Annotated in this window: 61 protein-coding genes, 2 tRNA genes and 1 riboswitch (1 of these 64 running past the window's edge); of the genes, 26 read left to right on the top strand and 37 right to left on the bottom strand. The window is 71.1% G+C overall.

Annotated elements, in window-relative coordinates; all coding sequences use genetic code 11:
• Positions 1-516: type II toxin-antitoxin system HicB family antitoxin (locus Acy02nite_RS39865; RefSeq protein WP_239175669.1), on the top strand; the 516-nt coding region annotated here is incomplete at its 5' end.
• A 384-nt stretch (positions 517-900) separates the two neighbouring features.
• Here the strand turns inward: Acy02nite_RS39865 and Acy02nite_RS39870 are convergent.
• The 4 genes from Acy02nite_RS39870 to Acy02nite_RS39885 form a co-directional block, all read right to left on the bottom strand.
• A tRNA-Ile gene (locus Acy02nite_RS39870) sits at positions 901-974 on the bottom strand.
• 47 nt (positions 975-1,021) lie between these two features.
• Positions 1,022-1,195 carry a hypothetical protein gene (locus Acy02nite_RS39875; protein ID WP_203753609.1) on the bottom strand — a complete coding sequence of 58 codons (174 nt, stop codon included), beginning with the start codon at positions 1,193-1,195 and terminating at the stop codon, positions 1,022-1,024.
• A gap of 14 nt (positions 1,196-1,209) precedes the next feature.
• Positions 1,210-2,472, bottom strand: coding sequence for an NAD(P)/FAD-dependent oxidoreductase (locus Acy02nite_RS39880; protein ID WP_203753612.1), 1,263 nt, complete (start codon positions 2,470-2,472; stop codon positions 1,210-1,212).
• A gap of 267 nt (positions 2,473-2,739) precedes the next feature.
• Positions 2,740-2,812 (bottom strand) — tRNA-Asn (locus Acy02nite_RS39885).
• Positions 2,813-3,020: 208 nt separating this feature from the next.
• Between Acy02nite_RS39885 and Acy02nite_RS39890 the strand changes: the two genes are divergently transcribed.
• Positions 3,021-3,338 (top strand): hypothetical protein, encoded by a 318-nt coding sequence (locus tag Acy02nite_RS39890; protein WP_203753614.1) that lies wholly within the window; start codon positions 3,021-3,023, stop codon positions 3,336-3,338.
• Positions 3,339-3,396: 58 nt separating this feature from the next.
• Here Acy02nite_RS39890 and Acy02nite_RS39895 read toward each other — a convergent pair whose 3' ends face one another.
• Positions 3,397-4,422 carry an apurinic/apyrimidinic endonuclease family protein gene (locus Acy02nite_RS39895; protein WP_203753616.1) on the bottom strand — a complete coding sequence of 342 codons (1,026 nt, stop codon included), beginning with the start codon at positions 4,420-4,422 and terminating at the stop codon, positions 3,397-3,399.
• A 606-nt stretch (positions 4,423-5,028) separates the two neighbouring features.
• Here Acy02nite_RS39895 and Acy02nite_RS39900 point away from each other — a divergent pair.
• Positions 5,029-6,258, top strand: a complete 1,230-nt coding sequence (locus Acy02nite_RS39900; protein WP_239175670.1) for a YhjD/YihY/BrkB family envelope integrity protein — start codon at positions 5,029-5,031, stop codon at positions 6,256-6,258.
• Between the two features lie 88 nt (positions 6,259-6,346).
• Here the strand turns inward: Acy02nite_RS39900 and Acy02nite_RS39905 are convergent, their stop codons facing one another.
• From Acy02nite_RS39905 to Acy02nite_RS39930, 6 genes are read right to left on the bottom strand one after another with little or no spacing between them, the layout of a single operon-like run.
• Positions 6,347-7,156: an ABC transporter permease gene (locus Acy02nite_RS39905; RefSeq protein WP_203753618.1), complete on the bottom strand. Its 810-nt coding sequence runs from the start codon at positions 7,154-7,156 to the stop codon at positions 6,347-6,349.
• A gap of 55 nt (positions 7,157-7,211) precedes the next feature.
• Positions 7,212-7,970 carry an ABC transporter permease gene (locus Acy02nite_RS39910; RefSeq protein ID WP_203753620.1) on the bottom strand — a complete coding sequence of 253 codons (759 nt, stop codon included), beginning with the start codon at positions 7,968-7,970 and terminating at the stop codon, positions 7,212-7,214.
• Positions 7,970-8,893, bottom strand: coding sequence for an ABC transporter ATP-binding protein (locus Acy02nite_RS39915; protein ID WP_203753623.1), 924 nt, complete (start codon positions 8,891-8,893; stop codon positions 7,970-7,972). The genes Acy02nite_RS39910 and Acy02nite_RS39915 overlap by 1 nt, the downstream gene beginning before the upstream one ends.
• Positions 8,894-8,903: 10 nt before the next feature.
• Entirely contained in the window at positions 8,904-9,425 is a 522-nt protein-coding gene (locus Acy02nite_RS39920; protein ID WP_203753626.1) for a hypothetical protein, read from the bottom strand.
• On the bottom strand, positions 9,422-11,284 hold the full coding sequence (gene dnaG, locus Acy02nite_RS39925) for a DNA primase (protein WP_203753629.1): 1,863 nt from the start codon (positions 11,282-11,284) through the stop codon (positions 9,422-9,424). The genes Acy02nite_RS39920 and dnaG overlap by 4 nt, the downstream gene beginning before the upstream one ends.
• 38 nt (positions 11,285-11,322) lie before the next feature.
• Positions 11,323-12,534, bottom strand: a complete 1,212-nt coding sequence (locus Acy02nite_RS39930) for a deoxyguanosinetriphosphate triphosphohydrolase (RefSeq protein ID WP_203753631.1) — start codon at positions 12,532-12,534, stop codon at positions 11,323-11,325.
• Positions 12,535-12,575: 41 nt separating this feature from the next.
• Between Acy02nite_RS39930 and Acy02nite_RS39935 the strand changes: the two genes are divergently transcribed.
• The gene (locus Acy02nite_RS39935; RefSeq protein WP_239175672.1) at positions 12,576-14,174 is read left to right on the top strand and encodes a methyl-accepting chemotaxis protein; all 1,599 of its coding nucleotides are present in this window, start codon (positions 12,576-12,578) and stop codon (positions 14,172-14,174) included.
• Here Acy02nite_RS39935 and Acy02nite_RS39940 read toward each other — a convergent pair.
• Complete coding sequence (locus Acy02nite_RS39940) at positions 14,171-14,536, bottom strand: VOC family protein (protein ID WP_203753633.1); 366 nt, start codon at positions 14,534-14,536, stop codon at positions 14,171-14,173. The two genes, Acy02nite_RS39935 and Acy02nite_RS39940, sit on opposite strands and share 4 nt — an antisense overlap.
• A 275-nt stretch (positions 14,537-14,811) precedes the next feature.
• Between Acy02nite_RS39940 and Acy02nite_RS39945 the strand changes: the two genes are divergently transcribed.
• The 5 genes from Acy02nite_RS39945 (at position 14,812) to Acy02nite_RS39965 (ending at position 18,459) form a co-directional block, all read left to right on the top strand.
• A complete protein-coding gene (locus Acy02nite_RS39945) occupies positions 14,812-15,159 on the top strand; it encodes a hypothetical protein (RefSeq protein WP_239175674.1) in 348 nt (115 codons plus the stop codon).
• Between the two features lie 40 nt (positions 15,160-15,199).
• Positions 15,200-16,210: a DUF4388 domain-containing protein gene (locus tag Acy02nite_RS39950; protein WP_203753637.1), complete on the top strand. Its 1,011-nt coding sequence runs from the start codon at positions 15,200-15,202 to the stop codon at positions 16,208-16,210.
• A gap of 39 nt (positions 16,211-16,249) precedes the next feature.
• On the top strand, positions 16,250-16,750 hold the full coding sequence (locus tag Acy02nite_RS39955) for a roadblock/LC7 domain-containing protein (RefSeq protein ID WP_203753639.1): 501 nt from the start codon (positions 16,250-16,252) through the stop codon (positions 16,748-16,750).
• A gap of 95 nt (positions 16,751-16,845) precedes the next feature.
• Positions 16,846-17,217 (top strand): hypothetical protein, encoded by a 372-nt coding sequence (locus Acy02nite_RS39960; protein ID WP_203753641.1) that lies wholly within the window; start codon positions 16,846-16,848, stop codon positions 17,215-17,217.
• A gap of 162 nt (positions 17,218-17,379) precedes the next feature.
• Positions 17,380-18,459, top strand: a complete 1,080-nt coding sequence (locus Acy02nite_RS39965) for a DUF2786 domain-containing protein (RefSeq protein WP_203753644.1) — start codon at positions 17,380-17,382, stop codon at positions 18,457-18,459.
• 62 nt (positions 18,460-18,521) lie between these two features.
• Here Acy02nite_RS39965 and dusB read toward each other — a convergent pair whose 3' ends face one another.
• Both dusB and Acy02nite_RS39975 read right to left on the bottom strand, forming a co-directional pair.
• Positions 18,522-19,640: a tRNA dihydrouridine synthase DusB gene (gene dusB, locus Acy02nite_RS39970; protein WP_203753854.1), complete on the bottom strand. Its 1,119-nt coding sequence runs from the start codon at positions 19,638-19,640 to the stop codon at positions 18,522-18,524.
• Positions 19,641-19,705: 65 nt separating this feature from the next.
• Complete coding sequence (locus Acy02nite_RS39975) at positions 19,706-20,059, bottom strand: hypothetical protein (RefSeq protein ID WP_203753646.1); 354 nt, start codon at positions 20,057-20,059, stop codon at positions 19,706-19,708.
• A 139-nt stretch (positions 20,060-20,198) separates the two neighbouring features.
• Between Acy02nite_RS39975 and Acy02nite_RS39980 the strand changes: the two genes are divergently transcribed.
• Positions 20,199-20,681 carry an XdhC family protein gene (locus Acy02nite_RS39980; protein ID WP_239175676.1) on the top strand — a complete coding sequence of 161 codons (483 nt, stop codon included), beginning with the start codon at positions 20,199-20,201 and terminating at the stop codon, positions 20,679-20,681.
• On the opposite strand, the gene Acy02nite_RS39985 is transcribed toward Acy02nite_RS39980, so the two are convergent.
• The 5 genes from Acy02nite_RS39985 to Acy02nite_RS40005 form a co-directional block, all read right to left on the bottom strand.
• Positions 20,678-21,937: a hypothetical protein gene (locus Acy02nite_RS39985; RefSeq protein WP_203753647.1), complete on the bottom strand. Its 1,260-nt coding sequence runs from the start codon at positions 21,935-21,937 to the stop codon at positions 20,678-20,680. The genes Acy02nite_RS39980 and Acy02nite_RS39985 overlap by 4 nt on opposite strands.
• Positions 21,938-21,954: 17 nt before the next feature.
• Positions 21,955-22,950: an endonuclease/exonuclease/phosphatase family protein gene (locus tag Acy02nite_RS39990; protein ID WP_203753649.1), complete on the bottom strand. Its 996-nt coding sequence runs from the start codon at positions 22,948-22,950 to the stop codon at positions 21,955-21,957.
• A 63-nt stretch (positions 22,951-23,013) separates the two neighbouring features.
• Positions 23,014-24,393 carry a glycine--tRNA ligase gene (locus tag Acy02nite_RS39995; RefSeq protein WP_203753651.1) on the bottom strand — a complete coding sequence of 460 codons (1,380 nt, stop codon included), beginning with the start codon at positions 24,391-24,393 and terminating at the stop codon, positions 23,014-23,016.
• Positions 24,394-24,456: 63 nt separating this feature from the next.
• Complete coding sequence (locus Acy02nite_RS40000; RefSeq protein WP_203753653.1) at positions 24,457-25,002, bottom strand: Rv0361 family membrane protein; 546 nt, start codon at positions 25,000-25,002, stop codon at positions 24,457-24,459.
• A 16-nt stretch (positions 25,003-25,018) separates the two neighbouring features.
• On the bottom strand, positions 25,019-25,360 hold the full coding sequence (locus tag Acy02nite_RS40005) for an antibiotic biosynthesis monooxygenase family protein (protein WP_203753655.1): 342 nt from the start codon (positions 25,358-25,360) through the stop codon (positions 25,019-25,021).
• A 34-nt stretch (positions 25,361-25,394) separates the two neighbouring features.
• Between Acy02nite_RS40005 and Acy02nite_RS40010 the strand changes: the two genes are divergently transcribed.
• The 7 genes from Acy02nite_RS40010 (at position 25,395) to Acy02nite_RS40040 (ending at position 29,604) form a co-directional block, all read left to right on the top strand.
• The gene (locus Acy02nite_RS40010; RefSeq protein WP_203753658.1) at positions 25,395-25,649 is read left to right on the top strand and encodes a DUF6703 family protein; all 255 of its coding nucleotides are present in this window, start codon (positions 25,395-25,397) and stop codon (positions 25,647-25,649) included.
• 72 nt (positions 25,650-25,721) lie between these two features.
• The gene (locus tag Acy02nite_RS40015; protein ID WP_203753661.1) at positions 25,722-26,627 is read left to right on the top strand and encodes a metal ABC transporter substrate-binding protein; all 906 of its coding nucleotides are present in this window, start codon (positions 25,722-25,724) and stop codon (positions 26,625-26,627) included.
• Complete coding sequence (locus Acy02nite_RS40020) at positions 26,624-27,406, top strand: metal ABC transporter ATP-binding protein (protein WP_203753663.1); 783 nt, start codon at positions 26,624-26,626, stop codon at positions 27,404-27,406. Before Acy02nite_RS40015 ends, Acy02nite_RS40020 begins: the two co-directional genes overlap by 4 nt.
• A 1-nt stretch (position 27,407) precedes the next feature.
• Entirely contained in the window at positions 27,408-28,268 is an 861-nt protein-coding gene (locus Acy02nite_RS40025) for a metal ABC transporter permease (protein ID WP_203753666.1), read from the top strand.
• Positions 28,261-28,566 carry an ArsR/SmtB family transcription factor gene (locus tag Acy02nite_RS40030; protein WP_203753669.1) on the top strand — a complete coding sequence of 102 codons (306 nt, stop codon included), beginning with the start codon at positions 28,261-28,263 and terminating at the stop codon, positions 28,564-28,566. The genes Acy02nite_RS40025 and Acy02nite_RS40030 overlap by 8 nt, the downstream gene beginning before the upstream one ends.
• The gene (locus tag Acy02nite_RS40035) at positions 28,563-28,967 is read left to right on the top strand and encodes a Fur family transcriptional regulator (protein ID WP_203753672.1); all 405 of its coding nucleotides are present in this window, start codon (positions 28,563-28,565) and stop codon (positions 28,965-28,967) included. The genes Acy02nite_RS40030 and Acy02nite_RS40035 overlap by 4 nt, the downstream gene beginning before the upstream one ends.
• A 16-nt stretch (positions 28,968-28,983) precedes the next feature.
• Complete coding sequence (locus tag Acy02nite_RS40040; protein ID WP_203753675.1) at positions 28,984-29,604, top strand: hypothetical protein; 621 nt, start codon at positions 28,984-28,986, stop codon at positions 29,602-29,604.
• Here the strand turns inward: Acy02nite_RS40040 and Acy02nite_RS40045 are convergent.
• Together Acy02nite_RS40045 and Acy02nite_RS40050 are read right to left on the bottom strand one after the other, a co-directional pair.
• Entirely contained in the window at positions 29,594-30,130 is a 537-nt protein-coding gene (locus tag Acy02nite_RS40045; RefSeq protein WP_203753678.1) for a DUF6328 family protein, read from the bottom strand. The genes Acy02nite_RS40040 and Acy02nite_RS40045 overlap by 11 nt on opposite strands.
• A gap of 31 nt (positions 30,131-30,161) precedes the next feature.
• Entirely contained in the window at positions 30,162-30,977 is an 816-nt protein-coding gene (locus tag Acy02nite_RS40050; protein WP_203753681.1) for an alpha/beta fold hydrolase, read from the bottom strand.
• A gap of 106 nt (positions 30,978-31,083) precedes the next feature.
• Positions 31,084-31,188, top strand: a riboswitch (TPP riboswitch).
• 36 nt (positions 31,189-31,224) lie between these two features.
• Here Acy02nite_RS40050 and Acy02nite_RS40055 point away from each other — a divergent pair.
• From Acy02nite_RS40055 to Acy02nite_RS40075, 5 genes are all read left to right on the top strand, one after another.
• Positions 31,225-31,806 carry an ECF transporter S component gene (locus Acy02nite_RS40055; RefSeq protein WP_203753684.1) on the top strand — a complete coding sequence of 194 codons (582 nt, stop codon included), beginning with the start codon at positions 31,225-31,227 and terminating at the stop codon, positions 31,804-31,806.
• A gap of 4 nt (positions 31,807-31,810) precedes the next feature.
• On the top strand, positions 31,811-33,211 hold the full coding sequence (locus tag Acy02nite_RS40060) for an ABC transporter ATP-binding protein (protein ID WP_203753687.1): 1,401 nt from the start codon (positions 31,811-31,813) through the stop codon (positions 33,209-33,211).
• Positions 33,208-34,002, top strand: coding sequence for an energy-coupling factor transporter transmembrane component T family protein (locus tag Acy02nite_RS40065; RefSeq protein WP_203753690.1), 795 nt, complete (start codon positions 33,208-33,210; stop codon positions 34,000-34,002). The genes Acy02nite_RS40060 and Acy02nite_RS40065 overlap by 4 nt, the downstream gene beginning before the upstream one ends.
• Positions 34,003-34,070: 68 nt before the next feature.
• Positions 34,071-35,783, top strand: coding sequence for a CehA/McbA family metallohydrolase domain-containing protein (locus Acy02nite_RS40070; protein WP_203753693.1), 1,713 nt, complete (start codon positions 34,071-34,073; stop codon positions 35,781-35,783).
• Positions 35,780-36,319 carry a hypothetical protein gene (locus Acy02nite_RS40075; protein ID WP_239175677.1) on the top strand — a complete coding sequence of 180 codons (540 nt, stop codon included), beginning with the start codon at positions 35,780-35,782 and terminating at the stop codon, positions 36,317-36,319. The genes Acy02nite_RS40070 and Acy02nite_RS40075 overlap by 4 nt, the downstream gene beginning before the upstream one ends.
• 67 nt (positions 36,320-36,386) lie before the next feature.
• Here Acy02nite_RS40075 and Acy02nite_RS40080 read toward each other — a convergent pair whose 3' ends face one another.
• The 5 genes from Acy02nite_RS40080 to Acy02nite_RS40100 all read right to left on the bottom strand — a co-directional run bounded on the left by Acy02nite_RS40080 (position 36,387) and on the right by Acy02nite_RS40100 (position 39,520).
• Positions 36,387-37,304 (bottom strand): 5,10-methylenetetrahydrofolate reductase, encoded by a 918-nt coding sequence (locus Acy02nite_RS40080; RefSeq protein ID WP_203753696.1) that lies wholly within the window; start codon positions 37,302-37,304, stop codon positions 36,387-36,389.
• A 119-nt stretch (positions 37,305-37,423) separates the two neighbouring features.
• On the bottom strand, positions 37,424-37,840 hold the full coding sequence (locus tag Acy02nite_RS40085; RefSeq protein ID WP_203753697.1) for a DUF6086 family protein: 417 nt from the start codon (positions 37,838-37,840) through the stop codon (positions 37,424-37,426).
• Between the two features lie 60 nt (positions 37,841-37,900).
• Complete coding sequence (locus Acy02nite_RS40090; protein ID WP_203753699.1) at positions 37,901-38,323, bottom strand: PIN domain nuclease; 423 nt, start codon at positions 38,321-38,323, stop codon at positions 37,901-37,903.
• Positions 38,320-38,553 (bottom strand): type II toxin-antitoxin system VapB family antitoxin, encoded by a 234-nt coding sequence (locus tag Acy02nite_RS40095; RefSeq protein WP_239175678.1) that lies wholly within the window; start codon positions 38,551-38,553, stop codon positions 38,320-38,322. The genes Acy02nite_RS40090 and Acy02nite_RS40095 overlap by 4 nt, the downstream gene beginning before the upstream one ends.
• A gap of 91 nt (positions 38,554-38,644) precedes the next feature.
• The gene (locus Acy02nite_RS40100) at positions 38,645-39,520 is read right to left on the bottom strand and encodes an aldo/keto reductase (protein WP_239175679.1); all 876 of its coding nucleotides are present in this window, start codon (positions 39,518-39,520) and stop codon (positions 38,645-38,647) included.
• Positions 39,521-39,665: 145 nt separating this feature from the next.
• Here Acy02nite_RS40100 and Acy02nite_RS40105 point away from each other — a divergent pair, with 145 nt between their 5' ends.
• Both Acy02nite_RS40105 and Acy02nite_RS40110 read left to right on the top strand, forming a co-directional pair.
• Entirely contained in the window at positions 39,666-39,962 is a 297-nt protein-coding gene (locus Acy02nite_RS40105; protein WP_203753701.1) for an MTH1187 family thiamine-binding protein, read from the top strand.
• Complete coding sequence (locus Acy02nite_RS40110; RefSeq protein WP_239175680.1) at positions 39,959-40,639, top strand: HAD family hydrolase; 681 nt, start codon at positions 39,959-39,961, stop codon at positions 40,637-40,639. Before Acy02nite_RS40105 ends, Acy02nite_RS40110 begins: the two co-directional genes overlap by 4 nt.
• On the opposite strand, the gene Acy02nite_RS40115 is transcribed toward Acy02nite_RS40110, so the two are convergent.
• The 3 genes from Acy02nite_RS40115 to recO are packed head-to-tail and all read right to left on the bottom strand — an operon-like array spanning position 40,629 to position 42,735.
• Positions 40,629-41,180 carry a histidine phosphatase family protein gene (locus Acy02nite_RS40115; RefSeq protein ID WP_239175681.1) on the bottom strand — a complete coding sequence of 184 codons (552 nt, stop codon included), beginning with the start codon at positions 41,178-41,180 and terminating at the stop codon, positions 40,629-40,631. The genes Acy02nite_RS40110 and Acy02nite_RS40115 overlap by 11 nt on opposite strands.
• Positions 41,180-41,962, bottom strand: a complete 783-nt coding sequence (locus Acy02nite_RS40120; RefSeq protein WP_203753703.1) for an isoprenyl transferase — start codon at positions 41,960-41,962, stop codon at positions 41,180-41,182. The genes Acy02nite_RS40115 and Acy02nite_RS40120 overlap by 1 nt, the downstream gene beginning before the upstream one ends.
• A complete protein-coding gene (gene recO, locus Acy02nite_RS40125; RefSeq protein ID WP_203753705.1) occupies positions 41,959-42,735 on the bottom strand; it encodes a DNA repair protein RecO in 777 nt (258 codons plus the stop codon). The genes Acy02nite_RS40120 and recO overlap by 4 nt, the downstream gene beginning before the upstream one ends.
• A gap of 107 nt (positions 42,736-42,842) precedes the next feature.
• Between recO and Acy02nite_RS40130 the strand changes: the two genes are divergently transcribed.
• Positions 42,843-43,610, top strand: coding sequence for a DUF4097 family beta strand repeat-containing protein (locus Acy02nite_RS40130; protein ID WP_203753707.1), 768 nt, complete (start codon positions 42,843-42,845; stop codon positions 43,608-43,610).
• On the opposite strand, the gene Acy02nite_RS40135 is transcribed toward Acy02nite_RS40130, so the two are convergent.
• From Acy02nite_RS40135 to Acy02nite_RS40170, 8 genes are all read right to left on the bottom strand, one after another.
• Positions 43,569-44,639, bottom strand: coding sequence for an acyltransferase family protein (locus Acy02nite_RS40135; RefSeq protein ID WP_203753709.1), 1,071 nt, complete (start codon positions 44,637-44,639; stop codon positions 43,569-43,571). The two genes, Acy02nite_RS40130 and Acy02nite_RS40135, sit on opposite strands and share 42 nt — an antisense overlap.
• 82 nt (positions 44,640-44,721) lie before the next feature.
• A complete protein-coding gene (gene era, locus Acy02nite_RS40140; RefSeq protein ID WP_203753871.1) occupies positions 44,722-45,618 on the bottom strand; it encodes a GTPase Era in 897 nt (298 codons plus the stop codon).
• Between the two features lie 815 nt (positions 45,619-46,433).
• Positions 46,434-46,817, bottom strand: coding sequence for a cytidine deaminase-like protein (locus tag Acy02nite_RS40145; RefSeq protein WP_203753712.1), 384 nt, complete (start codon positions 46,815-46,817; stop codon positions 46,434-46,436).
• Positions 46,810-48,126 (bottom strand): hemolysin family protein, encoded by a 1,317-nt coding sequence (locus Acy02nite_RS40150; RefSeq protein ID WP_425548236.1) that lies wholly within the window; start codon positions 48,124-48,126, stop codon positions 46,810-46,812. The genes Acy02nite_RS40145 and Acy02nite_RS40150 overlap by 8 nt, the downstream gene beginning before the upstream one ends.
• A gap of 32 nt (positions 48,127-48,158) precedes the next feature.
• Positions 48,159-48,629 (bottom strand): rRNA maturation RNase YbeY, encoded by a 471-nt coding sequence (gene ybeY / locus Acy02nite_RS40155; protein ID WP_203753716.1) that lies wholly within the window; start codon positions 48,627-48,629, stop codon positions 48,159-48,161.
• Positions 48,630-48,653: 24 nt separating this feature from the next.
• Positions 48,654-49,724: a PhoH family protein gene (locus Acy02nite_RS40160; protein ID WP_203753718.1), complete on the bottom strand. Its 1,071-nt coding sequence runs from the start codon at positions 49,722-49,724 to the stop codon at positions 48,654-48,656.
• Positions 49,725-49,957: 233 nt separating this feature from the next.
• Positions 49,958-51,331, bottom strand: a complete 1,374-nt coding sequence (locus Acy02nite_RS40165; protein WP_203753720.1) for a serine hydrolase domain-containing protein — start codon at positions 51,329-51,331, stop codon at positions 49,958-49,960.
• Positions 51,328-51,681: an HIT domain-containing protein gene (locus Acy02nite_RS40170; RefSeq protein ID WP_203753725.1), complete on the bottom strand. Its 354-nt coding sequence runs from the start codon at positions 51,679-51,681 to the stop codon at positions 51,328-51,330. The genes Acy02nite_RS40165 and Acy02nite_RS40170 overlap by 4 nt, the downstream gene beginning before the upstream one ends.
• Before the next feature lie 78 nt (positions 51,682-51,759).
• Between Acy02nite_RS40170 and Acy02nite_RS40175 the strand changes: the two genes are divergently transcribed.
• On the top strand, positions 51,760-53,837 hold the 5' portion of the coding sequence (locus Acy02nite_RS40175; protein WP_203753728.1) for a beta-glucosidase family protein. The gene runs 277 nt beyond the window's last position; 2,078 of the gene's 2,355 nt are visible here — the first part of the coding sequence; the start codon lies at positions 51,760-51,762; its stop codon lies off the right edge, out of view.

Here is a 53,837-nt window from a genome sequence, read left to right on the forward strand (position 1 = left end):
TCGCGGGCCTTCACCCCCGGCCTGAAGGCCGGAGCACTGGCCCGCATTCCGGTAGCTGCCCTGGACGGGACTGGTCCGGACGAGGCGCTGACCCTACTGTTCGACCACCTCCCTGGCGAGAGCCTGAAAGCTCGCGCGAAGATGGCGGCGGGTGCTGACCGCGATCGAGAAGTTGGAGGAACGATCGTGAGCGTGGCGGACCACTACACCTACCGAGTTCGCTGGTCAGCGGAAGACGGCGAGTACGTCGGCACCGTCGCCGAACTGCCCTCCGTCTCCTGGCTCGCCGAAGACCGGCTGGAGGCCTTCATCGGCATCCAGCGCGTCGCCGAGGAGATCGTCGCCGATATGGAGGCCTCGGGCGAGACGCCGCCCGTGGCCATCGCCGATCGTTCCTATTCCGGCAAGTTCCAGGTCCGCGTGCCCGAAGAGGTCCACCGTCGTCTTGCCATCCGGGCGGCCGAGCAGGGCGTCTCCCTGAACGCGCTGGCCTCTTCACGCCTGGCCGGCGCCTGACGGTCCCGCGCAGCGGCCCGCAGCTCAGTCAGCATCGGAGCGTCGAGCTGGGATGACAGCCGCCATGCGGTCGGTCGGACGCGACCGGCCCGAACAGTCCGGCCTGATCACGCAGCACGGCAAGGTCAGCGATGGCCTCACCGCCGTCGGCCGGCATGACAGCGAGATCGACGGCGATCCGGCCCGGGTCATGGCCGCGCCGACGCTGCCGCAAACCGGCAAGGGCGTGGTTGGCGATCTCGCCGAGGGGTACAGGAACCGGCAGGTCACCGACAATGCCGCGGCAGCCGCAGCAGCGAGCCTCAGGGAGCGGACCGCGACCGGACCGCCCACCGCGCCCCACGTGACGTGGGGTCTGGGGGTCGCCCCCAGGCTGGCAAAGGGTGGGGCGGGCGGGACTCGAACCCGCGACCGAGGGATTATGAGTCCCCTGCTCTAACCCACTGAGCTACCGCCCCGTACCGGCGGCGATACTATCCCGCGGCCTGCTATCGGAGCTAGCGATCTATCGCTCCACCAGCGTCTGTGGCAACAAAACGATTTGGTATCGCGGGTCGGAGACCATGTCGGGCGGTTGCAGGTCGACGATCGCGGGGGCGTCGGCGTGGACGACGCCCGGTGAGTCGGGGCCGTCCGAGGTGGTGAATTCGGCGAAATTCTCCGGGTTCAGGTCGCTCAACACGTCTCCTTGGCTCATACCCCGACCCGGGCGCCGAGTGACGCCAGGACTTGGCCGGCTGTGCGCCAGCCGCCGGCCATCGCACCTTGGATGGACGGACTGTCGCGATGATCACCCGCGACGAAGAGGCCGTCGCCGAGCGCGACCGGCTTGCGCAGCGCCCATTGGGGTACGCGGGCGGCCGGCAACGCGTGCGGGATGGTGACAACGTTGAGCAGTTGCCAGTCGTCGGTGGGTGTCCCGTACATGCGGGAGAGTTCGACGCGGATGACCGCTTCGGAGGCGCTGGACGGGGCGGAGACGCCGACGACGGTGGCGGCGATCAGGCTCTGGCCGCTGGGGGCGTACTCGGGCGCCGCGTTGCTGACCACCACCGTGTTCGCGATGATCTCCCGGCGGTCGCCGTCGAGCAGCAGGATCGGCTCGTCGATCGGGGCGTGCGGGGCGCCGAAGTAGAACGTGGTGAGCCCGTGCATGTCCGGTTTCGGCAGCTGCGGGAGCAGTTCGGAGGCGTGTACCGGGTCGGTGGCGACGATCACGGCGCGGCAGCGGATCTCGCCGCCCTCGGTGACGACCATGCCGGGGCCGATGCTGAGGGTGCGGGCGCCGATGAGCAGTTGCGGGAACGGCAGCGGGCCGGCGATCGCGGCGGGCAGCGCGGCCATGCCGGCGGCGGGCACCCCGATCCGGCCGCGGGTGAAGGAGCGCAGCACCATCGCGGTGACGTGGCTGGACGTCTCGAGCGACCGGTCGGCGAAGACGCCGGAGAAGAACGGCCGCAGCACCTCTTCGATGATCCGGTGCGACAGTCCGGCTTTGCGGAGCATCTCCTGGGTGGTCGTCTCGGGCATGTCGAGCAGCCGGGCGACGGGCGTGGTGGCGCATCGGGTGGCGAGCGCCGCGAACTTGAGCCGGTCGGTGAGGGTGCCGACGCCGGAGAGCAGGGTCTGTGGGGTGGCAAGCGGTTCGCGCAGCGGGTTTTCCAGCCGGTGCAGGGCGCCGCCGCGGCGGACGAGGACGCCGGCGGTGAAGTAGCGCATCTGCAGCGCGTCCACGTCGACCAGCGCGGACAGCCGTGGGTAGGCGGTGTTCAGCACCTGGAAGCCACGGTCCATGTGCCAGCCGTCGACGACGTCGGTGGCGATGCGCCCGCCGACGCGGTCGGAGCCTTCGACGAGCAGCCATTCCACGCCGGCGCGGTCCAGTCGGCGGGCAGCGGACAGCCCGGCGAGCCCGCCGCCGACGATCACGACGTCAACCTCGACCGGCTGCGACATAACCACCTCACTGAGAGCGAACAACGCAGGCCTCAGCGTAACCGTGCACTTCGGGCCAAGGGAGCGAAAGCACAACAGGCCCGAAAACCCCCAGGACCAAGGCAGAGCTGCCGGGTACGCGACGAGCGAGGACCTTCCGGCGTGCCGCGAACAGCACGTTGCCCCGTACGGGGAAATCGATCTGCCCGGCGAGGCCGGCGCTCCAAGGAGAAAAGGAAGAGGGCCCCAGTCTGCTTTTCTGCAGACGTGGAGCCCTCGACCGGATCGCTCCCCCGATTGGACTCGAACCAATAACCTGCCGGTTAACAGCCGGCTGCTCTGCCAATTGAGCTACAGGGGATCGTGCTTGCCTCCGGGTTTCCCTGGCGACGGAGAAGAGATTACACGACCCCCGGGGCTTCGCGCGAAGGGGTATACCCCGTGACTCATCCTCCAGGTGTGACGCCGGGCAACACGAGTGAAACCAGGATGTAGGGAGTACCGGCACGGCAGGATGGGTATGCACGCGGCAGACACAGTTGCTTCACCACACGGAAGGAGCCGCCATCATGCGCGGAAAGCTCTTGTTCCTCGGCGGTCTCGCGGCGGGCTTCGTCCTGGGCAGCCGGGCCGGCCGCGAGAAGTACGAGGAGATTCGGGCGAACGCCGAGAAGTTCTGGCAGCACCCGACGGTCCAGGAAGCTGCCGGCGTGGCCCAGGCCCAGGCGAACAAGCTCTACACCGAGGGCAAGGACAAGATCCAGTCGTCCAAGCTCGGTGAGAAGCTGGGCACCACGCACACCGACAGCACCAGCAGCAGCACGGACGAGCTGCTCGCTCCGACGGATTCGCTCTCCGGCACCAAGGGGCCCGGCGGCACGCTCTGATCGTTCGCTTCACGGTGAGAGCCGCTCCCATGTGGGAGCGGCTCTCACCGTTTCCGGGTCAGGGCGCGGTGCAGGGTTCGCTCTCCGGCACCAGGCCGAGGGCGGTCAACTGCCCGATGACGTACGCCAGGTCAGGCGCTTCCGTGCCGTCGCCGCCCACCTCGATGTACTCGGTACGGGCGGTGTCCGCCGCGAGCAGGTGCCGCAGAATCGGCTGCCAGGCCACGGCCGGGTCGGTGATCCGGACCGTGATGACCGACAGGCCGGCGTCGGTGAGCCGGTCGATGCCGTCCTGCGGGGCGGGCCAGTCACGGGCGACCCGGGCCAGGTCGAGGCAGACGCCGAGCCGGTCCTTGTCGACCCGGGCCAGGGCCGCGACCGTCTCCTCGGGGCTGTCCAGCACGTACGCCGGCTGAGGTTCGAAACCGACCCGGACCGCGCGACCGACCCGCCAGGCCAGGTCGGCCAGACCGCCGGACAACCGGCGGAGGTGACGTGCGGTGGCCTTCTCGTGCGCCTCGTCCCAGACGTCGCGCCGGCCGAGCCCGCAGGTGCCGACCGCGCCGCGCACCTCGTCCTCGGGCAGCAGGTCGACGAGGATCCGGGCGAGCTCGAGGGTGTGCTGGAGGCGGGCGGGCTCACTCCAGTCGGGCAGGCCCCCGCCGGTGGGCGCCTGCGCAGTGCCGGCCCCGGCGTCCGGCGAAGCCTCCGGCGAGCCATCGGGAGCTGCGCCGCCTGCCTCTGCGTCCGGCGCGGTTTCCGGTGTGCCACCGGGGGGTGTGCCGCCGCCCTCGGCGTCGGGCCCGCCGCTCAGCGTGACCACCTCGAGGTTCCGGGTGTCGAGTTCGGCACGCAGCCGGGTGCGGGCGCGCCCGTCGTCGACGAGGGCGGCGGCAAGGGGATGGGACAGGCGCAGGGCGATCGTGAGCGGCCGGGATCGTCCGGGGCCTTCGGCCAGACCGGCTCGCAGCTCGGTGGCGGCCCTGTCGAGCATCGCGAACGCCTCGGCGGGGGTCGCCGCGTCCGTTAGGCTCAGGCCGCAGGTGAGGTGCACCGTGCGGCCGGAGGGATGTCGGAGCCGCATCAATGTCCTCCCCGGACGAGACCACCCGTGCAGGTGCACGTGCATTCGCTCGTGCTAACGGTTCCAGTATGGACCATCCTCGGCACGGCCCTCGATCGACCAGTGCCCAGCCGCCGGGCTGCCATGAGCGCCTCCAACCTGGAATGTCCTGCCCTCGGATACGAGCGTGCGACGCCGGACGGATCATCGGCACACTTGCCGTGCGACACCGTGACCGGCGCTTTCATGATCAAAACCCGTCGGACGGATAGGTGATCGACGATCTCCACCCCCGGAGTGACCAGCGAGTAGCAATGGTGGGCGACATCCGGGAGAGCGTTTTCGGACCCCCACATGTGTGCACCATATGAACAAATGGACATGCAATGCGCGACTGCTCGTGCGTACGCCCCGTGCCCCCGCACGGGGCAAATGCCCACCTTGCCCCTACCCCTTTCCCCCTTCCTCACTCCTTGACCGCCCCGCGGCGGGGCGGATCCGGCAGTGGCCACCGGAGGGTTAGTGACGCTCCGCGGTGGGGAACTACCAGGAAGGACGTATTCGCACGTCGCGGCGGGGAGGGGCGGCGCGCGGCGGCCGACCGCTTCGCCGAAGGGAAAGCCCGCAATGAGACTGCGCCACAGCCCGGAAGGGCACCACGACTCCGACGACAACGACACCCCGGCGACCGGTTCGGCCTCGGTTTCCGGCACACCCTCTTCGCAATCCGGCGACGACGCCCAGCCCCGGACGGGCGACGAGGCAGCGGACCCGGAACGGCGCCACGGCGACGCTGCGGACGCCAGACGGCGGGGCGGGGAGGACTTCGACCTGGCCGCCGCCGGGACGACCGACGTGGGCCGCTCCCCCGACCCGCGGGAACTGACCGCGCCGGGCCCCGACGACGGGCCGGACCGTCCATCACAGCTGCGCGCCAAAGGGATCTTCGCGGCGGTGAAGCGGACGTTCAAGCAGTTCTCCGAGGACAACGTCTCGGACTGGGCGGCCGCCCTCACCTACTACGGCGTCCTGTCGATCTTCCCGGGCACGCTGGTGATCGTGTCGCTGCTCGGCCTGCTCGGCGAGACCGGGCAGCGAACCGTCACCGACGCGGTCACCCAGATCACCCCGAACTCGGAGCTGCGCGACCTGGTCAACACCGTGCTGGACCAAGTGCAGGGCACCGGCAACGCGGGGCTGGCGGCGATCGTCGGTCTGCTCGTCGCGTTCTGGTCGGCGTCCGGGTACATCGCCGCGTTCATGCGCGCGTCGAACGCGATCTACGACGTGCCGGAGGGCCGGCCGATCTGGAAGACCCTGCCGATCCGGGTCGGGGTGACCGCGATCGTCGGCGTGATGCTGATCGCCTCCGCGGCCATCGTCGTGTTCACCGGTGACCTGGCCCGGATCGTCGGTGACCGGATCGGGCTCGGCGAGGTCGCCGTGAGCACCTGGAACATCGCCAAGTGGCCGGTCCTGCTGGTCCTGGTCAGCCTGATGTTCGCGATCCTCTACTGGGCGTCGCCGAACGCCAAGACCGGCGGGTTCCGCTGGATCAGCCCCGGTGGCATCTTCGCGGTGCTGCTCTGGGTGGCGGCGTCCGCCGGGTTCGCGATCTACCTGGCGAACTTCGCGAACTACAACAAGACGTACGGCACGCTGGGCGGCGTCGTCGCGTTCCTGGTCTGGCTGTGGATCTCCAACATGGCGATCATGCTCGGCGCCGAGCTGGACGCGGAGCTGGAACGGGGCCGCGCCATCGCCGCCGGGCACCCGGCCGACGAGGAGCCGTTCCTGGAGCTGCGCGACACCCGCGCGCTCAAGAAGGGCTCCGAACACGGCCTGAGCCAGGGTTGAGCCGGCCGCGCGGGCGGTGGAACAGCACCGTCCGCGCGGTCATGACCGGCGGTGGCCGGGAGATCGGCCGGGACGCCGGTCGCGCGCGTCACTTGCAGAGCAGCTTGCCCATCCGGGTGCCGGCGACGGTCAGCCCCACCGCCAGCAGCACCAGCAGGTAGACCACGTCGACGACCTGCGCCCACCCGGCCGTGCCCAGGCTGATGCCCCGGATCAGGTCCACCGACCGGTACAGCGGGGAGAGCTCGACCAGCCAGCGCAGCACCGCCGGATAGGCCTCGGCGGGCACGAACGTCCCGGAGAACAGGAACAGCGCGAACTGCCCCGCCCCGATCAGGTCGAAATCCTGCCAGCTGCGGATCAGCGTGGCCACCGTCATCCCGAGCGCCCCGAACGCGAAGCCGACCAGCACCGCCGCCGGGAACGCGGCCAGCGCCCGCAGCGGTGTCGTCAGATCCATCACCACCATGATCGCCAGGAACGCGATCGAGTAGAGACTGCCGCGGACCATCGCCCAGATCAGCTCACCCACGGCGATCTCGAACGGCCGGATCGGGGTGGCCAGCATCCCGTCGTACAGCCGCATGAACTTCATCTTGCCGAAGAAGTTGAAGGTGGTCTCGGCGAGCGCCCCGCTCATCGCGGACGCGGCGAGCATCGCCGGGGCGACGAACTCCGTGTAGCTCACCGTCCGCCCGCCGGGCAGCCCGATGTCGCCGATCAGGGCGCCGACCCCGACCCCGATCGAGAACAGGTACAGCACCGGCTCCAGCAGGCCGCCGGCCATCACCACCCAGTACGCCGATTTCAGCGCGTTGACATTCCGCTCGGTGACGCGCACGGCCCGGCCGCCGCTGCCCTCGAACGACACCAGTTTCGGAAGGACCAGCGTCAGCACGACCTCACCCCGCTCATCATCCTCACCGCGTTCGTCATCCTCACCACGCTCATCGTCAGAACACCAACCGGCGTTGGAACCGCCAGCGGGCCAGGAACCAGCCCGCCACGCACCAGAGCAGCAGGTAGAGCGCGTGCCAGAGCCCGGCCGCCCCGATGCCGAGACCGAGCGTGGCGGCCCGGGTGAGGTCCACCCCGTGCCAGAGCGGCAACGCATACGCCAGCCAGCGCAGCGGCCCGGGCAGCGACTCGATCGGGAAGAACACCCCGGAGAAGAGCGACATCGGCAGCACCGCGAAACGGAACAGGATCGCCAGATAGCTGTCGCTGCGGATGCTCGCCGTGTACGCCACCACGGGCGCGGCCACCGCAAGCCCGATCAGCACCGAGAGCGGCAGCACGGCCAGGGTCCACAGCGAGTGCAACGCCCCGAACGGCGCCGCGACCAGCAGGAAGGCGACGACACTGAGCAGCACCCGGAACATCATGAAGGCCAGGTGCCCGCCGAGGATGTCGCCGACCCGCAGCGGCGCGGCCGCCTGCGCGAAGTACACCTTCAGCCACTCGAAGCTGCTCAGCACCGGCCAGGTGGCCTCGCCGAGCGCGGTCTGCGCCGCCGTCGAGGCGATCAGCCCGGGCACGATCCAGTCCAGATAGGACGCGCCGTCGATGTCGGTCTGCACGTAACCGCCGACGCCCAGGCCGAAGCCGAGCATGGTCAGCAGCGGCAGCACCATCGTCGACAGCGCGCTCGACCGCCAGGTGCGGCGGTAGTTGACCAGGTGGTACTCCAACACGTACGCCGAGGAGGTCATCAGTCCACCAGCGTCCGGCCGGTGAGGTGCAGGAACACGTCCTCCAGGCCGGCCCGGCGGACCAGGGCCGAGGCCGGGCTCAGCGAACGCCGCTGCACCTGCGCCAGGGCGTCGTCCCCGTCGGCGACGTAGAGCAGCACCCGGTCGGGCAGCACCTCGACGCGCTCGGCGACACCGGCCAGCTTCTCCGCATACGCCCCCTGGTCCTCGGTAGCGAACCGCAGCTCGACCACCTCACGGGTGGAGTGCTGCTCGATCAGGGAGCGGGGCGAGCCCTCCGCGACGATCCGGCCCCCGTCCATCACCACCAGGCGGTCGCAGAGCTGTTCCGCCTCGTCCATGTAATGCGTGGTCAGCACCAGTGTCACGCCTTGCTGCTTGAGCCGGAACAGCCGCTCCCACACCAGGTGCCGGGCCTGCGGGTCGAGGCCGGTGGTGGGCTCGTCGAGCAGCACGAGGTCGGGCTCGTTCACCAGCGCGCGGGCGATCGTGAGCCGCCGTTTCATGCCGCCGGAGAGCGGCTCGACCTTGCTGCCGGCCCGCTCGGTGAGCTGGACGAACTCGAGCAGCTCGTCGGCCCGGCGGCGAGCGGTGGCGCGGGAGATGCCGAAGAACCGCGCATACGTCGTCAGGTTCTCCCGGACGGTCAGCTCGACGTCCAGGTTGTCGAGCTGCGGGCAGACGCCGAGCCGGGCCCGGATGGCCGGCCCGTCCCGCAGCGGATCCATGCCCAAGATCCGCAGCACCCCGTCGGTGGGTGGCGAGACGCAGCCGATCATCCGCATGGTGGAGCTCTTGCCGGCGCCGTTGGGCCCCAGGAAACCGAACGCCTCACCGGCCTGCACGTCGACGTCGATGCCGTCGACGGCGGTGAAGTCGCCGAACCTCTTGATCAATCCGCGGGCGTGGATAAGGGCTGTCACACCCGAGACCCTACGGAGGGGGTGCGACAGAATTCTGCGCCGCGGCCACCAACTCACCGGTCGCCTCGATGACGGCGGGCCAATCCGTCCAGGAGCCCGCGTCGTAGCGGACCGCCCAGCTGAGCCCGTCCTGCCCGCTGACCCGGCGCCCGACCACCCGCAGAGCGCCGTGCTCGATCTCGTGGTGGGTCGTGAACGCCACCGAGCGGGTCACCCGGGCGCGCACCTGGTTGGGCAACTCCCCCGGCTCCAGCAGCAGGAACGTCATCACCGGCCCGTCCACCAGGACGGTGTAGCCGTCGCGTTCCCCGGCGACCTCGGCCGGGGTGATCCGCAGCTCCCGCCCGGACCAGGCGACCTTGTGGATCTCGTGCCAGCCGAGACGTTCCCCGGCACCGGGCAGCCAGATGCCCCGGTTCGTCGCGACGAGGACGCCCTCCTCGGAACGGGCCCAGGTGAGCACCCGCTCCTCGGCGTCGAGCGGGGGACGGTGCTCGGCCGGCAGCGGGGGCCGGCGTCGGAAGAGCTTCACATGCCACCTGCCGCCTGTTCACGCAGGGCCCGGGCCTGCTGTTCCAGCGAGAAGAGCTCCCCGGCGAGCGCCAGATACTGATCCTTGTGGGTGACCGGGTTGAGCCGCTGCACCTTCGATTTCAGGTCGCGGATCCGGGTCGTCACCGCGGCGCCCTGCAGCCGGGCCAGGGTGATCTGCACGTAGCGCGGGTCGGCGGCGCCGTCGACCCGCAGGGGCTCCACCGCCAGCTCACTGACCAGGCCCTGCGCACCCAGGTCGGTGCAGGAGTCACGGACCTTCTCGATCCAGACCACGCCGGCGGTGGCCGAGCACGCGCCGCCGGCCTGGGCGATCGCCTCGCGCAGCGCCGCCAGCACCGGGTCGGCGTAGTTCTCCGGGCCCAGGGCGTCGAACATCGGGCCGGCCAGCGCCGGCTCCTGCAACGCCAGTTTCAGCGCCTCCCGCTCGACCAGCCGCTGCGGCGAGTCGGCGGGGACGCGACGGCCCGGCGACCGCTGCTCGGCGGCCTCGCCACGCAGCGCGTTGTTCACCGCACGCTGCACCGGCTCCAGGTCCATGCCGAGGTCGCCGGCCAGCTTCCGCGCGTACTCCGGCCTCTTCTCCCTGTCCTTGATCTTGGCGACCAGGGGGGCGGCCTTGCGCATCGCCTCGACCCGGCCCTCGACCGTGTCCAGGTCGAAGCGGGAGATGGTGTGCCGGAGCGCGAAGTCGACGAGCGGCTCACGACCGGCGATCATGTCGCGCACCGCCAGGTCGCCCCGGGTCAGGCGCAGGTCGCACGGGTCCATGTTGTCCGGGCTGACCGCGATGAACGTGCGCCCGACGAAGCGCTGATCCTCCTCGAACGCCCGCAGCGCCGCCTTCTGCCCGGCAGCGTCCCCGTCGAAGGTGTAGATGATCTCGCCGGTGAAGCTGTCGCTGTCCATCAGCAGCCGCCGCAGCACCCCGATGTGGTCGATGCCGAACGCCGTGCCGCACGTCGCCACCGCAGTCGGCTCGCCGGCCTCGTGGCAGGCCATCACATCGGTGTAGCCCTCCACGATCACCGCCCGGCCGCGCTTGGCGATCTCCCGTTTCGCGTGGTCGATGCCGTAGAGCACGTGCGACTTCTTGTAGATCGGCGTCTCGGGCGTGTTCAGGTACTTCGGGCCGTCGTCGTCGTCGAACAGCTTGCGCGCGCCGAACCCGATCACGTCACCGCTCAGGTCCCGGATCGGCCAGAGCAGCCGGCGGCGGAACCGGTCGATCAGCGAACCCGACCGGGCCGTCTTGGACAGGCCCGCGGTGATCAGCTCGTCCTGGGTGAAGCCCTGCAACCGCAGGTGCTTGCTCAGCGCGTCCCACGAGTCGGGGGCGAAACCGCACCCGTACTTCTCGGCGGCGTCCCGGCCGAAGCCGCGCCCGGCCAGGAACTCGCGGGCCTTGCGCGCGCCGGGCGAGCCGAGCTGGTCACGGTAGAACTCGACGGCGGACGCGTGCGCGGCGATCAGCCGCTGCCGCTGCCCCGCCTGCGGCCGCGGACCGGACGGCTGGGGGCCGTCGTTGTCATACCTCAACTGGATGCCGGCCTTGCCGGCCAGCCGCTCCAGCGCCTCGACGAACGACAGGTGCTCCGCGTCCATCAGGAACTTGATGGCGTCGCCGCCCTGGCCGCAGCCGAAGCAGAAATACACCCCGCGGGCCGGGGAGACGTTGAATGACGGGGACTTCTCGTCATGGAAGGGACACAGGCCCTTCAAGTTGCCGCCCCCGGCCGAGCGCAGCGTCACGGTCTCGCTGATCACATCGGCGATCGAGGTGCGGTCGCGGACCAGTGCGATGTCCTCGTCCTTCACCCTGGCGGCCACGGCATACATCCTGCCTCGCGCCGCCCGGCGATTGCCAGCAGGGTCCTTCAGGAAACGACGACCAGGTCGCGGTGCCAGGCGACGGCGGCGGGGTCGGTGAGCGACGCCACCTGATCGACGATCACCCGCAGCGCCGCGGCGTCACTCCCGGCCGCCGCGTGCAACGGCCGGAAGAGAGGATCCAGCCTTTCCGGCGTACGGGCCAGCGCCGCCACCAGCTCCACGATGATCGTGCGCTGCTGCTCGTACCAGTGCTCGGCCGCCCGGGTCCGCATCACGTACCGGAAGGCCATGCCCTTGAGCAGCGCGCACTGGTTCCGCACGGTCCGCGGGACGATCAGGTCGGCGTCGTACCGGCGCATCGGCTCGGTCCCGTACCGGCTGTGGGTCGCGCCGACCGCCGACGACACGAATCGGCCGGTCAGCACACTTGTCATCCGTTTGAGGGCGATCTGCGCGGCGTACGACCCGTCGTAGTCCTCCACCGCGGCCACCGCCGGATCGGCGAGCAGGTGCTCGAGCGCCTCCCCGAGCTGGTCCGGTGTCTCGTCGGAGTAGGTGGCGGCCACGTCCGCGCACAGCTCGGCGCGTTCGGCCGGGTCGCGCAGCAGCGGGCGCAGGTGCAGGTAACCGCCATGCACGCCGTCCTCGACGTCGTGCACCGAGTACGCCACGTCGTCCGCCCAGTCCATCACCTGCGCCTCCAGGCAGCGGCGGTCGTCGTCGCGGCCGTCGCGCAGCCAGGTGAAGACCGGCTCGTCGTCGGCGTAGACCCCGAACTTGCGGGTGCCGGGGCGGCGGAACCACGGGTACTTGGAGCAGGCGTCGAGCGCGGCGCGGGTCAGGTTGAGGCCGGCACCGGGAACCTTGGCCTCCAGCCGGGTGAGCACCCGCAGCGTCTGCGCGTTGCCCTCGAAGCCACCGCAGGGCTGGGCGGCGACGTCGAGCGCGGCCTCCCCGTTGTGGCCGAACGGCGGGTGCCCGAGGTCGTGGGCCAGCCCCGCGACGTCGACCACGTCCGGGTCGCAGCCGAGCCGGGCCCCCATCTCCCGGGAGATCTGGGCGACCTCCAGGGAGTGGGTCAGACGCGTACGCAGGAAATCGTCGGACCCGGCGGTGTGCACCTGGGTCTTGGCGGCCAGCCGGCGAAAACCGGCGGAGTGCAGCACGCGGGCGCGGTCCCGCTGGTACGGGGTCCGTCCGTAGCCGCTGTCCTTGGCGGGCTCGGATGCCCAGCGCTGGGCGTCTGCGGCCGACATGTGATCACCTTATGCCGCTCAGCCGGTTTCCGATGGTGCCGATGGGTACAGGCGTGGAGTCCCTTTCCCGGCGCGGAGGCGTCACGATCGTGGGTCGCCTCGTCGTGATGGGCGCCGCCGGGCTGCTGTCGGTCGGCCTGGTGACCGGTTTCGCGGTCCGCAACGCGTCGGGCCAGTCCGCCGCGAACGAGGAGATCGCCAAGGTCAGTGAGGCGATGAGCGACCAGTGGAACGCCGACATGATGCACGACGCGCTGCGGGCGGACGTGATGGCGGCGATGTACGCGACGACCGCCGCCATGCGGGAGTCGTTCGCGGTGGACGAGGTCGCCGGCCACGGGCAGACGATGCTCACGATGTACGACGACGCGGCCGCCAACGCGCCGCCGGAACTCGCCGCGGACTACGCCGCGATCCGCCCGTCGGTGCAGAAGTACACCGAGGTGGCGAACGACATGGTGACGAGCGCGGCCGAGGATCACGCCGCCACGGCCGGGCGCCTCCCGGACTTCCTCACGGTCTACTCGGACCTGGAGGAGAAGCTGGGCGGTCTTGACGAGCGGATGTACGCCGCGGTCGAGGCCGCCGCCGCGGAGGGCACCGAGACGTCACGGTCGAGCAACCGATTGATCGTGCTCGCCGCGATCCTGGCCGCCCTGATCACGGCGACCGCCTGCGCCCTGACGGTCCGGGCGATCCGCCGGCCGCTGCGCGGGATGCTGGACGCGCTGCGGGCCCTGGCGAAGCGGGACCTCACCGTCCGCGCCCCGGTGATCAACCGGGACGAGCTGGGCGAGATGGCCACCGCGCTGAACGAGGCGACGACCGTGCTTCAGGGCACCGTCTCGGCGACCGCGGACCGCGTCACCGTCCTGACCGGCGCCAGCACCGAGCTGCAGAGGCTGGCCGGCACGCTGGACCAGTCGGCCGAGGCGACGTCGGCGCAGGCGCGCAGCGCGGACGCGTCGGCCGGCAACGTCTCCGGCTCGGTGAACGACATGATGGCCGCGACCGAGCAGCTGTCCGCGTCGATCCGGGAGATCGCCAAGCAGGCGCTCGCCGCGGCGACGACCACGAACGAGGCCACCACCGGCGCGAACCGGACCGCCGACGCGGTGGCGAAACTCAGCGACGCGAGCCGTGAGGTCGGCGACATCGTGCAGATGATCACCAACATCGCGGAGCAGACGAACCTGCTGGCGCTGAACGCGAGCATCGAGGCGGCCCGGGCCGGGCAGGCCGGCAAGGGCTTCGCCGTGGTCGCGAGCGAGGTGAAGGACCTGGCCCAGGAGACCGCGCAGGCGACCGCGGACATCACCGCGAAGATCCTGACGATCCAGGAGATGACGGCCGGCACAGCGGCGGCGATCGCGGCCATCTCCGCGGTGATCGACCGGATCGACGACGGGCAGCGGACCATCGCCGCAGCGGTCGAGGAGCAGTCGGCCACCACCGATCAGCTGGCCCGCGACGTGGGGGCGGTGTCCGCGGCGGCATCCGAGATCAGCGGCACGGTGTCGCACATCAGCACGTCCAGCGCGGACACGGCGGAGGGCGCCAACACCACCCGGCACTCGGCCGAGCTGGTCAGCGGCGCGGCCGGCGAGATCCGCGCCCTGATCAGCGAGTTCCGCTACTAGCTTCCGCGGGCGGCGAGCACGCAGAACTCGTTGCCCTCCGGGTCGGCGAGCAGGACCCACGGCACGTCGCCCTGCCCGATGTCGACCGGCCGGGCGCCCATCCCCACCAGGCGTTCCACCTCGGCCTCCTGATCGTCGGGACGCAGGTCGAGGTGCAGCCGGTTCTTGACCGTCTTCACGTCGTCGTTCTGCCCGAAGAGCAGCCCGGGCAGCTCGTCGGGGCGGCGGCGGATCTCCACGTAGTGGCCGTCCCGGTCGTCGCCCTCGTCCACGATCGTGTAGCCGAGCGCCTCGGCCCACCAGCGCGCCAGCCGGGCGGGGTCATGCGAGTCCACCACGACCTGCTCCCAACGACTGGGCATATGACCTCCCGGCGATCGACACGTGACGATCAGGTTACGCGACCCGAACGGGCGGTCCCGGCAGCCCGGGCGGACTCGCCGTGCGACCCGTCCCACCAGGATGACCGGTCACTCGACCAGGACGCACAAAGCGTGCGACCTGTCGGCTCTGTGTCACCGGAGGATGGCCCACGGTGGCGGGAACGGCGCTGTGGCCGTACGTCACCAGCAGGGAAGACTCGGAAAGCACGTCGAGGAGAGAAGTGCCCGGCGTCGATCACTGTCTACAGGAGGCCATGACGATCCCTGGCGCCGTGGGAGCCAGCATCGTCGACTACACCACCGGTTTTCCGGTCGCCACGACCGGAGCCGCACCCAATGCGGACCACGAGGCCGCGGCCTCCGGCACTGCCGAGGTGGTCCAGGCCGCGAACAGCCGATCGCTGTTCGTCTCGGCGATCCCGCACGACCTGCTCGAGGACCTGATCATCACGACGGCCGGGGGTTACCACCTCCTACGGGTCGTGCGGACCGAATTCGACAGTCGCCTGGTGCTCTACGTCTGGCTGGACCGGGTTCGCGGCAACCTCGCCGTGGCCCGCCGCCAGATGCAGCGCCTGGCCGACGAGCTCGTCGCATCCTGACCAGCTACCTGACCAACGCACACACCAGTGAGGAGTAACGGTGGCCGCCACGAAGACCGCCGCACCCGGCGATCTGCTCTCGCAGGTCGCCGAGGGGCGGCAGACCGGAGCGCTGGTGGTGGGCGGCCATCCCGGCGGCGCGGTCTACGTCTTCGAGGGACGGGTCATCTACGCCGAGTCGCCCGCCGCGCCCGGGGTCGGCGAGCTGCTCACCTCGTCGGGGCGGCTGGCCGGGCGCACCTGGCAGAACGCGCTCGACCTGGGCACCTCGACCGCCCGGGTGGGCCGGCTGCTGGTCGAGCAGGGTCACCTGACCCAGGGGGAGCTGGAACTGTGCGTGCTCGGGGCGACCTACGACGCGGCGTACTTCGTGCTCACCTCGGGGGCGGTGCCGGTGGACTTCCTGCCGGCGGCGACGCACTGGCTCGGAGCGGTCGTGCACATAGACACCGTCGCCGTGCTGCGGGAGGTGCGGCGCCGGGTCACGTTGCTCGACGACATCTTCCCGAACCCGCGGATCGACACGCACCCGGTGAGCCCGGTCGCGCGTCCCCCGCGGGAGCGGGTGACGGTCACCGCGCTGCAGTGGGAGCTGCTGATCCACGCGGACGGCCAGCGCACCCCGGCCGACCTGGCCCTGCTGCTGGGCCGCGCCGGCTACGCCACCATCCAGGAACTGCGGCGGCTCGCGGCCCTGGGCCTCATCGAGCTTCCCGCGGCACGGGCGCCGGACGGTCCCGACTTCGTCCGCCTCCCCCAGCACCGTGCCGAGGCGGCCCCGGTGACGCGACCCGCGCCGCCACCACCGGTCGAGGAGACGGCGGCCGTGCCGGTGATCAGCGGGCCGCCTCCCCCACTTCCCCCGCCCGCGCCACCGCCGTCACCACCGGGCGAGGGGAACACCGGGCCGAACCGGTTGCCCCGGCTCGCCCGCCGCAAACCCGGGGCCAAGCTGCCGAAGGAGCTGGCCACCGAGAACCCGCCGGTGCATCAGGGCACCGACGAAGTCCTGCTGAAGCGCATACGCACCGCATTGAGGGCACTGCGGTGACGCGCGCACCCCCCGATCGAGGAGAAGGAGCGTCCGAGGATGACGGTGGACCCGGCGGTACTCGACGAGCTCGGCCGCCTGCGCAGCAGGGTGCCAGAGCTGTCCGGCAGCGTGCTCGCCACCGCCGACGGGATGGTCGTCGCGCACGACTCGCACGGCATCGAACCGGACACCCTGGCCGCTCTCGCCGCGGCGCACCTGGCCCTGGCGCGCCGGTTCGCGCACGCGGTCAACCACGGTGAGCTGCGGGAGTCGGTCGTCGAGTGCGACGGCGGCTACATCACCTCGTACACCGCGGGCCCGAACGCCCTGCTCACCGTGGTCACCTCGGGCGACGCGAACCTCGCCATGGTGCACCTGGAGGCCCGGCGGTGCGTGCGCCGGATCGTCAAGCTCATCGCCCTGGAGACGGTCCAGCACAAGCACCACGTGCGACCGGAGATCCCGCAACAGACCGGACCGTCGCCGATCCCGCTGGCCCGGCGGACCCCGATGGCCACCCTGCCGAACGTCTCCCGCCGTCGCACGGCGGCCGGCTGACCGGCAGGCGCAGAACCCGCGGCAATCCGCCGCATCCCATCCGGCGTCGCCGTCGTCACGGCGGGCCGCCATCCCACAACGGAGGAACGAATCTCATGGCCGATATGGAAACCGCCCTGAAGGAAGTTATGGAGATCGACGGCTGCATCGGCGTCGCTCTCGTGGACCACACCAGCGGCATGGCCCTGGGCACCCTCGGCGGCGGCAAGGACCTCGACCTGACGGTCGCCGCGGCCGGCAACACCGACGTGGTCCGGGCGAAGCTGCGGGCGATGGAGATGCTCAACCTCTCCGAGAAGATCGAGGACATCCTGATCACCCTCGACACGCAGTACCACATGATCCGGCCGCTCACGAGCCGCTCGGGCAAGGGGCTGTTCCTTTACGTGGCGCTGCGCCGGGACCGGGCGAACCTCGCCATGTCGCGGCACCAGCTGCGCCGCATCGAGAACGACCTCGACGTCTAGTCCTCGCCTCCAGCCGTGATCGCCACCCCTTTCGGCGGGGAGGGCTCGCACCGCCCTCCCCGCCCCGGCTCGCGGCCGTCCCGTCCGGGGGTGGGCACGGTCACGTCGCGAACCCGGTGACCGCGGCCGGGAAACGGCAGCTCGGCGGCTAGCATTCGAGCCATGTCGGCCCGGGAGATCGTCGCACGCGTCCGGGCCGGAGAGCTCGACCACGAAACCGCCCTCGACCTGCTCACCGGCGCGCCGGCCGCGGAGACCGACGCGGCGCTGACCGAGGCGCTGCGAGCGGAGTTCGAGCGGCTGTTCACCGGCGGCTGGCAGCCGGTCGAGCTGCACCGGGCCATCGCGCGGCGCGGCGACCCGATCCAGGGGCGCCTGGTCGCGGAGGCGGCAGCGGCGTTCATGCTCGGCAAGGAGCCGGTCGACGACGGGTGGCGGGCCCAGGCCGTACAGCTGCAATCGTCTTCCGACGGCCGCCGGCGGGACCGCATCGCCGTGCTGGACGCCTCCCTCGATCTTCTGCCGGAGCTGCGGCGCCTCCCGGCCATCGAGATCCTGGTCCCACCGCCCGGGACAGCGGCGACCACCGTGCATCACCACGCCGACCGGCGGCTCCTCGACCGGGTGCGGGCCCTGCTGGCCAAGGCGGAGGCGACCGACTTCCCGGCCGAGGCGGAAAGCTACAGCGCGAAGGCGCAGGAACTGATCACGCGGTACCGGATCGAGGAGGTCACCGCGCCGGCCGCCGGGGTCACCCCGTTCGCCCGGCGGATCGGCGTCGACCACCCCTACGAGAACGAGAAGGCCGGCCTGCTCGACGCCGTCTCCCGGGCCAACGGCTGCCGCACGGTCTGGTCACCGGAGCTGGGCTTCAGCACGATCTTCGGCTTCGACGCCGACATCGACGCGGTCGAGCTGCTGCACACGTCCCTGCTGGTCCAGGCGAACAAGGCGATGACCAGGGACGAGCCGGCCAAGGGCCGGGCTCGGGTGAAGGCGTTCCGCCGCTCGTTCCTGATCGCCTACGCCATCCGGATCGGAGAACGGCTGCGCGAGGTGACCGAGCACGAGTTCTCCGGGCGCGGCGACCTCCTGCCGGTTCTGCGCAACCGCGACGTCGAGGTCCGCGCCGCGATGGAGAAGGTCTTCCCGCGCACGGTCCGCGCCCGCACCAGCCGCGTCGACAGCCTGGAGGGCTGGGACTCCGGCCGAGCGGCCGCCGACGAAGCACAGCTGCGCTGACAAGCTCTGATCTAACCGCAACGAAATGCCGCTGAGCGAAGCGAAGCCATCAAGCTCAGGCCTCAGCCGCCGGACTCGTCGGTTTCGGCGCCCTCCGGGACGGTGTCGTCGTCGCGGGAATCGAGCCAGCCGTGCGGCAGCGAGACCTTGCCCGGGGCGTTGATGCGGCCCCGGGGCTGGCCCAGGGACTCGACCGGGAACGGGATCGCCGGGTCCAGCTTGCCGAGCAGGTCGTCGAGCTCGGCGAGCGACGAGATCATCGCGAGGCTGCGGCGCAGGTCACCGCCGACCGGGAAGCCCTTCAGATACCACGCGACGTGCTTGCGGAAGTCGGCGCAGCCGTGCCGCTCGTCCTCCAGGGCCTCGACCAGCAACTGGGCGTGCCGGGACATGATCTTCGCGACCTCGCCCAGGGACGGCAGCACCGGCTGGTAGTCGCCGCCCTTGGTGAACGCGGCCTCCAGGTCGGCGAAGAGCCACGGGCGGCCCAGGCAGCCACGGCCGACGACCACGCCGTCGACGCCGGTGTGCGCGACCATCCGCAACGCGTCCGAGCCTTCCCAGATGTCGCCGTTGCCCAGCACCGGCACGTCCAGGGCCTGCTTGAGGGTGGCGATCGCGTCCCAGTCGGCCTGGCCCGAATACCGCTGCTCGGCGGTGCGCGCGTGCAGCGCCACGGCGGCGACGCCGGCGTCCTGCGCGGTCAGGCCGGCCTCGACGTACGTCAAATGGTCCTCGTCGATGCCTTTGCGCATCTTGATGGTGAGCGGGATGCCGAACTCGGCGGCGGCGTCGACGGCCTGCCGCACGATGCGACCGAACAGTTTCCGCCGCCACGGCAGCGCCGAACCGCCACCACGGCGGGTCACCTTCGGCACCGGGCAGCCGAAGTTCAGGTCGACGTGATCGGCCAGGTTCCGCTCGCCGACCATCCGGACCGCAGCGGCAGTGACATCCGGGTCCACGCCGTAGAGCTGCAGGCTGCGGAAACCCTCGTCCTCGGCGAACGCGATCATTTTCAGCGTCTTCGGGATCCGCTCGACCAGCGCCCGCGTGGTGATCATCTCGCAGACGTAGACGCCGCCGCCCTGCTCCCGGCAGAGCCGCCGGAACGCCACGTTGGTGATCCCCGCCATCGGGGCGAGGACGACAGGCGGGTTGACGGCGTGGTTGCCGAGCATGAGCGGTGCGGTCACGCGCTCCAGGGTGACACGCCCGGCCCGGCAACCTCGAATCGCCCGTCCGCTTACTGCTGATCGCCCCGCTCGATCAACGTGTGCAGCATCCCGGTCATCGCCTGCACTGAGTCCTTGAGGCCGCTCATGTCAAGCCGGATCCATGCGATCTCGGTCTCCTGGTTCTTGAGCATCGCGGTGTGCCGGTCGAGGGTCGTCGTGTGCCGGTCGAGGATCGCGGTGTGCCGCTCAAGGGTCGCGGTGTGAACGGCGAGGGTCGCGGTGTGCTCGGATTGAGTCTTCGCGAGACCTTTGAGCAGCCCGTCCTGAGCCTTCAGCTTCTCGCCGATATCGGCCAGGTCGCGATCTTGGCTGGCGCGGAGCTTTTCCTGCTCATTCATGCGCTCCTCCAGGGTGGGCATCATGCCTCCAGGGGTGAAGAGTAGCCGGTCGGACGACCGGCGAAGGGGTGTTCACTCTCTGGAGCACTATAGGCGCGGGGCTAGATGTCCCGCGTCACCTGAACGGGTGCATGATCCGCTTGCATCTGACAGAGTCGACGGCGTGACTGAGCAGATGGGTCCGCGCAGGCTGGTGGCCGTGTTCGCCTCGCCGGTCGCGGAGATGCTGAGCCGTTTCGGGATCGAGCTGGGCTTCCAGGTCGTGGTCGTCGAGCCGGATCCGGCACAGCTCGGGGGCACCCCACGGCCGCACGGCGACCGGCTGGTCAGCGACCTCGGGGCGGCCGGGGCCGACGAGCACACCGACATCCTGCTGACCGACCACCACCGGCCGGAGATCGGCGCCCTGCTCGAGGAAGCGCTGGCCGGGAGGTCGCGCTGGATCGGGATCGTCGGGAACCCACGCCACGAAGGGCCGCACGTGGCGGCCCTTCGTGATCGGGACGTGCCGGGCGAGAAGATCGCCCGCGTGCACCGCCCGGTCGGCCTGAACATCGGCAGCCGGACCCCCGCGGAGATCGCAGTGGCGGTGCTGGCCGGCCTGATCGCCGACCGCAACGGCCGCCCGGGCGGTTTCGATTTCTAGGGAATGCTGATGTTGAAGGTGATCCGGTTGTCGCCCTCGGTCAGGCCCCACAGCCGCGGCGCCGACCCGTTGTAGGACGGCTGGTAGGACAGGTTCTCCAGCCCGCCGTAGACCTGCGCCTTCTGGTGCGGCGCCTGGCCGGGGACCGCCTTGTGGACGCAGGTCCCGCTGCCACCCGCGCAGGTGCCGGAGAGGAACCAGTTCGTGCCGTCGCTGGCCACCCCCTGCATGTGCCAGATCGGCGACACGAAAGCCTCGTCCGCGTGCACCTTGCCGTCCGCGCTGAGCAGCGGCAACGCGGTCGCCGAGCTCATCGGCCAGCGGATGGCGCGGCCACCGGCCGCGTCGGTCCCCACGTACTCGGCGGAGACCATCGAGTCGCGGTTGCTGCCCCGGCGGTCGAGGCTGATCGCGTTGAGGCAGGGGCGGACGCCGGTGATCGACGAGCACCCGACGTAGCCACCGGTCGGCGTGTACTCCGGGTAGTACTCGCCGATCTGCGGCAGCACGTACCGGTGCCAGCGGCCGCTGGGCGCCTTCGACCCGTCGGCGCCGAAGCCGACCTCCTCCTCGGAGCGGGTCATGGCCCAGAGGTGACGCAGGCTGAACGCGTGGAGCCGGCCGCCGTCGGCCACCAGCAGCGTGTTGCCGTACCAGACGACGCCGTCGGCGTGGTTCCAGTCGAAGGTCCGGAAGTTGTCCACCCCGCCGGTGGAGTCCGGGACGACGAGGAGCACGTCGCGGAACTTGAGCTTGGCGGTGCTGGTGTAGTCGACGAACGTGAGGCGGGAGAACGCGTTGCTGTCCTGCGGGCCGTGCCAGCTGGCCACGGCGATCTTCCGGTTCTCCCAGATCAGGTTCGGCTGGGCGTCCCACGAGCCGGTGATGCCCTGCGGGCGCCAGCCCGAGGCCCAGTCGTCGTCATCGGCGTCCCAGCAGAAGCCGGTCGGGTTCAGCGTCGACACGATGCCGCTGGAGTGGCACAGGCCCCAGGTCGGCGTGAAGTCCTGCGGGCCGTCGATGGCCGCGCTCAGCGACGCCGCTGGGGTGACCTTCCCGCTCGCCTCGATCCGGCTGACGATGTCGCCGTACCGCTGGAAGCTGTCCGCCGGGTCGAGCACGAACGACGACGCGTCGATGGGCGCGAACGCCGCCGCGGCCTCCGCCCGGCCGGGGCCGAGCGCCACCGTGGTCGCGCCGATGAGCACCGACGCCACCGCTGCCAGCAGGCGCCGCCCCCGAGAGCTCTGTGTCATGTACGAACCTTTCCGCATCAGGCGAGCGCCTTGGTGATCCCCACGATCGGGGCATGGTCGGAGTTGCCGTCCGGGGTGGACGAGGTCAGCGTGTCCTGGTAACCGGTGGTCAGCACGTCGCACGCGGTGAAGCCGGCGCTGGCGAAGATGTAGTCGATCTTCCCGGGGTCGGTGCCGCCGATCGTCGGCTCGCGGACCGGGTCGCCGGTGGCGTACGCCTTCTCGTCGCACTCGTCGTACTTGTCGTGCAGCGTCTTGAGGTAGGTGCTCCACTGCCGGGTGTTGAAGTCACCGCCGAGCACCACCTGCGGCGCGTCGGCCGGCCGGTCGAGGACGAAGGTGCCCAGGGTCGCGATCTCCTCGGCGTACGCGGTCGCCCCGATGTCGCTGTTCACCAGGTGGGTGGTGCAGACCTCGGTGGACCAGCCGGACACCTTGGCGCAGAGCACGGTCGGTGAGCTGATCCCGGTCGCGGACGAGCGGGCCTGGTGCGGCACGGGCAGCGGCCGCCGGGTGGTCTGGGTGATCGTGCCGCGCACGGCGATGGCGACCCCGAGTGTTCCGGCCAGGCCCCCGCGGCAGTCGGAACGCCCGTCCGGGCGCTGCATCTCGGCCCAGGCGGTCGACCATCCCGTGCCGAGCCGGGCCTGGAGTCGGTCGAGCAGGCTGGTGTTGCCGGCCGTCTGGTTCAGCGCCAGGGGCCCGGAGCAGACCTCCTGCAGCATGACGACGTTGAGCTGCTGGTCGGTCACCAGTCGCAGGACCGCGTCGACCTTGAGGTCGGGGGTGTTCCGGTTCGGGCAGTAGGACGACGAGCCGAAGGCGCCGCCCGCCTCGCCGCAGATGTTCCAGCTGACCGCCCGGATCTGTTCTCCGGCCGCGGCGGCCGCGGCGGCCGGGAGAGCGGGCGCCGGTGGTGCCGGAGGCGCCGAATGGGTCAGCACCGCACCGGCGAGGACGCCGGCGACGGCCAGGGCCGCGCACAACGGCGCCAGAATTCGATTGATGTTCACAGATCGGCAAGCATAGTGAAACCGGGCGTCCCGTGGGGGGCGCCCGGTTTCACCGACGAGCGATCAACAACCCGGAAGGCGCTTGATCAGGTAGTCCTCGATCTGGTCGAGCGAGACCCGCTCCTGCTTCATGGTGTCGCGGTCCCGCACGGTGACCGCGTTGTCGGTCAGCGTGTCGAAGTCCACGGTCACGCAGAACGGCGTGCCGATCTCGTCCTGCCGGCGGTAGCGACGCCCGATCGCCTGCGAGTCGTCGAACTCGACGATCCAGCGCTTGCGCAGGTTCGCGGAGAGCTCACGCGCCTTCGGCGACAGCTCCGGGTTGCGCGACAGCGGCAGCACCGCGACCTTGACCGGGGCCAGGCGCGGGTCGAACCGCATGACGGTGCGCTTGTCGACGCCGCCCTTGGTGTTCGGCGCCTCGTCCTCGTCGTACGCCTCGAGCAGGAACGCCAGCACCGCGCGGGTGAGACCGGCGGCCGGCTCGATCACGTACGGCGTCCAGCGCTCCTGCTTCTCCTGGTCGAAGTAGGACAGGTCGACGCCGGAGTGCTTCGAGTGCGTGGACAGGTCGAAGTCGGTGCGGTTCGCGATGCCCTCGAGCTCGGCGAACTCACTGCCACCGAACTGGAAGCGGTACTCGATGTCGACGGTCCGCTTCGAGTAGTGCGACAGCTTCTCCTTCGGGTGCTCGTAGAAGCGCAGGTTGCTCTCCGAGAGACCCAGGTCGCGGTACCAGTCCCAGCGCTGCTGCAGCCAGTACTCGTGCCACTCCTCGTCGCTGCCGGGCGCGACGAAGAACTCCATCTCCATCTGCTCGAACTCACGCGTGCGGAAGATGAAGTTGCCCGGCGTGATCTCGTTCCGGAAGCTCTTGCCGACCTGCGCGATGCCGAACGGCGGCTTCTTGCGGGCCGCGGTCGCCACGTTCGCGTAGTTCACGAAGATGCCCTGCGCCGTCTCCGGGCGCAGGTAGTGCATGCCCTCGGTGCTCTCGGTCGGCCCGAGGTACGTCTTCATCAGGCCGTTGAACATCTTCGGCTCGGTGAAGGTGCCCTTGTTGCCGCAGTTCGGGCAGTTCAGCTCGGACAGCGACGACGGCAGCGAGCCGTGCTTCGCCTCATACGCCTCCTCCAGGTGGTCGGCCCGGAAGCGCTTGTGGCAGGACTGGCACTCGGTCAGCGGGTCGACGAACGCGTCGAGGTGACCGGACGCGGCCCACACGTCCTTGGCCAGGATCACGGCCGAGTCCAGGCCGACGATGTCGTCGCGCTGCTGGACCATGGTCCGCCACCACTGCCGGCGGACGTTCTCCTTCAGTTCGACGCCCAGCGGACCGTAGTCCCATGCCGAGCGGGTGCCTCCGTAGATCTCGCTGGAGGGAAAGACGAAGCCCCGGCGCTTGGCAAGGCTGACAACGGAATCGATGCGGTCGGCAGGCATGAGTCTCCTACGCCGGCTGGGTGTCGGCGGGGGTATCGGTGAGCGAAAGGACGAATAGCGAGGTTACTCCCCGAGAGAGCACACCTCGAACTCGCCCGTGCTCTGGTTCTGCCCCAGCTGGGCCTCGGTGTGGTTCACGTCGCCACCGGCGTAGGTGAGGTCGACCGGCACCTCACCGGTCGCCAGATCAAGATCGCCGATGGTGTACGACGTGAAGGGCTCCTCCCGGGAGACCCGTGCCTGGAATTCGGTGCGGCTCTCGAACGCCCGCGTGCTGCGGCAGAGGTGCCCGTAGGCCGTGTCGTAGTCCCCGGCCTTCACCGCGTCGAGGTAGTCGGAGACCACCGCCTGGGCCCGCTCGTTGATCGAACCGTTCAGCGAGAGCCCGAGCCCGATGATCGCGGCCAGCCCGCCGCCGCAGATCAGCGCCACGATGCCGCCGGCGACGCCGAGCCCTGCCCCGATGCGACGGCCCCGGCCCTCGACGGGCGGCGCCGGGAACGGCGGATGGACGCCGGGACCGGGCGGGGGCGGCGGCACGTAGATGCCCGGCGGCCCCTGCGGGGGCGGCGGCGGCGCGTACTGCATGGGCGGTTGACCGTAGGTCATGCGGCAAGCCTAATCTTCAGCGCCACGGCTCGGCTGCCCGGTCGCTGCCGGTGATCACGACGGCTTCCCCGGGTGCGGCGCCGGCCAGGGTCTCGAACGCGGAGGGCTCGTCCAGCGAGCGCGCGAGCAGCGGCGTCGCGTGCACCTTGACGTCGAAGGCGCCGAGCGCGCGGCGGTAGGCTCCGACGGACTCCCACTCGGTCACCAGGGTCCAGGCGGTGGTGTCCTCCAGCGCCCGGGTGAGCCGGCCGGAGAGGTAACCGGGGCAGGCGGCGAGGGCGGCGAGCGCGGCGTGTGCCTGCTCGGTGAACCCGTCCTGCGTGTCCGGCGGGACGACGAAGCGGTTGAGCACCAGCATGTGACGAGGGTACGCACTGCCGACGGGAGCCACAGTGACCACACCCGACCCTTTCCTGCGCCGACTGGCCCGGGTGAACCCGACCATCGCGTTCATCGTGGCGCTGGTCCTGCTGATGGCCGGGCTGTTCCTGCCCGGGGTGGTGGGCGCGCTGCTGCTGGCCGGGCTGGCCGCCGGGCTGGCCGCGCTGACGTTCACCACCTGGCCGGTGCAGTCGCCGATCACCCGCCTGGTCCGGGTGGTGCTGCTCACCCTTCTGATGGTCGCCGTGGTCAGCAAGGCGCTGTGACCACCCTGTGAACCACGCGCTGAACCCATGCGCTTTTGACAATCATTGTCATTATCGACGACAGTAGGTGGCATGATGCGCCGCCCGCTGATCCCGCTGCTCGTGCTGGCCGTCATGGCCGCGCTCAGCGGTTGCGCCACGCGGGCGGACGCCGGCGGCCGCCTCCCGGTCGTCGCCGCGTTCTACCCGTTGCAGTTCGTCAGTGAGCGGGTCGGCGGCGACCTGGTCACCGTCACCAACCTGACCAAGCCCGGCGCCGAGCCGCACGACGTGGAGCTGAGCCCGCGCCAGGTCGCCCGGATCTCGGACGCGAAGGTCGCCGTCTACCTGCACGGCTTCCAGCCCGCCGTCGACGACGCGATCGAGCAGAACGCCGCCGCCCGGGGGTTCGACGTGAGCAGCGCCGTGACCCTGGAACACGCCGACGAGGCGGAGGAGGAGTCCGGGCACGAGCACGGCGCCACCGACCCGCACGTCTGGCTCGACCCGACCCGCCTGGCCGCGATCGGTGACGCCGTGGCGGAACGCCTGGCCCTGGCCGATCCCCCGCACGCCGCGGATTTCCGGGCCCGCGCCGCCACCCTGCGCCAGCAGCTCACCGAGCTGGACGGGGAGTTCAGCGCGGCGCTCTCGACATGTCAGCGGCGCGAGCTCGTGACCGGTCACACCGCGTTCCACTACCTGGCCGAGCGCTACCACCTGACCCAGGTCGGGATCACCGGCGTCGACCCGGAGGCGGAGCCGTCACCGCGCCGCCTCGCCGAGGTCGCCGCCGACGCCCGGGCGCACGGCACCACCACCATCTTCTTCGAGACCCTGGTCAGCCCGAAGGTCGCCGAGACGATCGCGCGCGAGGTCGGCGCGACGACAGCGGTGCTCGATCCCCTCGAAGGCCTGATCGACCCGGACGCGGACTACTTCTCGGTGATGCGGGCCAACCTCGCTTCCCTGACCACGGCATTGGGGTGCACGTCATGAGTGTTGTCGAGGTCCGTCACCTGGCGGCCGGTTACGACGGCCGGGAGATCCTGCGGGACGTCGACCTCAGCGTCGCCTCCGGTGACGTGGTCGCGATTCTGGGCGCCAACGGCTCCGGGAAGTCCACCCTGGTCCGCACGATCCTGGGTCTGGTCCCGGTCCGCCGCGGAGAGATCGAGCTGTTCGGTACACCGCAGCGCCGGTTCCGCCACTGGGAACGGGTCGGCTACGTCCCGCAGCGCCTCGGCGCCGGCAGCGGCGTCCCCGCCACTGTCGGCGAGGTGGTCGCCTCCGGGCGGCTGGCCAGGCGTGGCATGTTCCGGCCGCCCGGTGCGGCCGACCGCGCCGCGGTCCACGAGGCGCTGGCCGCGGTCGGCCTGGTGGACCGGATCGGTGACCCGGTCAGCACCCTCTCCGGCGGCCAGCAGCAGCGCACCCTGATCGCCCGGGCGCTGGCCGGCAAGCCGGACCTGCTGGTGCTGGACGAGCCGACCGCCGGGGTGGACGCGGCCAGCCAGGAGGCGTTCGCCGGCGCGCTGACCGAGTTCGCCGCGAACGGCGGGACGATCCTGCTGGTCCTGCACGAGCTGGGGCCGCTGCGCCCGCTGATCGGCCGGGCCGTGGTGGTGCACCAGGGCCGGATCGCGCACGAGGGCGTGCCGCCGGAGCCGGCCGGCCACCACGCCGAGCCCGGCCACGACCACGTGCACCCGCACGCCGACGAGGAGAAGGCCACGATCTGCGAGTGGGCGCCGACCGAGGGGACCAAGGCGTACTGACATGGATCTTCTGACGTATCCCTTCATGCTGCGCGCGCTGGCCGGCGCGCTGATCATCGGCCTGGCCGCCCCGGCGCTCGGCATCTACCTGGTGCAGCGGCGCCTGTCACTGATCGGCGACGGGATCGGGCACGTGGCGCTGACCGGTGTCGGCGTCGGCCTGCTCACCCACCAGTCCCCGGTGCTCACCGCGGTGCTGGTGTCGGTGGCCGGCGCGGTCGCCGTGGAGCTGGTCCGCGAGCGCGGGCGCACCTCCGGCGACCTGGCGCTGGCACTGCTCTTCTACGGCGGCATCGCGGGCGGCGTGGTGCTGGTCGGGCTCTCCGACGACGCCAGCAACGCCAGCCTCATGCAGTACCTGTTCGGCTCGCTGATCACCACGTCGCCGGCGGACATCGCGGTGATCGCGGGGCTGGGCGCCGCGGTGCTGATCGCGATGCTGGTGTTCCGGCCCGCGCTGTTCGCGCTCTGCAACGACGAGGAGTACGCGCGGGTCAGTGGACTCCCGGTCCGTACGCTCAATCTGCTTCTCGCCGTGACGACCGCCATCACCGTGACCATCGCCATGCGTACCGTCGGATTGCTCCTGGTCTCCGCCCTGATGGTGGTCCCGGTCGCCGCCGCGCAGCAGATCACCCGCGGATTCCGGTCGACGATGGCGGTGGCCATGCTGATCGGGATCTGCGCGGCCGGCGCCGGAGTGGTGCTCGCCGGCTCGATCGACACCGCGCCGGGCGCCACCACGGTCCTGATCGCGCTCGCCGCGTTCCTGCTCACCACCGCGGCCGGCGCCCTCTGGCACCGTCGCCGGGCCACGCCGGCCGCCCACGTCGAACCCCCGGATGTGGTCCTGCATGCTTGAGAAGCCAAGCGGTTACGAAGCGTACGAGGCAGCCGGCGCGCTCCTGCGGGCGTTGTCCGCCCCGATCCGGATCGCCATCGTCGCGGAGCTCGGCGCGGGCGAGCGTTGCGTGCACGATCTGGTCTCGCAGCTCGGCGCCCCGCAGCCGCTGGTCTCGCAGCACCTGCGGGTGTTGCGGGGCGCCGGCGTGGTGCGAGGTGTCCGGCGCGGGCGGGAGATCGCATACTCCCTGGTGGACGAACACATCGCGCACATCGTCGCGGACGCCGTCAGCCACGCGAGGGAGAACCGATCGTGAACCCGGAAAGCAATGCCCAGCGCAACACCAAGCAGCGCAGCGCGGTGCGTGACGTGCTCGCCGAGACCGAGGGTTTCCACAGTGCTCAGGACCTGCACGCGATGCTGCGGGACCGCGGCGAGCGCGTCGGCCTGACCACCGTCTACCGCACGCTGCAGGGGCTCGCCGACACCGGTGAGGTGGACGTGATGCGCCCGCCCGGCGGGGAGCATCTCTACCGCCGGTGCAGCCAGGGTCATCACCACCACCTGGTGTGCCGGTCCTGCGGGCGCACCGTGGAGGTGCTCGGCCCGGCGGTCGAGTCGTGGGCCGAGAAGATGGCCGGTGAGCACGGTTTCGTCGACGTCTCGCACACGATGGAGATCTTCGGCACCTGCCCGGAGTGCGCGCAAAAGAGCTAGCTGCCACGCTTCCCGTGTGAAGCTCTATGCGGACCGGATGCCCACCGCCATTCGCCAACTGATCACCGACATCCTCGTCGTCGTCTGGGTCTATCTGTGGATCCGGGTCGCGCTCTGGGTCCACGACACGGTGCTGCTGCTGGCCGTTCCCGGTCAGAAGCTGGAGAGCGCCGGCGGCGGCATCGCCGACAACCTGGCCGACGCGGGCGGCAAGGTCGGCCGGGTGCCCCTGGTCGGCGACCAGCTCGTCAAGCCGTTCAACGGCGCCGCGGACGCCGCCCGGTCGCTCGCCGACGCCGGCCACCAGCAGCAGGAACTGGTCGACAAGCTGGCGCTGATCCTGCCGCTGATGGCGATCGCGGTGCCGCTCGCGCTGGTGCTCTTCCTCTGGCTGCCGCTGCGGCTGCGCTGGATCCGGCGTGCCTCGACCGCGCTCGCGGTCCGCGATCAGCCGGCCGGCCGGGACCTGCTGGCGTTGCGGGCGCTGGCCTCCCAGCCGCTGAGCGACCTGGCCCGGCTGGGCCCGGACATCGCGCAGAGCTGGCGGGCCGGTGACCCGGCCGCCGTCGACGCCCTGGCCGAGCTGGAGCTCAAGCGGCTGGGGCTGCGCAAGGCCCGGGCCGCACTCAGGAGTTGACCGGAGCGTCGGACGGCGCGTCGTCGAGGACGAACCCGTCCTTGTCGTCGTCGTCGCCCCAGTTGCGATGGGTCACCGGCAGGATCGCCCAGAACGTCAGGAACCAGCCGGCGGCGATCACGGTCAGCACCACCGCCCAGCGCACGTGCAGCACGTAGTCGGTGATCAGCAGGACGCTGCTGACCATCGACACCAGCATGCAGCCCAGCCCGGCGGTGGCCATCCGATGTGAATAGCGGACCAGCTCCGGCTTGCGTCCCTGGCGGAACAGCGCCCGGTGGAAGGCCACCGGGGAGATGATCAGCGCGGTCGCGAAGGCCGCGCTGATCAGCGCCACCATGTAGACGTCCTTCTGGAAGTCGGTGGCTTGCGGGAAGCCACTGGAGAAGGGCAGGGTCAGCAGGAAGGCGAAGAGGATCTGCACGCCGGTCTGTGCGACGCGCAGCTCCTGCAGGAGGTCGGCGAAGTTCCGGTCCCAGCGTTGTTTCTCGGTCTCCTGCGGAGAGCGTGATTTCTCGGAGGCCATGGTCCGATGGCGTTCCCCGCCGCAGCCATAATCAAACGCCGATGCGTGCCAGGATCGCGTCGCCGAGCTCGCGGGGCGCCTGCTCAGGCACCCAATGGCTGACCCCGCGCATGGCGACCAGCTGGTAGTCGCCACTCACCCAGTCCGCGGTCCGCAGGGCGGCGGTCAGCCCGACCACCCCGTCCCGGTCGCTCCAGACGTACGTGGTCGGCACGCTGATCTGGCCCAGGTCGGCGACGTCGTCGGTGCGGAACGCCCGGTACCAGTTCAGCGCGGTGGTCAACCGGCCCGGCTCGCGCATCGCCTTGACGTAGAGGTCGGCGCGCGGCCCGATCGGCCCGAGCATCCGGCGCATCACCAGCGCACCCCCGCCGAGCAGCAGTCTCTCCGCGATCGCGCTGCGGAACACCTGGAAGTACGCGAGGCGCGCCTGCTGCGTCGGCCGGACCCGCAGCGCCAACTGCATGGCCCGTGGATGCGGGACGGAGATCGCGGTCAGCGTGCGCACCCGCTCCGGGTGCCGGCCGGCGAGCAGCCAGGCGACCTGCGCGCCCCAGTCGTGCCCGACCACGTGCGCGGCCTCGATGCCGAGCGTGTCCAGCACGGCCACGGCGTCGGCCACGGGCTCGGCGATCCGGTACGACGCGACGCCGGACGGACGGGCGCCGGGCGAGTATCCGCGCTGATCCATGACGTACGTCCGGAGTCCCGCGGTGTGCAGGCGCGGCAGCAGGAGATCGAACTCCCGGCGGTCCTGCGGAAACCCGTGCAGCAGGAGCACCGGCTGCCCGTCGGCCGGACCCCCCTCGGCCACTTCGAACGTCAAGCCACGGGCCTTGACCTCCATGTGAGCTCCCTCCTGTGCCGATCAGACGACTCGGTGTTAGCGTCATCGAAGCACATGCACCGGGGTCTTCCCGTGACGCGCCCGTCGGGGCGAGTCGTGGGGTGGTCCCGTCCGACAGGGGAGCGCGCAGCGCTGAGAGTGCGGTGAAGGCCGCAGACCCTCGCACCTGATCTGGGTAATGCCAGCGCAGGAAGTTCGGTCTCTTCTCCATTGCGTCTCCTCCCGGTACCCGCTGGGAGGCACATCCATGAAAAACAACAGCTGGCGCACGATAGACATCGTGATCGCCTCGGTCATCGCCGTCGCGTTCGGCGTGATCTTCTGGGCCTGGGACGCCGTCTGGGCCGCCACCGAGAACGCGTTCCTGTTCTTCCCGCCCGCGCAGACCGTCCTCTACGGGATGTGGTTCCTGCCGGCCGTGCTGAGCGCGCTGATCATCCGCAAGCCGGGCGCCGCGTTCTTCACCGAGACGGTCGCCGCCATCATCTCGGCGCTGCTGGGCAACAAGTGGGGCGCGACGGTGATCTTCCAGGGCGCGGCCCAGGGTCTCGGCGCGGAGCTCGCGTTCGCACTGTTCCGCTACCGGCTCTTCACGCTGCCGGTGGGCATGCTCTCGGGCGCGCTGGCCGGGGTGGTGGCGGCGGTCTTCGACTGGTTCGTCTGGACCTACGCCTACGAGCTGTGGAGCTACCGCGTGCCGTACGCGCTGATCACCGTCGCCAGCGCCACGGTGCTCGCCGGCGCCGGCGCGTGGCTGCTGGTCCGGGCCCTGGCACCGACCGGCGTCCTCGATCGGTTCGAGGCCGGCCGGGAGCGGGCCCTGATCTGATCCGATGAGTGACGTTCAGCTGAGGGGGTTCGGCTGGCGGCACGCGGGGCGTCGCGCGTGGGCGGTCCGCGGGCTCGACCTGCGGATCCGGCACGGCGAGCGGGTGCTCCTGCTCGGTCCGTCCGGCGCCGGCAAGAGCACGCTGCTCGCCGCGCTGGCCGGGCTGCTGCCGGAGGACTCGGGCGAGGCCGAGGGCACCGTCGAGATCGACGGCCTCGACCCGCGCAAGGCACGCGACCGGGTCGGCATCCTGTTCCAGGATCCGCAGACGCAGCTGGTGATGGCCCGCTCCGGTGACGACGTCGCGTTCGGGCTGGAGAACCGCGGGGTGCCCCGCGCCGAGATCTGGCCGCGGGTCACCGAGGCGCTGGCGAGCGTCGGATTTCCGTACCGGCCGGATCGCCCGACAGCGGCGCTCTCCGGCGGCGAGGCCCAGCGCCTGGCCCTGGCCGGGGTGATCGCGCTGCGCCCGGGCCTGCTGCTGCTCGACGAGCCGACCGCGAACCTCGACCCGGCCGGCGCCGCGCTGATCCGCGACGCCGTCGCGCGGGCGACCGGCCCGGACACCACGCTGATCGTCGTCGAGCACCGGGTCGCCGACGCGTTGCCGCTGGTCGACCGGGTGGTGGTGATCCATCCGGGCGGCGGCGTGCGCGCGGACGGCCCGCCGGAGGCGATCTTCGCGGCCCACGGCGACGAGCTCGCCGAGGAGGGGGTCTGGGTGCCGGGTCTTCCCGCGGCCCCGCGGACCGCTTCCGATCAAGAGCCGACCGCCGAGTTGGTACGGGCGGAGCACGCGGCCGTCCCCGATCGCCTGCCCGCCACGTCGCTGTCCGTCCGGGCCGGCGAGGTCCTGGCGGTGACCGGCCCCAACGGCGCCGGCAAGTCGACGCTCGCGCTGCTGCTCGGCGGTCTGCTCGCCCCGGGCGGCGGGCGCGTGTCCGGTTTCGGGGACAGGCGGCCACCGCACCGCTGGCGGGCCCGCACCCTGACACAGCGGATCGGCTCGGTCTTCCAGAACCCCGAGCACCAGTTCGTCACCGGGCGGGTCGCCGACGAGCTGGCGCTGGGCCCGCGACGGCTGCGCAAACCGCCCGCCGAGGTCCGGCAGATCGTGGACGAGCTGCTGCACCGGTTACGGCTGGAGAAGCTGGCCGGGGCGAATCCGTACACGCTCTCCGGCGGGGAGGCGCGACGGCTGAGCGTGGCGACGGCGCTGGCCACCGCGCCGCGGATGCTGGTGCTGGACGAGCCGACGTTCGGGCAGGACCGCCGGACGTGGCGGGAGCTCGTCACGCTGCTCGGCGCGCTGCGCGACGAGGGGCACGGCGTGGTCGCGGTCACGCACGACGCGGACTTCGTCCGTACCGCCGCGGATCGGACCTTGACGATCGGCGCGCCGTGACCGATCAGCGGACCTCTCCCCCGGGCCCTGCCACGGCACCGCTGGCACGGCGCAACCCGGTCGCGAAGCTCGGCGCGGCACTGCTCTTCACCCTGCCGCTGGTGGTCACGCTGGACCCGGTCACCCCGGCGATCGCCCTCGCCGTCGAGCTGATCGCGCTGCCGTTCTTCGGGGTGCGCCCGAGTGTGCTCGCGCGGCGCGTCTGGCCGCTTCTGATCGCCGCGTTCGGGGTGCTGGTCAGCATGGTCCTGTTCGCCGCCGAGCGCACCGGCGACCTGCTGTTCGCGGCCGGGCCGCTGGACGTCACCACCGGCGTGCTGGCGAGCGCGACCGGGCTGATCCTGCGGATCTTCGCGGTCGCGCTGCCCGGCATCGTGGTGTTCACCACCACCGATCCGACCGACCTGGCCGACGCGCTGGTGCAGAACGCCCGCGCGCCGGAACGATTCGCGATCGGCGCGCTCGCCGCGTTCCGGCTGCTGCCACTGCTCGGCCAGGAGTGGCGGATGCTCGGCCTGGCCCGGCGCGCCCGTGGCATCGACACCGGCCGCAACCCGGCGGTCTTCGCCTCGACCGCGTTCGCGCTGCTAGTGGGCGCGCTGCGGCGCGGGGTGCGGCTGGCGGTGGCGATGGACGCGCGCGGTTTCGACTCGGGTCTTCCCCGGACGCACGCGCGGGTGCAGCGCCTCACCCGGGCCGATCTCGCGTTGCTCGGCATCTGCGCCCTGGTGCCGGCCGGCATCCTGGCTCTCACGATCGCCCTCGGGCAGTTCCGGCCGATCATCGGTTGACCGCGTGTTCGCCGCGCCGTCACCGCTTCGACAGTGGACGTTGGCCTGCTCCCGCGAGGGTGGCGCCCATGGGTCATGGCCACGATCACGATCACTCCCACGAAGCGGCTGCCGGGACCGACGTTCCCGAAGCGCTCGACCTGAGCATCCCGGACAGCGAGCTCTCTCCCTCCGACCACTCCCGGCGCGGCTTCCTGCGCGGCGCCGGCCTGCTCGGCGCGGGCGCGGCGGCCGCCTCGGTCTTCGCCCGGCCGGGTGCGGCGGCGGCCGCCGGCCTCCCGCACACCCACGACCAGTACGGCGGCGGTGACGCCAAGGGCGGCTTCAAATGGCTCGCCGGCGACCACCACATCCACACGCAGTACAGCTCCGACGCGCAGTACCGGGTGCTCGACCAGGCGAAACACGGTCACGCGTACGGCCTGGACTGGCTCGTCATCACCGACCACGGCAGCGCCACCCACGCCAAGATCGGCGTGGACAAGGTCAACCCGGACATCGTGAAGACCCGCTCCGAGATCCGGGACCTGCTGACGTTCCAGGGCCTGGAGTGGAACATCCCGGGCGCCGAGCACGCGACCGTCTTCGTTCACCCGGGCAAGAACGAGGTGGACGTCCTCAAGCGGTTCGAGAACGCCTACGACGGCTCGCTGCTGCCGGCCACCAACACCGCGGAGCAGAACGAGGCGATGGCCATCCAGGGCATCAAGTTCCTCGGCGAGCAGGTCAGGCAGCGCAAGGTCGAGGGCGCCCTGTTCCTGGCCAACCACCCGGCCCGGCGCGGCATCGACTCCCCGCACGAGATCCGCAACTGGCGTGACGCGGACCCGAGCGTCGCGATCGGCTTCGAGGGCGCGCCCGGCCACCAGGCCGCCGGCATCCCCGCCCCGAACGGCCGTGGCGGCGCTCGTGGCTACTACGACAACAACCCGTCCGCGGCGTCGTTCGCCGGGTACCCGCTGGAGAGCTACCGCACCTGGGGCGGCTTCGACTGGATGACCGCGACCGTCGGCGGCCTCTGGGACAGCCTGCTCGCCGAGGGCAAGACCTGGTGGATCACGGTCAACTCGGACTCGCACGTGGTCTACCTGGACCAGTCGGCGCAGGGCGCGAACAGCGACTTCACCGCCAACGGCAAATACAACGACCCGGAGTACACCGGCAAGCCGCTGACCACGGCCGGTGACTTCTGGCCGGGCTACTACGGCCGGACCAACGTGGGCGCGTCGTCGTTCTCGTACCGCTCGGTCATGGACGGCCTGCGCGCCGGCCGCGTCTGGGTCGACCACGGCCGCCTGATCAAGGGGCTGGACGCGCGGGTGCGCCAGACCGGCGACCGGCGCTCGTGGACCGGCACCCCGCTCGGCGGCGTGCTGCAGGTCAAGCGGGGCACCTCGACCGAGCTGACCCTCGACATCGACCTGCAGGACACCCCGAACTGGGCGACGTTCATCCCGAAGCTCAAGCGCGTCGACGTCATCGTCGGCACGGTGACCGGCCCGGTCACGAACAAGGACAACTTCCTGGCCCCGGACACCCGGGTGGTGAAGTCGTTCGAGATCAGCAAGACCAGCGGGACGGTCTCGCTCAGCTTCAACCTGGGCCGCCTCGACAAGCCGTTCTACGTCCGCGTCCGCGGCACCGACGGCAACCGCAGCCAGGCCGGCCTCAACGGCGCGTCGGTCGACCCGGCCGGCCCGAAGCTCGACGTGATCGGCGACGCCGACCCGTGGACCGACCTGTGGTTCTACACCAACCCCATCTGGGTTCTCCCCCGATGACGGACGGGCTCGTGCCGGCCGGCTCCCCGGCCGGCACGGTCTTCTCCGCCGCCCCGGGCGCGGTCGCCCGGATCGTCGGGGTCAGCCTCGGACACCGCACCCTGGCCGAGGCCGACCACTGGATCCAGGAGCTGGACCCGGCACCCGTGCTCGCCTGCACCCACCTGGTCCCGTCCCCGTACCCGCACGTCGCGATCAGCCTGCTCACCCCGGAGCCGTTCGACACCGAACCGTCGCTGCGGGCGGCGGCTGACGCCGCGGCCACCGGCCCGGCCGGCCGCGCGGTCCTCTTCCCGGGCAGCACCCGCCTCACCGGATCGCTGAGCGTGAGTGAGATCCTGCAGCGCAGCTCCATCGCCCGGGTCGAGATCCTGGGCAGCGGCCCGGCCGGCCCGTCCGCTGTCGTGGACACCGGCGATTTCGTCCGTCCCCAGTTCCGCTCCGGCGAGTTGGTCCTGGTCACCACTCCGGCGGCCGGCGGTGTCCTGGTCCCGTTCGAACGCCGCGACCCCACTCCCTGCTGCGCCGCCCACTGACGGCCCCGGCTCGCTCTCCCGGTGGTGTCCGTCCCTCATGACCACCGGGAGATCCAGTCGGACGGAACTAACGTCCGAGCAGGGTCGCGACGTCGGCGGCGAGCCGGGTGGTGGCCTCGATCTCGGCTTTACGGATCGACACGCTCTCGATGTTGAACCCGTACGGCACGCCCAGGTGCTCGCAGAAGTCCCGCAGGTCACGGGCGATGTCCAGGGTGTGCTTGTACGACTCGGCGAGCGGATCGGCGGTGTGCCGCAGCGAGTTCTGCAGCCAGCGCGGCACGTCCACCCCGAGCCAGCGCAGGAACTCCAGCGTCTTGAGCGACCCGCACAACGACAACGTGAAGATCATCGTCCGGGGCTGCACACCCCGCGCCCGGCACTCGTAGAAGTAGTCGGAGATCAGGTTCTTGGTCTCGTTCACGTGGTAGATCACCTGCGACACGAAGAAGCTCGCGCCACGCTCCTGCTTGGCCAGCATCCGCAGGTGCTCGTCGCGCCGCTCACCGATCGCCACCGCCCCGAGCGGCAGCTCCGGCCGGAACTCGTCGCGCAGCTCCTGGGCCCGCCGCAGCCCGGTCCGGACCGCCTTCCCACCGGACGACGCCCCGACGAAGACGCTCAGCACCCGTTCCGGATCGGAGCGGATCATCCAGTCACGCAGCTCCGCCTCCTCGTACTTGCCGACGCACCGGTAGATGATCACCGGCTGCGCCCACGCGCCCAGGTGCGTCTCGTAGTACCGAGCCGGGTCCAGCGTCGCGAGGAACGGGAACGGCCGCTCCTGCGGGTTCCGATCGGACTCGTCGTCGATGTCGTAGAGGATCAGCCCGTCCAGCGGGATGCCACTGATCCGTTCGAGCGTGACCTCGGCGATCTCCTTGACCCGCTCCTCCGCGGTGCTCCGCTTCGGCGGCGTGACGCTGAACAGCAGCACCCCGCTGCGAGCTTCGGCCAGCAACTGAGGCAGACGGCGATGAGTCATGGCCTTCACCCTAGGAACCCGCGGGGCGGTGATCTGCACGGCAACCCACCGTTCCCGTCAGTCGAACACCGGCCGCTGCCGCACGCGCGGGCCGTGCCACGGCGGGCCGCCGCCCGCGCTCAGCGCGCCATGCCCGACGCGTGCTCGGCAACCAACTCGATCAGCTCTTCCCGATCGCCCGGCGGCATCTGGTTCCGGCCCACCGAGAGGTCCCACCAGCGTGGCTTACTCTGCGCCCGCAGCGCCGGCAACTCCCGCCCGGCCCGCTGCGCCATCACGATCGCGGTGGCGAGAAACCCCTCCACCAGCGATCGCAGAATCGGGTGGTTCGCACTCAGGTAACGCGCGGCCAGCGCATCGACGAACGACTCGAACATGTCCAGGTCGATCTCGTACTCATCGTTGACGCAAGGCCCGATCCCGGTGGGCAGCCCGACCAGCGGCGCCATAGCCTCACTCGTCCGGACGAAGAGCGTCGCCACCCCGTTCGAGGGATTCCACAGCACCAGGTCACCAGCCTGGAAATACTGACTCACGCCGCCATGATCATCGATGGCGTCGCCGGCGGCAACGGAAATCGTCGAAGGGGTACGGCGTCAGGCGACAGAACCGGGCTCCGCGATCCACCGGGTCGGCTGCCCGGTGATCCTGGCCACCTGCTCGAAATCGCGGTCGTAGTGCAGGATCGTCATGCCCTGGGACTCTGCCGTCGCCGCTACCAGGAGGTCGACCGGCCCAGCCGACCGATGCGCCCCACCCTCAGCGAGACGCTCCTGGACCTGGAGCGCACGGGCATAGATCTCGTCCGGCATGAGCGCCCATTTGTACCGATCTCGGATCGTCGAGGCCAATTCGAGCCGATGATCTGGCGATTTGGCGGTGTAGTAGATCTCCAATTCGGTGAGCTCGCAGATGGAAAGCAGACCCGAGTTGAGATAGTGACCCCAGGTCTCCCGAAGCACGGGCTCTCGCGCCAGCCGCATGTAGGCACTGGTGTCGACCAGAAACTGCACGCTCATGGCCGGTAGCTGCTCTTGTCCAGGAATTCGTCGAAGTCACCACGGGCGCCCAACTCCCCCAGCTTCTCCATGGCCTCGACCCGCTTGCGGATGGCGACGACCTCACTCAGCGCGGCATTGACGGTCTCCGCCACGGTCCTGGTGCCGAGGATCTTGGCAGCCTCGATCAGATTCGCGTCGTCGACCTCGAACGAGGTGATCTCCGGCTTCGCTTCCACGGTTATCCCCATCCGTCGCACCTCCCCTCAGGATAGGCAACCCGCCCGACAGGGGTTGCTCAGCGCCTAGACTAGTCGCGCGTATTGATCGACTCAACTGAGATCACCTGGCCGACTGATCGATCGCGGCCAGATCGTCCTTGTCCAGGTGCACTGCGGCGGCCGCGATGTTCTGCTCCAGGTGGGCCGGGTCGCCGGTCCCGGGAATGGCCAGCACGTGCGGCCCCTGGTGCAGGGTCCAGGCCAGCCGCACCTGGTGCTCGCTGACCCCGTGCCGCCGCGCGACCCCCAGCACCCCCGCCTCCGGAGAGGCCGTCGCCCCCGCCTCCCGCCGGCCCCCGGCGATCGCGAAGAACGGCACGAACGCGATCCCCCGGGCACCGCAGACCCGCAGCAGTTCCTCATCGCGGCGGACGTCGAGCGCGTACGCGTTCTGCACGCACGCCACCGGCGCGATCCGCGAGGCCACGTCGAGATGGCCCGGGGTGATGTTGGACAGCCCCAGGTGCCGGATCAGCCCTTCGTCCCGCATCGCGGCGAGCTCCCCGAACCACTCCGTGATGTCCGCGTCGCGCCGGGTGATACGCAGGTTCACCAGGTCGAGCGTCTCCACGCCGAGCCGCCGCAGATTCTCTTCGACCTGCTCACGCAGGCCTCCGAAACCCCAGCTCCCGTCAGGCAGCCGTTTCGGTCCGACCTTCGTGGCGATGAGGACCCGATTCGCGTACGGCGTCAGCGCCTTCCTGATCAGGTCGGTCGCATGCCGCACCGGCCCCGGCCCGACGTCGATGATCCCGCCCGGCGAACAGTAGAACGCCGCCGTGTCGAGGTGATCCACCCCGAGTTCGACGGCTCTCCGCAGGACCCGGATCGCCACGCCGGTGTCCGGGTTCGCGGTGATCCGCATCGATCCGAAGCCCATCCGGTTGACGACCCGGTCCCCGATCGTCCATGTCCCCGCCGCTGCCGCATCTGTCACCCGGCGACCGTAGGCGAATCCGCCCCTCTCCCGCCTCGATCGAGCGGCCGATACCGATTTGCCCTCCTCACTGATAGTTTGTAGACATCGCGGAAGCCGTCACAGCGCCTGCGAGACCGAGCACAGTGCCTGCGAAAATCAAGCCATGCTGGTTGCCTTCTCTGTCACGCCGATCGGGTCCGGGGATTCGGTCGGGGATGCCGTCGCCGAGGCCGTCCGGGTCGTCCGCGCCTCGGGCCTGCCGAACCGCACCGATGCCATGTTCACCACGATCGAGGGCGAGTGGGACGAGGTCATGGCCGTCGTCAAGCAGGCCGTCGACGCCGTCGCCGCGGTCGCGCCCCGGGTCAGCCTGTCGCTGAAGGCGGACGTCCGCCCCGGCGTCACGGGCGCCCTGACCGCGAAGGTGGAGCACATCGAACGGGTGCTGGGACAGTCATGAGACGGCTCGTCATGTGGGACATCGACTACACGCTGCTGCGTGGCGGCGGGGTCGCCTCCCGCGCCTGGAAGGCCGCGTTCACCGAGGTCACCGGCGTCGCGTGGCGGGACGAGCCGATCTTCGGCGGCCGCACCGACCTGGATATCTGCGGTGGTGTCTTCGCGGCGCACGGCGTCACCGACTGCACTCCGGAGAGATTCTTCGCGCGGTACGTCGAGCTGGTCGGCACGTCCCGGCACGAGTTCGCCGAGCAGGGCGCGCTGATGCCGGGCGTCCGCGAGGTCCTGTCGCATCTCGGCGGCCGGCCGGACATCGTGCAGACCCTGGTCACCGGCAACGTCCCCGAGGTGGCCGCGATGAAGGTCAGCGCCTTCGGCCTGTCCGGGGCGTTCGACGCCGAGGTCGGCGGTTACGGGACCGACGACAGTGTGCGCGCCACCCTGGTCCGCCGGAGTCTGGAACGGGCGCAGGCCAAGTACGGCGAGCCGTTCCACCCGGTCGTCATCGGCGACACCGTCAACGACGTGACGGCCGCGCTGGCCAACGACGCTGTCGCGATCGCGGTCGCCACCGGCGCGACCCCGGCGGCCGACCTGATCGCGGCCGGCGCCCACGCCGTACTGCCGAATCTGAGCGACCTCGAGGCGACGGTCAAAGCCCTGGAGATCAGGGTCTGAGCTCGGGCGGGAAGCCGGTCCACTGCAGCGCGGCCGGCAGGTGGCTCACGTCGTTGAACATGATCAGCCGAGGTTTCTGCCCCGGGAAGTACCGGATCAGGGTCAGCCCGGTGTTGCACGCGTTGAGTCCCCGCCACCGCTCCTCGGGCGCCTCCAGAGCGTCCCGCACGAGCCAGGCCACCTGAAACGCGTGCGTGATCAGCAGCTCGTGCGTCTCGACGGCGGCCGGCCCGGTGAACCGCGCGATCATCGCGGCCGAGTTCGCCGGCGTCGGCAGGTTGTCGTCGAGCTCCTCGGCGGGCTCGACCGGCACGTCGCCGAGGTGCGCGGCGACCAGCTCGGCCGTCCGGGCGGCGCGGGGCAGCGGCCCGTGGAAGACGGCCGACAGCGGCACCCCGGCGAGCCGCTCACCGAGCAGGGCGGCCTGCTGCTCCCCGTCGCCGGTCAGCCCGGTCTCGTCCTCGTTCGCGAAGGCGTGCCGGGCGATCCACAGGTGCCGGACCTCGTCCATCACGACCTTGTCCATCACGACCTTGTCCATCACGATGGGGACACCGGGTTCGGCAGGGCGCCGCCGAAACGCCGGTCACGCTGGGCGTAGAGCTCGCACGCATACCACAGGTGGCGGCGGTCGAAGTCGGGCCAGAGCGTGTCCAGGTAGACCATCTCGGCGTAGGCGGACTGCCAGATCAGGAAGTTCGACGTGCGCTGCTCGCCGGAGGGCCGCAGGAACAGGTCCACCGCCGGGACCTCGGGATGGTACAGATACTTCTCGATCGTCTTCTCGTTGACCTTGTCGGCCTTGAGCTTGCCGGCCGCCACGTCCCGCGCGATCGCCGCCGCGGCGTCGGCGATCTCCGCCTGACCGCCGTAGTTCACACAGAACTGGAGGGTGAGCGTCTTGTTGTTCCTGCTCATCTCCTCGGCGGTCTGCAACTCGGAGATCACGCTCTTCCACAGCCGGCCGGCCCGCCCGGACCAGACGACCCGCACGCCGAGATCGACGAGCTGGTTGCGGCGGCGACGGATGACATCCCGGTTGAAGCCCATCAGGAAGCGCACCTCCTCGGGCGAGCGCTTCCAGTTCTCGGTGGAGAACGCGTACGCCGAGAGGTAGGGAATGCCCAGCTCGATGGCGCCCTCGATGGCGTCGAAGAGCGAGTGCTCCCCCTGCTCGTGGCCCTTGGTGCGGGACAGGCCGCGCTCCTTGGCCCAGCGGCCGTTGCCGTCCATCACGATCGCCACGTGACGAGGCAGCGCGGCGGCCGGCAGCGCCGGTGGCCGGACGCCGGAGATGTGCGGGGTGGGCGGACGCGGGCTCACGGTTTCAACTCCCGTCGGTCGACAAGCGGCAGCGAGCGTAGCGAGCGCTCCATGTGCCATTGCAGGTGGGCGGCGACCAGGCCGCTGCACTCGCGGCGCACCGACGGGGCGGACACGTCCGCCACCGACCAGTCGCCGCTGGTCAGGGCGGCCATCAGGCCGAGCGTGTCGGGGCTGGGGTGCGCGGCGCCGGGTGGGCGGCAGTCGGGGCAGACCGCGCCGCCGGCCGGAACCGCGAACGCCGCGTGCCGCCCGGGCTCGCCGCAGACCGCGCACTCGGTGACCGCCGGCGCCCAGCCGGCGAAGGCCATGGCACGCAGCAGGTAGGCGTCGAGCACCAGGCTGCCGGCGTGCTCCCCGGCGGCGAGCGCCTTGAGTGCGCCCAGGGTGAGCTGGAACAACCGCAGCGCGGGCTCCTGCTCGACCGGGGTGAGACGCTCGGCGGTCTCGCAGATCGCGCTGGCCGCGGTGTAGCGCGGATAGTCCGCCAGGAAGCTCTTGCCGAACAGTGACAGCGCCTCGACCTGGCTGACCGACTGCAGCGAACTGCCCACGCCCTCGGGCGAGCCGGCGAGCTGCAGGTCGATGTGCCCGAACGGCTCGAGGCGGGCGCCGAAGCGCGAGGTGGTGCGGCGCACGCCGCGGGCGACCGCGCGCAGCCGGCCGTGGCGGCGGGTCAGCAGGGTGACGATGCGGTCGCTCTCGCCCAGTTTCTGCGCGCGCAGCACGACCGCGTCGTCGCGGTAGAGATGGCGGCGGTATCCAGCGGGCACCACGCCATTCTGCCCGGTGCCTACGACAAACCCTGACCCGGATCTCAGGGTCGACTCCGGGACGGGACCGATGGTGCTCAGTATGTCCCCGGAAATACGGTCGACCCATGAGCCGTAGAGTTGCCGTCCTCGTCCTCGCCGCAGCCTCGGTCGCAGCCCTGGCCGGCTGCGACGGCGCGGTGGGCGCCACCATGACCTTCGACGACACCGAGAAGACGAAGGTCAGCGACATCGTGCTGGACGGCGGCGGCGGCGATGTGACGGTCACCACCGGCAACGTCACCGAGACCCGGATCAAGCGGGTCGTCCGGGGCGGCGACGGCTCCGGCCCGACGTACCAGATCACCGGCACCACGCTCACGCTGCCGACCGACTGCGGTTTCGACTGCACCATCTCGTACGAGGTGCAGGCCCCGGCCGGCGTGAAGGTGAGCGGCAAGCTGCGCTCGGGCGGCGTGAGCCTGACCGACGTCGGCGCCGTGGACCTGACGCTGACCTCGGGTGACGTCATGATCGACGGCGCCACGGCACCCGTGCGGATCAAGGCCACGTCGGGCAACGTGACGGTGTCCGGGGTGCCCGGCGCGACGCTGGAGGCGACCTCGGGCGACCTGCAGGCGCACGACATCACGGGGCCGGTCGACGCCCGGGTCACCTCCGGCAACCTCGACCTGGAGCTGTCCCAGCCGGCCTCGGTCACCGCCTCGGTCACCAGCGGCGACCTGGACCTGATCGTCCCGAAGGGCAGCTACCAGGTGAAGCAGCACAGTGGTGACGGCGAGGCGACCATCGAGGGCGTCACGAACGATCCCAAGGCGACGAACGTGCTGGACCTACGCGCGCGCAGCGGCAACCTGACCGTCGGCACGATCTAGAGCCGGAGGCTCGGCCAGGACCGCGGCCGGGGCCGGGGAGACCGGAGCCGGCAGGCGGCGGCCCGGGAGCAGCGACGGCCGGCGCCCGGCTGCCACGTCCTCCACCCACCCGACCAGCGCCAGCACCACGCCGAGAAGCACGACCACGACCGGGAGCCGCCAGCCGTAACCGGCCGCGCCGGCGATCGGCAGCCCGTGCGTCTCGCCGAACCGGGTGACCAGGACGAGCACCGGGATGTGCCAGAGGTAGACGCTCAGCGCCCGCGAGTTCAGCACGGTCAGCACCCGGTGCTCCCGGACCAGCGGCGAGCAGCCGAGCGCGACCAGCACGAACGCGGCGGACCAGAGGGCGTTGCCGATCGGGATGTCGTTCAGGTCGTACCCGCGCGGTCCCGGATGGGTCACCACCCAGGCGGCCGCCGGCACGGCGAGCGCGGCCGCGAGACCCCACAGCCACCTGCGCGGGAGCCGGCTCAGGTGACCGTCGTGGTGGGCGAAGCCCAGCATCCAGGCGCCGCCGTAGAGCGCGAGGTCGTGGACCACGTTCACGGGCTTGACGCCGGTGATCTCGAAGATCAGCAGAACGGCGTACGGGAAGATCACCGAAACCACCGGGAAGCGCCGGAAGGCCGGAAGCGCGAGCGGTGAGAGCAGGACGAACCACAGGAAGTCCCGCAGATACCACGCGTGGCTCAGCAGCTCCGCCCAGCGGCCGGTCGCCTCCGGATCCACCAGGGGAAAACCCCAGAGCAGCAGATGTACGTCGAACGGGGTGCCGGCGATCAGCATCGCCGGCACCGCGATCAGCAAAGCCAGCACCCAGAGCGACGGCAGCAACCGGCGCAGGCGTCGCTCCACCGCCCACACCCCGGACCGGTCCAGCGACGCCGCCATCAGCGAGCCGGCCAGCGCGAACATCACCGACATCGCCGGGAAGACGACGGTCAGCGCCGCCCAGCCGGTGAGGTGATAGATCACCACCCGGACGGTGGCGATCGCGCGGAGCAGGTCCAGGTACCGGTTGCGCATGGCCAACCGTGTTACCCGCTTTTAGCACGAAAGTGCAAATCCGGTGAACTATCCCATATCCAGGGAATGTCCTACTTTCGAGTTAGAAGCCGAGCTTGCGGAGCTGCTTGGGATCCCGCTGCCACTCCTTGGCGACCCGGACGTGCAGATCCAGGTACACCTTCTTGCCCAGAAGCTGCTCGATCTCCACCCGCGAGCGGGAGCCGACCTCCTTCAGGCGGGCGCCACGCGTCCCGATCACGATCGACTTCTGACTGTCCCGCTCCACGTAGATGTCCGCGAAGATCCGGGTCAGGTTGCCCTCGACCAGCATCTCCTCGACGATCACCGCGATCGAGTGCGGCAGCTCGTCACGCACACCCTCCAGCGCGGCCTCGCGGATCAGCTCGCCGATCAGCACCTGCTCCGGCTCGTCGGTCAGCACGTCGTCCGGGTAGAGCTGCGGCGACTCCGGCATGTGCCGCACCATCGCGTCGATCAGGTTCTCCACCTGGTGCCCGGAGACGGCGCTGACCGGGATGATCTCGGCGAAGTCGTAGAGCTCGGCGACGGCCAGCAGACGCTGCGCCAGAGTCGCCGGGTCGACCAGGTCGACCTTCGTCACCACCGCGATCACCTTGGCCTTGAGCGCGCTGACCTCGGCCGAGATGAACCGGTCGCCGCGCCCCACCGGCTCGTCGGCCGGGAAGCACACCCCGATCACGTCGACCTCGCTCCACACCTCGCGGACCAGGTCGTTCAACCGCTCGCCGAGCAGTGTCCGGGGGCGGTGCAGACCGGGCGTGTCGACCAGCACGAGCTGGGAGTCCGCCCGGTGCAGGATGCCCCTGATCACGTGCCGGGTGGTCTGTGGCTTGTTCGAGGTGATCGCGATCTTCTGGCCGATGATCGCGTTGGTCAGGGTCGACTTGCCGGCGTTCGGCCGCCCGACGAAACAGGCGAAACCGGCCCGGTAGACGCCGTCCTCCTGGCGCTCCACCGTGGCGGCCTTGTGCTTGCGGACCCGTGGCTTCCGCTCCGGCCGCACCGCCGTCGCCTCGTCCCGCCCCGGCACGACAGCCGGAACCACCCGCTCCTCGCCCCGATCGGCTCCCGCACGGTTCGCCGCCGGGGGCCGCCTCGTCGTACCGGAGGGATCGGCGGCACGAGCGGTGCGCGAACCGGCCGCGCCCCGCTCCCCGGACGGGCCGCCACGCGCCCCACCCGGCTTGTGCGCTCGCGGACTCGCGCCCTGCTGCTCGACTCGGCGGGCCGCGCGGCGCTCCTGGCGCTTCAGCTCGTTGCGCTCCCCCGCGGTGAGCCGCCGCTCGGCAGAGGGGGCGGCGGGAGTGCCGGGCCGGTCTGCCGACGCGCGACGACCCTCCCCGGACGCCGGGCGACGATCGCCCGACACGGGACGACGGTCACCGGGCGCCGGACGACGGTCACCGGGCGCCGGACGACGGTCACCGGACGCGGGGCGACGGTCACCGGACGTCGACCGGGGGTCACCGGACGCGGGGCTCCAGTCCCCTGATCCGGGGCGCCAGTTCCCCGACGAGGGCCGGCGCTCTCCCGGAGCCGGGCGGCGGTCGCCCGACGCGGGGCGGCGATCCCCCTGGACCGGGCGACGGTCACCGGACACGGGACGACGTTCTCCCGGGGCCGGGCGACGGTCACCGGAACGGCGCTCGCCCGCGGTAGGACGGCGCTCGCCGGACTGCGGGCGACGCTCGCCCGACTGCGGGCGGCGCTCGCCCGACTGCGGGCGGCGCTCGCCCGACTGCGGGCGGCGCTCCTCGGGCTGGTCGGCGCTCACGCGACGACCGTGCCGAGCAGCGTCCCGGACGGGCCCGCGACGTGGATCGCGGCGTCGGCGGCCAGGTCGCGGACCGCGGCGTGACCGGCGCCGTCCAGCGCCGAACCCTCGGTCACCACCGCGGCGGCCTCGATCTTCGTGGCGCCGGAGGCCGCGGCCTGGGCCACGGCCAGCTGCAACGCGGTCACGGTCAGGCTGGGCAGCGCCACCGAGGCGGCCGCGTACGTGCGACCGTCCTGGTCGCGAACCGCGGCGCCCTCGGCCGCGCCGGCCCGGGCACGCGAACTGCGGGCCAGGGTGACCAGCTTGGCATCCTCGGCGCTCAGCGCGGCGTCACCGGCGCTCGGCACGGTGACAGCGGCAAACGACTGCTCAGGCATCAGCGGGAAGTCTTTCCTCGTTCTCGGCTACGTTTTCATCGTTGTCGTCGGGCGGCGCCGGCTCGGCCCGGCGCACCAGCACCGAGTCGATCCGATTCCGCCGGCCGGTGGTGCCCTCGGCGATCAGGTGCAGGCCGCCGACATCCGCCTGGGCGCCCGGGATCGGCACCCGGCCCAGCGTCTGCGCGAGCAGGCCGCCCACCGTCTCCACCTCGTCGGCCGGCAGCTCGACGCCGAACACGTCGCCCAGGTCCTCGATCGGCAGGCGGGCGGCGACCCGGACCGCGCCGTCCTCCAGGTGCTCGATCGGGGGGCGCTCCACGTCGTACTCGTCGGTGATCTCGCCGACGATCTCCTCGAGGATGTCCTCGATGGTGACCAGGCCGGCGGTCCCACCGTACTCATCCACCACGATCACCAGGTGGTTGCGGGCCGCCTGCATCTCGGAGAGCAGGTCGTCGACCGGTTTCGACTCCGGCACGAACTGTGCCGGGCGCATCGCGTCGGCCACCGCCTGCGCGGTCACCGCCGGATCGCCGCTCTGCGTCCGCCGGATCACGTCCTTCAGGTAGAGCACGCCCAGCACGTCGTCGACACTCTCGCCGATCACCGGGATCCGCGAGAAACCCGACCGCAGGAACAGGTAGAGCGCTTGCTGCAGGGTCTTCGGCGCCTCGATCCACACCATCTCGGTGCGCGGCACCATCACCTCGCGGGCGATCGTGTCACCCAGCGCGAAGACGGAGTGGATCATCTCGCGCTCGCCGTGCTCGACGACGCCGCGCTGCTCGGCCAGGTCGACCAGCTCACGCAGCTCCACCTGACTGCCGAACGGGCCCTCCGGGAAACCCCGGCCCGGGGTCACCGCGTTACCGATCAGGATCAGCAGGGAGGCCAGCGGGTTCAGCACCCGGCCCAGCCAGCGGACCAGCGGGGCGGCGGCACGACCCACCGCGTACGCGTGCTGGCGCCCCAGCGTCCGCGGAGCGACCCCGACCACGACGAAGCTGATCAGCGTCATGGCGCCGGCGGTGATCAGGGCGGCGGGCCAGCCCACGCCCCAGGTGTCCACCGCGACCAGCGCCACGAGCGTCGTGGCGGAGAGCTCGCAGAGCAGCCGGAGCAGGAGCAGCAGATTGACGTAGCGCACCACGTCGGAGGCGACCGCGGCCAGCGCGCCCGCGCCCCGCTGCCCCTCACGCTCGAGCTCACCGGCACGGGCCGCGGAGACCGTGGCCAGCGCGGCGTCGGTCATCGAGGCGAGACCGGCCAGCAGGACCAGCCCGACCGCGAAGAGGATCAGTTGCAGGTCCGGAAGGCCGGCCGAGGCGGGGTCCACGATCAGCCGGCTTTGCGCCCGGCGCGCCAGCTCTGCAGCAACTTCGCCTGCAGAGCGAACATCTCGCGCTCCTCCTCCGGCTCGGCATGGTCATAGCCGAGCAGGTGCAGGGCGCCGTGCACGGTGAGCAGGTGCAGCTCGTCGGCGGCGGAGTGCCCGGCGGCGACCGCCTGCTTCGCGGCCACCTCCGGTGCCAGCACGATGTCACCCAGCAACGCCGGCTCGCCGGCGCCGGACTCGCCCGGCCCGTGGTCGACGCTGCCCTCGTCCATCGGGAAGGCGAGCACGTCGGTGGGCCCGTCGCTGCCCATCCACCGGTGGTTCAGCTCGGCCATGTAGTCGATGTCGACCAGGAGGACGGACAGCTCGGCGAGCGGGTTGACCCCCATCTCTTCGAGGGCGTGCCGGGCAACCGCGAGGATCGCGTCGGTGTCGACCTCGACTCCCGACTCGTTGGCGATCTCGATGGACATAGTGCTGCGATTACCCCTTGCGAATCAGCGCCGGCGCTGAGCCCGGCCGTTGGCGGCCCGGCCCGGCACGGCATGAACGGAATTTGCTGCCTGCTCCTGCTCGGCGTCGAACCGCGCGTAGGCGTCCACGATCTCCGCGACCAGCCGGTGCCGCACCACGTCGGAGCTGGACAGCTCGGCGAAGTGCACGTCCTCGACGTCGCGCAGGATCTCGCGGACCACCTTGAGCCCGCTGCTGGTGCCACCCGGCAGGTCGACCTGGGTCACGTCGCCGGTCACCACGATCTTCGCCCCGAACCCGAGCCGGGTCAGGAACATCTTCATCTGCTCGGGCGTGGTGTTCTGCGCCTCGTCCAGAATGATGAACGCGTCGTTGAGGGTCCGGCCCCGCATGTAGGCCAGCGGCGCGACCTCGATCGTCCCGGCTGCCATGAGGCGCGGGATCGACTCGGGGTCGAGCATGTCGTGCAGGGCGTCGTAGAGCGGCCGCAGGTACGGGTCGATCTTCTCGGTGAGCGTGCCGGGCAGGAAGCCCAGCCGCTCGCCGGCCTCGACCGCCGGCCGGGTCAGGATGATCCGGCTGATCTGCTTGGCCTGCAGCGCCTGCACGGCCTTGGCCATGGCGAGATACGTCTTACCGGTGCCGGCGGGGCCGATCCCGAAGACGATCGTGTTCTCGTCGATGGCGTCGACGTAGTGTTTCTGCCCCAGCGTCTTGGGCCGGATGGTGCGGCCCCGCCGGGACAGGATGTTCAGCGTCAGCACCTCGGCGGGACGCTCGGAGGTGTTCTCCTCGAGCATCCGCAGGGTGCGGCGAACGGCGTCCACGCTGAGCGTCTCGCCCTTCTCGATGAGCTCGATGAGCTCGGAGAAGAGACGCTCGGCGGTGGCGTTGTCGCCTGGCTCACCGGTGATGGTGATCTCGTTGCCCCGCACGTGCACGTCACTGGTGACCGTGCGCTCGATGAGGCGGAGGATCTCGTCCTTGGCGCCGAGCAGGTTCACCATGATCTTCGGGTCGGACACCGAGATCTTGGTCTGCGCCCGCACCGGGCTGGACGAGCCCGTGCTGGAAGGGTTCGGCGTACCGGTCATAGGGCGGCCCTGGGGGCCTCCGCCACCTGCTCTCGTTCTAGGCGTCGTCCCGCCGGGCCGGCTAAGGCTGTCGGGGCGGCGTGCTCAAGGATCGTGCCATCCTATCCGCTCCCCCGCGGGCCTGCCGATGCCATTATCGGCAGGCCGTTCCACAGATCACCCCCGGGGCCTTTCCAGCCGGCCTCCGGCCAGGAAGAAGGCCGGTCGCCGGCCAGGGAGATCAGGCCGGAAGATCAGCCCGGCCCGTCCGACGCGAGGCCGCCGTCGAAGCCCTCCTGCCGGCGGGTGAACCGATAGGTCGCCCAGTGCATGCGGACCACCGCGCCCGACTCGTCCCGGGTGAGCCGGAGCAACTCACCCACCTCGCGCCCGGATGCCGTACGCAAGATGTCCTGATTGTCGGGAAGCGGCCGGAAGGTCGCCGGGGGCCGATCCGCCGGCGCTTCCGCCGCGCGGGCCTGCAGGCGCCCGTCGTGCCAGGCGAAGACGAACTCGGACCCCTCGCTCCACCAGCGGCCCAGCACCGACCGGTAGGCGGCCGGCGCGGGCGCGGCCACCCGCCACGGCTGGATCTCGGCCGGGTCGGTCTCGACGGCGAGCCGCAACAGCTCGTGGACCAGCTCGTTGGTCTGCCCCGCGGTGCCGGACGAGCCCAGCACGGCGCAGCCCAGCCCGCCCGGGTTGCCCTCGCCACCACGCCGGCCGTAGACGGCGGCCAGGAAGCCCGGCATGGCGCCGTCGTGGCCGACGTGCACGACCCGGCCGCCCTCCGGCTGGAGGATCAGGCCGAGACCGAAACCGGCCGCCCAGAGCGACTCGTCGGTGGTGGTCAGCGGCCAGCGCATCTCATCGAGCGTGGCCGGGTCGAGGACCTTGTTGCCGGGCCGCGGGTCGGTCAGGAACGCGGCCCACGCCGCCATGTCGGAGGCGGTGCTCCAGAGCTGCGCGGCCGGCGCCACGCCGCCGAGGTCGACCGGCGGCTCGGGGCGGGCGGCGTCGGAGTACGCGTCCACCAGGTAACCCACCACCGCCTCGTCCGGCCGGTCGACGGTGGTGTGCTCGAGCCCCAGCGGCCCGAGGATGCGCTCGGCGAGGATCTCGGCCCACGTCCCGCCGCGCAGCTTCGCGACGAGTTGTCCGAGAACGGCCAGTCCCAGATTGGAGTAGTGGTAGCGCCGCGCGTTGGGCAGCACCCGCTCGGCCCGGTCCAGCTCGGCGAGCAGCCGGCCGGCGTCCGGGGCGATCAGCGTGTCCCACACGTCGCCGTGCGGCTCCCGCTGGTAACCCGCGGTGTGCGAGAGCAGCCGCCGGATCGTGGCGTCGCCGTGCGCCGGCACGTCGAGGTGGCGCGAGACCGGCTGGTCCAGGTCGAGCAGCCCGTCGTCGCGGGCCTGCATGACCAGCACCGCGGTGAACGTCTTGGTGACCGAGCCGATCCGGAACCGGCTGGCCGGCCCGAGCGGGCGCCGCGGGTCACCGGAGTCGCCGACGGTGAGGACCCACGGGTCGCGGTCGGTGCGCAGCAGGGCGACGCTGAGCGCGGGGATCCGCCCGTCGGCCTGCGCCCGGCGGACGGCGCGTTCGTAGCGTGGGTGTGCCGTGCTCACTTGCCGGCCAGCATCGGGCCGAGCGGAGCACCGCCGACGACGTGCGCGTGCACGTGGAAGACCTCCTGGCCGCCGTTGCGACCGGTGTTGAAGATGACCCGGAAGCCGTCCCCGGTCAGGCCCTCGGCCTCGGCGACGGCGGCCGCGGCGGCCAGCAGGTCGGCGGCGGCGGACGGGTTCGCCTCGGCGAGCACGGCCACGTCGGCGTAGTGCTCGACCGGGATCACCAGGACGTGGGTCGGCGCCTTCGGGTCGATGTCGCGGAAGGCCAGGGTGGTCTCGGTGCGGTGCACGACGGTCGCGGGGATCTCGCCGGCGACGATGCGGCAGAACAGGCAGGTGTTGTCCACCTGTCGGATCTTATGCGGGCCGGATGTGGGTTTGAATGGGTCGCAGAAGGTTCCACCCACTGCCGGGAGCGCTCTCACATGACCGACTTCGATCACTTACTCGGCCAACTCTCCTTGGACGAGAAGGTGTCCCTGCTGACCGGGCAGGACTTCTGGTCGCTGCCCGCCATCCCGCGCATCGGCCTGCGTTCACTGGTCATGTCCGACGGGCCGGTCGGCGTCCGGGGCACCGGCTGGGCGCCCGACGATCCGTCGATCGCCCTGCCCAGCCCGACCGCGCTCGCCGCCTCCTGGGACCCGGAGCTGGCCGCCGAGGCGGGCCGGCTGCTCGGCCAGGAGGCCCGCCGCAAGGGCGTGCACGTGGTGCTCGGCCCGACCGTCAACCTGCACCGCACCCCGCTCAACGGCAGGCACTTCGAGTGCTACTCGGAGGACCCGCTGCTCACCGCGGAGATCGCTGTCGGTTTCGTGCGCGGCGTGCAGGAGCTCGGGGTCGGCACCACGGTCAAGCACCTGGTCGGGAACGACTTCGAGACCGAACGGATGACGGTCGACGTCACGATCGGGGAACGGGCGCTGCGCGAGCTCTACCTGGCGCCGTTCGAGCGGGTCGCGCAGGCCGGCGGGTGGGGCGTGATGAGCGCGTACAACGGGGTCAACGGCACGTCGATGGCGCAGAACGGCCGCCTCCAGAAGGAGATCCTCAAGGACGAGTGGGGCTTCGACGGGGTGGTCGTCTCCGACTGGCGGGCCGCCCGGGACACCGTGGGCGCCGCGCTCGGCGGGCTCGACATCGCCATGCCGGCGATGGACAACCCGTGGGGGGCGAAACTCGCGGAGGCGGTCCGGTCCGGGGCCGTTCCGATCGAGGTCATCGACGACAAGGTACGGCGGGTGCTGCGCCTCGCCGCCCGGGTCGGCGCGCTGGGCGACGCGCCGGCGCCGTCCTTCACCGAGGTCGACGGCGACGCGGTCGCGCACCGGGTCGCGTCCCGCTCGTTCGTCCTCGCCCGCAACACCGGGGTGCTGCCGCTGGAGGAGAAGGAGCAGCTGCGGATCGCCGTGATCGGGGCGCTCGCGCAGGATGCCCGGGTGCTCGGCGGCGGCAGCGCCCAGGTCGCCCCGCCGCACGTGCTCTCCCCGCTGGACGGGATCCGGGCGGCCGGCTTCGCCGAGGTGCAGTACGCCGTCGGGGCCGACCCCCGCCCGTTCCTGCCCGCCGCTCAGGGCCCGGGCTGGTCCGGCTTCCACGTCGATCTCGGCGCGTACCGGTTCGAGGTGCCCACGGCCGCCGTCCGCTGGCTCGGCGACCCGCCCGGCGGCCTGCCCGTCGACGACATCACGGTCCTGGAGCTGACCACGACGTACACCCCGGACGTCGCGGGTGAGCACGTCTTCGCGATCTCCGGCTTCGGCGCGTTCGAGCTGACCGTCGGCGACCAGAAGCTCTACCAGGGCTCGCTGCACCCGCCCGGCACCGGGCGCGCCGACCTGCTGCTGCACCCGCGCGAGCAGCGGTTCACGATCACCCTGCCGGCCGGCGAGCCCGTCGGGATCACCCTGCGGCAGAGCTTCGAGCCGGGTACGGCGCACTCGGCCGCCACCACGCTGGGCCACCGCGCGCCCGGCCCGGACGAGGAGGGACTGATCGCCGAGGCGGTCGCCCTCGCGGCACGCTGCGACGTGGCAGTGGTCGTCGTCGGCACCACCGAGCAGGTCGAGTCGGAGGGCTTCGACCGCACGTCGCTGGCCCTGCCCGGCCGGCAGGACGAGCTGGTGGCCCGGGTCGCTGCGGTCAACCCGAGGACCGTGGTGGTGGTCAACGCCGGAGCGCCGGTGCTGCTGCCGTGGTCCGAGGACGTCGCCGCGGTGCTGCTCACCTGGTTCCCCGGGCAGGAGGCAGGCGCCGCGCTGGCCGCCGTGCTGACCGGCGCCGAGGAGCCGGGCGGGCGTCTCCCGACCACGTGGCCGCGCCGTGCGGAGGACTGCCCGGTCCTGGAGGTGACACCACGGGACGGCTCGTTGTCGTACGGCGAAGGGATATTCATCGGTTATCGCGGGTGGCGGCGCGAGCCGCTCTACGCGTTCGGCTCCGGCCTGGGCTACACGACCTGGACCTACGACCGGATGTCGGTGACCGCCGGCGAGGCCGTCGT

Origin of the sequence: Actinoplanes cyaneus, assembly GCF_016862095.1 — a bacterium.
Classification (GTDB): domain Bacteria; phylum Actinomycetota; class Actinomycetes; order Mycobacteriales; family Micromonosporaceae; genus Actinoplanes; species Actinoplanes cyaneus.

Coding starts and splice junctions, on each gene's coding strand:
- Acy02nite_RS40050 (WP_203753681.1), bottom strand. CDS start 30,977: ATGGAGGTCAAGGCCCGTGGCTTGACGTTCGAAGTGGCCGAGGGGGGT.
- Acy02nite_RS39895 (WP_203753616.1), bottom strand. CDS start 4,422: ATGCGGCTCCGACATCCCTCCGGCCGCACGGTGCACCTCACCTGCGGC.
- Acy02nite_RS40060 (WP_203753687.1), top strand. CDS start 31,811: ATGAGTGACGTTCAGCTGAGGGGGTTCGGCTGGCGGCACGCGGGGCGT.
- Acy02nite_RS39955 (WP_203753639.1), top strand. CDS start 16,250: ATGACGGTGGACCCGGCGGTACTCGACGAGCTCGGCCGCCTGCGCAGC.
- Acy02nite_RS40020 (WP_203753663.1), top strand. CDS start 26,624: ATGAGTGTTGTCGAGGTCCGTCACCTGGCGGCCGGTTACGACGGCCGG.
- dnaG (WP_203753629.1), bottom strand. CDS start 11,284: ATGTATGCCGTGGCCGCCAGGGTGAAGGACGAGGACATCGCACTGGTC.
- Acy02nite_RS40030 (WP_203753669.1), top strand. CDS start 28,261: ATGCTTGAGAAGCCAAGCGGTTACGAAGCGTACGAGGCAGCCGGCGCG.
- Acy02nite_RS40110 (WP_239175680.1), top strand. CDS start 39,959: ATGAGACGGCTCGTCATGTGGGACATCGACTACACGCTGCTGCGTGGC.
- Acy02nite_RS39935 (WP_239175672.1), top strand. CDS start 12,576: ATGGGTACAGGCGTGGAGTCCCTTTCCCGGCGCGGAGGCGTCACGATC.
- Acy02nite_RS40090 (WP_203753699.1), bottom strand. CDS start 38,323: ATGAGCGTGCAGTTTCTGGTCGACACCAGTGCCTACATGCGGCTGGCG.
- Acy02nite_RS40095 (WP_239175678.1), bottom strand. CDS start 38,553: ATGGGGATAACCGTGGAAGCGAAGCCGGAGATCACCTCGTTCGAGGTC.
- Acy02nite_RS40160 (WP_203753718.1), bottom strand. CDS start 49,724: ATGACCGGTACGCCGAACCCTTCCAGCACGGGCTCGTCCAGCCCGGTG.
- Acy02nite_RS39995 (WP_203753651.1), bottom strand. CDS start 24,393: ATGCCTGCCGACCGCATCGATTCCGTTGTCAGCCTTGCCAAGCGCCGG.
- Acy02nite_RS40075 (WP_239175677.1), top strand. CDS start 35,780: ATGACGGACGGGCTCGTGCCGGCCGGCTCCCCGGCCGGCACGGTCTTC.
- Acy02nite_RS39880 (WP_203753612.1), bottom strand. CDS start 2,472: ATGTCGCAGCCGGTCGAGGTTGACGTCGTGATCGTCGGCGGCGGGCTC.
- Acy02nite_RS40055 (WP_203753684.1), top strand. CDS start 31,225: ATGAAAAACAACAGCTGGCGCACGATAGACATCGTGATCGCCTCGGTC.
- Acy02nite_RS40130 (WP_203753707.1), top strand. CDS start 42,843: ATGAGCCGTAGAGTTGCCGTCCTCGTCCTCGCCGCAGCCTCGGTCGCA.
- dusB (WP_203753854.1), bottom strand. CDS start 19,640: ATGCTCGGCAACCACGCCGTCAACCCGCCTGTCGTCCTCGCCCCGATG.
- Acy02nite_RS40115 (WP_239175681.1), bottom strand. CDS start 41,180: ATGGACAAGGTCGTGATGGACAAGGTCGTGATGGACGAGGTCCGGCAC.
- Acy02nite_RS39985 (WP_203753647.1), bottom strand. CDS start 21,937: ATGACACAGAGCTCTCGGGGGCGGCGCCTGCTGGCAGCGGTGGCGTCG.
- Acy02nite_RS39965 (WP_203753644.1), top strand. CDS start 17,380: ATGTCGGCCCGGGAGATCGTCGCACGCGTCCGGGCCGGAGAGCTCGAC.
- Acy02nite_RS39940 (WP_203753633.1), bottom strand. CDS start 14,536: ATGCCCAGTCGTTGGGAGCAGGTCGTGGTGGACTCGCATGACCCCGCC.
- Acy02nite_RS39945 (WP_239175674.1), top strand. CDS start 14,812: ATGACGATCCCTGGCGCCGTGGGAGCCAGCATCGTCGACTACACCACC.
- Acy02nite_RS40015 (WP_203753661.1), top strand. CDS start 25,722: ATGATGCGCCGCCCGCTGATCCCGCTGCTCGTGCTGGCCGTCATGGCC.
- Acy02nite_RS39930 (WP_203753631.1), bottom strand. CDS start 12,534: ATGTCGGCCGCAGACGCCCAGCGCTGGGCATCCGAGCCCGCCAAGGAC.
- Acy02nite_RS39975 (WP_203753646.1), bottom strand. CDS start 20,059: ATGATGCCCACCCTGGAGGAGCGCATGAATGAGCAGGAAAAGCTCCGC.
- ybeY (WP_203753716.1), bottom strand. CDS start 48,629: ATGTCCATCGAGATCGCCAACGAGTCGGGAGTCGAGGTCGACACCGAC.
- Acy02nite_RS39960 (WP_203753641.1), top strand. CDS start 16,846: ATGGCCGATATGGAAACCGCCCTGAAGGAAGTTATGGAGATCGACGGC.
- Acy02nite_RS40145 (WP_203753712.1), bottom strand. CDS start 46,817: ATGCCTGAGCAGTCGTTTGCCGCTGTCACCGTGCCGAGCGCCGGTGAC.
- Acy02nite_RS40000 (WP_203753653.1), bottom strand. CDS start 25,002: ATGACCTACGGTCAACCGCCCATGCAGTACGCGCCGCCGCCGCCCCCG.
- Acy02nite_RS39910 (WP_203753620.1), bottom strand. CDS start 7,970: ATGACCTCCTCGGCGTACGTGTTGGAGTACCACCTGGTCAACTACCGC.
- Acy02nite_RS40045 (WP_203753678.1), bottom strand. CDS start 30,130: ATGGCCTCCGAGAAATCACGCTCTCCGCAGGAGACCGAGAAACAACGC.
- Acy02nite_RS40105 (WP_203753701.1), top strand. CDS start 39,666: ATGCTGGTTGCCTTCTCTGTCACGCCGATCGGGTCCGGGGATTCGGTC.
- Acy02nite_RS40070 (WP_203753693.1), top strand. CDS start 34,071: ATGGGTCATGGCCACGATCACGATCACTCCCACGAAGCGGCTGCCGGG.
- Acy02nite_RS40080 (WP_203753696.1), bottom strand. CDS start 37,304: ATGACTCATCGCCGTCTGCCTCAGTTGCTGGCCGAAGCTCGCAGCGGG.
- Acy02nite_RS40025 (WP_203753666.1), top strand. CDS start 27,408: ATGGATCTTCTGACGTATCCCTTCATGCTGCGCGCGCTGGCCGGCGCG.
- Acy02nite_RS40005 (WP_203753655.1), bottom strand. CDS start 25,360: ATGCTGGTGCTCAACCGCTTCGTCGTCCCGCCGGACACGCAGGACGGG.
- Acy02nite_RS39900 (WP_239175670.1), top strand. CDS start 5,029: ATGAGACTGCGCCACAGCCCGGAAGGGCACCACGACTCCGACGACAAC.
- Acy02nite_RS39890 (WP_203753614.1), top strand. CDS start 3,021: ATGCGCGGAAAGCTCTTGTTCCTCGGCGGTCTCGCGGCGGGCTTCGTC.
- Acy02nite_RS40135 (WP_203753709.1), bottom strand. CDS start 44,639: ATGCGCAACCGGTACCTGGACCTGCTCCGCGCGATCGCCACCGTCCGG.